This is a genomic window from Mesorhizobium argentiipisi (SeqCode) (assembly GCF_037179585.1).
GTDB classification, from domain to species: domain Bacteria; phylum Pseudomonadota; class Alphaproteobacteria; order Rhizobiales; family Rhizobiaceae; genus Mesorhizobium; species Mesorhizobium argentiipisi.
On the sequence record NZ_JAPYKO010000033.1, the window covers coordinates 1 to 57,671 of the forward strand.

Consider the following 57,671-nt stretch of genomic DNA (forward strand, 5'->3'; position numbering starts at 1 on the left):
GTTCAGGTTGATGGTTCATCGGTGGGAAGGGACCGGGCCATGCCACGGCCTGTCCGAAAGGACGACCAGGATCCACTCGGCCTCCTTCCCACTTCAACCATACACCAGAACCAACACACAGGATCCTAGGGTCTCCGCGACGTCGCTTCGCGACTGCTTCGCCCTAGGATGACGACGTCCGTTTTGCCAGCCGATAATCGCAAACGTTGGAGATTGTCCAAGGCCGTCCTCCCGTCGTCATTCTAGGGCGGAGCAAGGAGCGAAGCGACGCGCGCAAACGCTAGAATCCATGCCGTTACGTCTGCCTAAGAACGAAGCGGTGCAGAAAAAAGTTCGCAAACAAACACTTCCCGTCCGATTGCGACCTCACAGGGCCTTCATCCATTTCGCCAGGCGATGCGCCGCTTCCTCGAGTTGATCGAGGCGACGGTGGAAGCATAGCCTGAGGAAGGCTTCGCCGCCGGGACCGAAGGCGGTGCCGGGCGCCAGGCCGACATTGGCGTTGTCGACAATGTCGAAGGCGGCTTTTCGAGCATCGGTGAGGCCGTCGACCCTGAAGAAAAGGTAGAAGGCGCCCTGCGGCACGGTGAACCGCGCCTTGCCGGTTTCGCCAAGGATGCCGCAGACGAGGTCGCGCGCGGCCCGCGCTCGCTCCACCTGTTCGACGATGAAGCCGTCACCCCCGTCGAGGGCGGCTACCGCGCCGCGCTGCATGAACTGCGCGACGCCCGAGGTGGAGTACTGGATCAGGTTCTCGAACACCTGCTGCAGGGCGGGATGGGTCTTGATCCAGCCGACACGCCAGCCGGTCATCGCCCAGTTCTTGGAGAAGCTGTTGACGAACAGGATACGGTCCTCGGGCGTGGCGATGTCGAGGAAGGACGGCGCGCGGCCATGGCCGTAGTGGAACAGCGAATAGATCTCGTCGGCAATGATCCACAGGCCCTTTTGGCGGGCGAGATTGAGGATCGCCTGGAGCGTCTCCTTGTCGGCGGTCCAGCCGGTCGGGTTGGACGGCGTGTTGATGAACAGAAGCTTCGTGCGCGGCGTGATCGCCGCTGCGATCTTGTCGACGTCGCAGGACCAGCCATTGCCGGACTGGTCGAGGGTGACCGGCACCGGCACGGCGCCCGCCACGCCGGCGGCCGCGGCGAAATTCGGCCAGGCGGGCGAGAGGTAGATCACCTCGTCGCCGCTGCCGGCGATCGCGTCGATGGCCAACTGGATGGCATGCATGCCGGATCCGGTGACGATGAACTCTTCCTCGGCGAAGGTCTTGCCGAAATGCCTGGCATAGTAGCGGGCGAGCGCCTGCCTGAGCGCGGGAATGCCCTTCTGCCAGGTGTAGAACGTCTCGCCATCGGCCAGTCCCTTGGCGGCGGCATCGCTGATGAAGGAAGGCGTCGGCAGGTCGCCCTCGCCGGCCCAGAGCGGGATCAGGCCTTCGCGCAGGCGGCCATGATTGATGACGGCGACGATGCCGCTTTCGGGCGCAGCGCGGGCTTCCGGGCGCAAGGTCTCGATAAGGGTCATGGGCAAAATCCGTATTCGTCTCTCGTGAGCGCTCTTACCAGATCGCCAAACGGAAGACCCCGGCCGCAGGCGGCCGGGGTTTTGGTCCAGAGCACCCGCTCTGCGTTATCTCCTGGCGAGCAGGTCGCGGATTTCGGTCAGCAACTGCACGTCGGCGGGCGGCGGCGCGGCGGCAGCAGCCGGCTTCTCGCGTTCCAGCCGCTTGCGCAGGTTGTTCACCGCCTTGACCATCAGGAAGATGATGAAGGCCAGGATCAGGAAATTAAGCACGACCGTGATGAAGCTGCCATAGGCGAAGACGGCGCCTTCTTTCTTGGCATCGGCCAGCGTGGCCGAATGGACGTTCGAAGACAGGCCGAAGAAGTAATTGTTGAAATCCAGCCCGCCGAAGATCGCGCCGATGATCGGCATGATGATGTCGTTGACGAGCGAATCGACGATCTTGGAGAAGGCGGCGCCGATGATGACGGCGACGGCCAAGTCCATCACATTGCCTTTGGAAATGAATTCTTGGAATTCTTTCAGCATTCGACCCTCCTTGCCGTGACGGGCCGCGCTGCCGCCTCACCAGTGTCCTTCGGTGCCGGCCCTGGACCCACCATAACAAAAACCCCCGGTTGCAAAACCGGAAAAAGAGCCAAAGCACCGGTTTTGTCTTTCCGCACACCATCATCAAGCACATATGCGCCGAAAGCCGCGGTGGACTCGCGGTTGGAGCTGTGATTGCGTTGTAGGAACCGGATGAGATACCGGTTTAGTCAAGAAATAGAGCATGATGTCGCCCGAAAACCGCTTCCCATTTTTCGGCATCATGCTCTAGGAGGAAGTGCGGACCGTGCAAGGCTGGTTCGTCGTCATCATCGCGATCGCCTATGTGACGCTGCTTTTCGCCATCGCCAGCGTCGGCGACCGGCGCTCGGTGGCAGCCGGGCTCGGACGGGCACGGCCCTTCATCTATGCGCTCAGCCTCGCCATCTACTGCACCTCCTGGACCTTCTTCGGTTCGGTCGGGCTGTCCTCCGAGCGCGGCCTCGAATTCCTCGGCATCTATACCGGCCCGGTGCTGGTCTTCGTGTTCGGCTTCCCGCTGCTCAACCGCATGATCCGGCTGGCAAAAAGCGAGAAGATCACCTCGATCGCGGACTTCCTCGGCGCCCGCTACGGCAAGAGCTTCACCGTCGCGGCGATCGCGACGCTGATCGCCACCATCGGCGCGGTGCCCTATATCGCGCTGCAGCTCAAGGCGATCTCGGGCTCCGTCAGCCTGATGGTCGAGCACTATACCGGTTCGCCGCCTTCTTTCGATCCGTTCGTCAGCGATATCTCGCTGGTGGTGGCGATGCTTTTGGCGCTGTTCGCGGTGCTGTTCGGCACCCGCCATGCCGATGCTACCGAGCACCAGGATGGGCTGGTGCTGGCGGTGGCGGTCGAAACCGTGGTCAAGCTCGCCGCCTTCCTCGCCATCGGCCTGATGGTGACGTTCCTGATCTTCGGCGGGCCCGGCGACATGTTCGCCAGCCTTGCCGGAAACGACCAGGTGCGCCAGGCAATGAGCTACAGCACCCCCCTCGCCACCTGGCTGGTGCTTACCGGTCTGAGCGGCTTTGCCGTGCTGATGCTGCCGCGGCAGTTCTACGTCACCATCGTCGAGAACCGCAGCGAGGCGGAGCTGCGCACGGCGACCTGGGTTTTCCCGCTCTATCTCGTGGCGATCAACGTCTTCGTGCTGCCGATCGCCTTTGCCGGCCTGTCGCTGGTCGGCGGCAAGACCAGCAGCGACCTTTATGTGCTGTCGCTGCCGCTGCTCAGCGGGCACGATCTGCTGGCGATGGCCGCCTTCGTCGGCGGCCTGTCGGCGGCCACCGCCATGGTGATCGTCGAGAGCGTCGCGCTTTCGATCATGATCTCCAACGATCTGGTCATCCCGCTGTTCGTGCGCCGCGTGCTCAAGACGAGCTCCTCTGAGAACGAGGACTGGTCGACGCTGATCCTCAACGTGCGCCGCGCCTCGATCTTCATAATGCTGTTCATCGCCTTCCTCTATTATCGCGAGAGCACCAATAGCGCGCGGCTGTCCTCGATCGGCCTGATGTCGTTTGCCGCGATTGCCCAATTCGCGCCGGCGTTGATCGGCGGGCTGATCTGGCGCCGCGCCAACGGCCGGGGCGCAGCCCTCGGCATGGTCGCCGGCATAGCCGTCTGGGGTTATACGCTGCTCCTCCCTTCACTTGTCGGCACAGAATCCGACGTCGTCGTCCATGGCCTGTTCGGCTTCGAGGCGCTGAGGCCGCAGGCGCTGTTCGGCACCGTCGGCGAGCCGCTGAATCACGGCGTGCTGTGGAGCCTCTCGGTCAATGCGCTGTTTTTCGTCCTGGGCTCCCTCTCGCGCGCATCCGTGCCGCTGGAGCGCATCCAGGCGGCGCTCTTCGTACCGCGCGAGGCTGGCCCGATGCCCAGCCTCAGGCGCTTCCGCACCGCCATCACCGTCAACGACCTGAAGGACACGATCTCGCGTTATCTCGGCGTGGAACGCACGGAGCGCTCCTTCCAGTCCTTCGAGAGGGACGCGAAGGTCTCCCTGCACGGCACCGAACAGGCCAGCATGGATGTCATCCGCTTTTCGGAGCAACTGCTGGCGAGCGCCGTCGGCTCCTCCTCGGCGCGGCTGATCCTGTCGCTGCTCTTTCGCCGCAACGATCGCGACTCCAAGGATGCCTTCAAGCTGCTCGACGACGCCACCGAGGCGCTGCAGCACAATCGCGACCTGCTGCAGATCGCGCTCGACCAGATGGAGCAAGGCATCACCGTCTTCGATCGCGATTTCCGACTGATCTGCTGGAACCGGCAATACCGGCTGCTGTTCGATCTGCCGGACGAGATGGGCCAGGTCGGCGTCTCGCTCGATCGGATCCTTCATCATCTCGCCGAGCGCGGCGATATTCCCGCCGACCAGCGCGTGACGATCCTCAACCGGCTGACCAGCTTCGCCGGCCCGTGGCAGATGGAGCTGAAGACCAGCGGCCGCATCCTGGAGCTGCGCTCCAAGCCGATGCCCGACGGCGGCATCGTCGCCACCTATGCCGACATTTCAGGCCGCGTCGAACAGGACCTGGCGCTGAAGCGGGCTAATGAATCGTTGGAGCAGCGGGTCAAGACCCGCACCGTCGAGCTCACGCGAGTCAACGAGGAACTGGCGCAGGCGCAGATGCTCGCCGAGGAGGCAAACCTCGGCAAGACGCGCTTCCTCGCCGCCGCCGGCCATGATATCCTGCAGCCGCTGAACGCCGCCCGGCTCTATTGCTCGTCGCTGATCGAAAAGGCAGGCAAGGGACCTGCCGGCAAGGCCGCGATGAACATCGAGTCCTCGCTGGAATCAGTCGAGACCATCCTCGGCGCGGTGCTCGACATCTCGCGGCTCGACGCCGGCGCCATGAAGCCCGACAATACCGCCTTCAATCTGGGCGGACTGCTTGGCCAGATCGGCAACGATTTTCGCCCGCTTGCCGCTGAAAAGAAGCTTGAACTCACGATTATCCCATCCTCGCTCGGCGTCATGACCGACCGGAACCTGTTGCGCCGGCTGATCCAGAATCTTGTTTCCAACGCCATCAAATACACGCGCCAGGGCCGCATCCTGGTCGGCGTGCGGCGGCGCGGCGAACTGGCCGAGATCCAGGTGATCGACACCGGCATCGGCATTGCCGGCGACAAGCTCAGCACCGTTTTCAACGAGTTCACGCGCCTCGACGAGGGCGTACGGGAGGCTGAGGGGCTCGGCCTTGGCCTTTCAATCGTCGACCGCATCGCCAGGGTGCTGAGGCTCGAGATCCGCATCTACTCCAAACCCGGCAACGGCACGCGCTTTTCCGTCATCCTGCCGGTCGCGGCGGTCGCGGCGCCGCCGCGCGAGGCCGGCAAGGCGCCGCCCCGCTCCGCCTCGACGCTTGCCGGGCTCAACGTGCTGTGCATCGACAATGACGCGCGCATCCTCGACGGCATGCGGCTGCTGCTCGAAGGCTGGGGATGCCGCGTCGAAACGGCTTCGGGATCAGGCGATCTCCTGAAGCCCGGCGCGCCAAAGCCGGACCTCGTGCTGGCCGACTATCATCTCGACGGCGGCACCGGGCTCGATGCGATCGCGACGCTGCGCGCCGCCTATGGGCAGGACCTTGCCTGCGCGCTGGTCACCGCCGACCGCTCCAGCGAGGTGCGCGCGGCTGCCGGCCGGCTCGACATTCCGGTGATCAACAAGCCGCTGAAGCCGGCCGTGCTGCGCTCGATGATGGGGCGCGTCAGGCCACTGGCGCCAGCGGCGGAGTGATCAGCCGACCGGCTGCAGCGGGTCGCCACCGATCTTCGACAGCTGGATGACCGCCTGGGTGCGGCTGTCGACGCCGAGCTTCTGCAGGATGGCCGAGACATGCGCCTTGATGGTGGCCTCGGAGACGCCGAGCTCGTAGGCGATCTGCTTGTTGAGGAGGCCCTCCGCCAGCATGCCGAGCACGCGCGTCTGCTGTGGAGTCAGGGCCTGCAGGCGTTTGATCAGGTCGGAGATTTCCGGGTCGCGCTCGACGCCGAGCTCGATGCCGGCGGGGGCCGCGATATCGCCGGCAAGCACCGCCTGCACGGCGGCGCGGATCTCTTCCATGCTGGCCGATTTGGAGATGAAGCCGGAAGCGCCGAGATCGAGCGCGCGGCGGATGGTGACGGGATCATCATGCGCCGAGACCACCACCAGCGGCACCGCCGGATGGATGCCGCGCAGCGAGATCAGGCCGGAGAGGCCGCTGGCGCCCGGCATCGACAGATCGAGCAGCACCATGTCGACATCCTCGTTGGCCAGCACCAGCGCCTTGGCGCTTTCGAAATCCCCAGCCTCGTGGATGGCGGCAACATCGCCGATGCCGGCAAGCGCCTCCTTCAGCGCGCCGCGAAAAAGCGGATGGTCGTCGGCAATGACGAAAGTGTGGCCCGACGGCAAATATTCCTCCCCGATCCCATCATCATTGTGTGCTTCTTGCGGGGACCGGAATGATTATGCGGCGGCGCGGCGCGTTTTCAAGCGGCAAAGACCGCGTGCGGGGTTTTCCCCAAGGCGGCTTTGCAATCAGGTCTTCTGCTGGTTCAGCTTGCCGTCGCCGTCTTCCTTGTCCAGGTCCTTGACGATGTCCTTGAAGGTCCGGAAGAAGCGCTCCATGTAGCCCATCGTCTTGTTGAAATCCTCTTCGCTGGGCAGTTGCGATTCCAGCCGGGCGGACAGCGAATTCTCGAGCTTGGCGACACGCGCGTCCAGCGCCTTGACCGAATTGTTCAGCCGGTCGATCTCGTCCTGGTAGACGGCCCGCTCGTCGGCGGCCATCTTGCAAACGAGCTGGCCGGCGCGATCTTCGCAGATCGACATGGCGCCGGTTCTTGTATCCATGCGGACATAGCCGTTGGCCGACTTCTCCAGACGGTAGTGGTCGGTCTCCTCGGAATAGGCGGAAGCGGCAACCAACGAGCAAAGCGCCGCGGGGATCAGGATGTGCTGCAGACGCATGTTGTTCCTCCATGAGCCAGTGAAGGCGGGCTATCACAGGTTTGCGCCGGAAATGGGGAAGAGTCGAGCTTCGAGCCTTCCCCGCACCTTCGGTTCGGACTATAGCGCGACAATGTCTCAGATTATCTACAAGATCGCGCCCGAGGCGCTGTGGCGCGAAGCCGAAAAGAACGGGCGCCTTGCCGGCGCGCCGGTCGACATCGCCGACGGCTTCATCCATTTCTCCACCGCCGGCCAGGTTCGCGAGACGGCGGCCAGGCATTTCGCCGGGCAGATGGACCTGCTGCTGATCGCGATCGACGCGGCGAAGCTGAATGATGCGCTGAAATACGAGGTCTCGCGCGGCGGCGCCCTGTTCCCGCATCTCTACGCCGAGCTCGACCTTGATGCCGTTCTGTGGGTAAAGCCGTTGCCGCTCGGCGCGGGCGGCCACGAATTCCCGGCGCTGGAGGGCGAATGAGCGTGCTCGACCGGATCGGCCAAAAGCTGCTTTTCTCCTTCGATCCGGAAACGGCGCACGGCCTGTCGATCGCGGCGCTGCGCTGCGGGCTGCCGGTCGGCGCGACGGCGCCGCGGCGCCCGACGCATGACGCGCGGCTGAAGGTCAGCCTTTGCGGTCTCGATTTCCCCAACCCGCTCGGCATGGCCGCCGGCTACGACAAGAACGCCGAAGTGCCGGACGCGCTGCTTGGGCTTGGCTTCGGCTTCGCCGAGGTCGGCACCATCACGCCGCTGCCGCAACCCGGCAATCCGAAGCCGCGCATCTTCCGGCTGACGGCGGACGAAGCAGTGATCAACCGTCTGGGCTTCAACAATGAGGGCCATGCGGCCGCCGAAAAGCGCCTTGCCGCGCGCAAGGGGCGGCCAGGCATCGTCGGCGTCAATATCGGCGCCAACAAAGACAGCGCCGACCGCATCGCCGATTATGAGCGCGGCGTCGCCCGCTTCGCGCCCTATGCGAGCTATCTGACCGTCAACATCTCCTCGCCCAACACGCCTGGCCTGCGCAACATGCAGGCGCGCGAGCAACTCGGCGAATTGTTATCGCGGGTGATGGCGGCAAGAACGGAAGCGTCGGCGCAGCCGCCGGTCCTCCTCAAGATCGCTCCGGACCTCGTCGAAGCGGAGCTGCAAGACATCGCCGCCGAGATCGCCGAGAAGAAGATCGACGGCGTCATCGTCTCCAACACGACGCTTGCAAGGACAGGATTGCGGAGCACGACCGTGGCAGGCGAAGCCGGCGGCCTTTCGGGCAAGCCGCTGTTCGAGCGTTCCACCGCAGTGCTCGCCCGCATGCGCAAGCTGCTCGGCCCAAGCATTGCCCTCATCGGCGTCGGCGGGGTCGATTCCGCCGAGACGGCGCTGGAGAAGATCCGCGCCGGAGCCGACCTCGTCCAGCTTTACACCGGCATGATCTTTGCCGGACCGGCGCTGCCCGGGCGCATCGTCGCCGGCATGGCGCGGTTCATGGAACGCGAGCGGCTTCGCTCGATCCGGGATCTGCGCGACTCGGCTTGCGAGCGCTGGGCTTCAAAACCGATCAGCTGAAAGCTGTCTTCACCCTGAGCCTGAGCACCGTCAGCAGGCTCAAGCCGCGCACCAGCAGGAAAACATGCAGCGATGCCCACAGGCCACTGTTGCCGAAGGCTGGCGCCAGGGTGATGAGCGCAGCGCTGAAGATGAGGAACGACAACAACATCATGTTACGCATGTCGCGTGACCAGGTGGCGCCGATGAAGACGCCGTCCATCTGGAAGGCGAGCACACCGCTCAGCGCCGTGAAGGCGGCCCAGGCCAGATAGGTGTCGGCGACCGCGCGGACCTCCGGGGACGTCGTCACCAGCGCCACCAGACTGGCGCCGGCGGTCAGCAGGGTGAGCGTGGCGACGCCGGCAAGGCCAAAACCCCAGATCAGCGTCAGCCGTACCGCCTGCCGGAACGGGGCAGGCGCATGTGCGCCGATGGCGCGGCCGGCGAGCTGCTCGGCGGCGGTGGCGAAGCCGTCGAGGAAATAGCCGGCGATGAGGAAGAAATTCATCAGCACAGCGTTGGCGGCGAGCGTCACCGTGCCGAACTGCGCGCCCTGCCTGGTGAACAGCGCGAAGGCGGCAAGCAGCGAAAAGGAGCGGATCATGATGTCGCGGTTGAGCGACAGCATGCGCCGGTACGCCGGCAAATCGAGGATACGCCGGCGCGACGGCCGCTCCAGCTTGCGGAAACGGTTGAGCACGATGGCAAGGCCAAGCAGCATGGCCAGAAACTCGCCGGTGACGGTCGCCCAGGCGACGCCGGCAACGCCCCAGCCGAGCTCGAGGCCGAGCAGGAAGCAGAGCGCGATGTTGATGCCGTTGACGCCTGCAGCATCAGCCCGAGCCCGCCTTCGCCGCGTCCTAGCACGTAGCCCAGTATGGCGTAGTTGATCAGCGAGAAGGGCGCTGCCAATAGCCTGATGCGGATATAGACCGACATGGCCGCGCTGACGCGCGGTTCGGCGCCCATGAACCATTGGCCGGCAACGGCAAAGAGCGGTGCAAGGGCGGCAAGCACGACGCCCGCGACGACCGCGATCAGCACGGCGCGCCACAGCACCGCCTGCTCCTCCAGCGCATCGCCGCGCCCGAAAGCCTGGGCGACGAGGCCGGTGGTGCCCGAACGCAGGAAGTTGAAGGTGGTGAAGACGACGTCGAACACCAGCGATCCCGCCGCCAGGCCGCCGAGCAGGGCCGCATCGCCGAATTGGCCGACCACCGCCGTGTCGACAATGCCGAGCAGCGGCGTCGTCAGATAGGCAAGCGTCATCGGCACGGCGATCGCCAGCACCGAGCGGTTGGTGACGGCGAAGGATCTGGCGCTGGCTTGGGTTGCGTCCATTGCTGCCTGTCCGATGCGGGCTTGATCAAGGACCCGATGTGCCTCAGTTTGCCGGCGTCACGCAATCACCATCAGCCGGACTGCCAACCGAATTTTCTGCTGGTCTTACGCAATTGCGGACGGAAAGCCGTTTCACACTTTTCCTGGAATTGCTCCAGGCTGGCGCAGGCCTCCCGACCCATGCCGCTGCAGATCGTCCATCACCCCGACTATGATGCCGGCTTCGCGGTCAACCACCGCTTTCCGATGAGCAAATATCCGCTTTTGATGGAGGCTTTGCGCTTACGAGGGTTGGCCGTGGCGGGCGCGCTTTCGATGCCGGAGCCGGCACCGGCCGCACGGCTGAAGCTTGCGCATGCGGCCGACTATGTCGACCAGGTGATCGCCTGCCAGGTGCCGGCGAAAATAGAGCGCGAGATCGGCTTTCCGATCGGCCCGCGCGTGTCATTGAGGGCGCAGCTCGCTACCGCGGGTACGGTGCTGGCCGCCAGGCTGGCGCTGAAACACGGCATTGCCTGCAACACGGCGGGCGGCAGCCATCATGCCAGGCGCGCGCAAGGCGCCGGCTTCTGCACCTTCAACGATGTCGCCGTCGCCGCGCTGGCGCTGCTGGCGGAAGGCGCCGTCGAAAACGTGTTGGTCGTCGACCTCGACGTGCATCAGGGCGACGGCACGGCCGACATTCTCAAAGACGAACCGCGCGCCTTCACCTTTTCCATGCATGGCGAACGCAACTACCCGGTGCGCAAGATCGCTTCCAACCTCGACGTCGCCTTGCCGGACGGGACAGGCGACGACGCCTATCTCAGGCGGCTCGCCGACATCCTGCCGGACCTATCCCGGCAAAGGCATTGGGACATCGTCTTCTACAATGCGGGCGTGGACGTTCATGCCGAGGACAGGCTCGGCCGGCTGGCGCTCGCCGACAATGGCCTCAGAGCCCGCGAAGACATGGTCATCGGCCATTTCCGCAAGCAGGGCGTGCCGCTCTGCGGCCTCATCGGCGGCGGCTACTCGACCGACGTGTCGGCGCTGGCCGCGCGCCACGCCATCCTGTTCGAGGTGGCGTCGCGATATGCGTGATGCCACGCAAGCTATTTCCGGTAGCTGGCGATCCTGAGCAGGATGAACACCGGCACGACGATCGCCGCGCCGAGCAGGATATAGCCGAGGAAGCGGTCGATGGCATGGAAGCCGAGATTCCACAAATCGACGAAGAACTGGCGGATGCCATAGAAGACGTCCATCGGCGACCAGCCGAAGGCATGCATGACGAGGCCGACGAGGAAGGAGACCACGAGCAGCTTCAGGAACACCCTGAGCGGCGTGTCGCCAAGAAAGCGCGTCAATGCGGACAAGGCCATTCTCCGGTTCGAGCCGCCCGATTCGGCGGCGCGATATCAGATACGCATTCCGCGGAAGGGCATCAAGCAATGGAGCCGCCGGCTCCGCTTTGCCGATTGCTTGACGCCCGGCCATCATGGTAACGAGGGCTCGTGCGGGTATGATGTAATGGTAGCCTGTCAGCTTCCCAAGCTGAACGCGCGGGTTCGATTCCCGCTACCCGCTCCAGCTTGCGCCGGACAGGTTTGAGTCAGACCTCACCAAGGGGCTAAATTGCGAGACCGATTCGGGTCGGCTGCCGGGATTGCGGGGCGCAATTGCATTGGGTCGACCCTCAGGCCAGCAGTTTGCACGAGGGTGAATTCGGCTGTTTGTAAAGCGAGCGTTTGGGTCTTGCACACCAATGCAAGACCCAGTCAGCGATTCACCCGGTAGCGCCCTAGAGCCGGAAGCCGATCCAGACGCGGCGGCGCCAGCAGCGGACATGGCGCCGGCCATAGCGCCAGTAGCGGCGGCAGACCCTTCCCCAAACGCGCCGCCGGCGGCGGCGGTAGTATCGATCATGGTAGTACCGATCACGGTAATACCGACGGCGGTAGTACTGAGCTGGCTGCAGCAGATCGGCCTGGTCATCCTCCTCGTAGATGGCCGGATCCGGCTTATCCAATTCGTCGAGAATCCCGTTGCCTTCGGGGATGCCGGCAACCGCCTTGGCTGGTCCGGCCAGGCTTGCAAGCGCTGCCGCCCCCGCAACGCCAAGCATTCCAGTCAGAAACAACCGACGTTCCATCGAAACCTCCCGAGCTGTTGAGCATCGGCAGCTTTCCCTCACCCGCAACGGGCTCCAGCGAGCGACCGATCGGTTTGAACGTACAAGCAGCATTCTCGTTCCATTAGCCCACCTCGCGCAAAATGAAGTCGTGCAGCATTTTGGCGGCGGGCGAGAGCACCCGGTTCTTCACCGTGATCAGGCTGTAGGGCCGGACTTCGATATCGAACTCGGTCTGGACGACATCGATGGCGCCGGCCAGCCCATCGCCGCCTTGAATGAACTTGGCGACCTGGATCGAGACCGGCGCGATGGCGTCGGACTGCGCCACCATCACCAATGTGAGCAGCAGCGAGGAGGTGTTGAGGATGCGATCGGGCAGCGGGATGTCGCGATTCAAAAAGTTGCTTTCCATCGCCTGGCGCAGCGGCGAGCCGCCGGACTGGAACACCCAGTCATAGGCTGCCGTGTCTTCCAGCTTCACCGCCTTGCCGCTCGCCAGCGGATGGCCGCGACGCACGATGAGGCAGGCCTTCTCGACGCCGATGACGCGCGATTCGAAAAGCCGCGGATTGAGATCGTCGGGAATACGGGCGATGATAAAGTCGTGGCGCGACGCGATCAGTTCGCGGGCGAGCACGTTCGAAGTTTCGACCTGCATGGTGATCTCGATGCGTGGATAGATGCGGCGAATCTCGCGAATCGCGGGCACCGCGAGCTCGATGGCCGGCGCCGTCACCGCACCGAGGAACACCGAGCCGCCCTTGCCGGCCTTGAGCTCGGCAATCTCGCGGTCGGCCTCGCGCATCTCCAGCAAAATCGAGCGGGCGCGGCGAGCGAGCGCCTGGCCGTAAGGGGTCAGCGTCACGCCGCGCGGCAGCCGCTCGCACAACTTAACGTCGAGCACCGCCTCCATCTCGGCGATCATGCGCGAGGCTGCCGGCTGGGATATGTTCATGACCTGGGCGGCGGCACTCACCCGGCCGTGATCGTCCAGCGCGGTGATCATGCGCATATGCCGAAGACTGAGGCCGCTGCGCAGCAGCGTCTCGCCGTCTCCCGGCAATTTCTCGTAACTTACTGAAATCACATCAGGATCATGCAATGCCGCCATGGATTGAGGCCTCTCCGCCGGATTTCCATCTGCCGTTCAAGCTATACCAGTTTCGATATAGCAACCAGCAAAGATCGCATTTGACAGTTATGTCAAAGGGACCCACCCTTCGCGCGTTCCGAGAGGCAACAGTCGGCAACGAGCAAATTCGTATCGATTGAAACTGCGTCGCGGGACCGATTGGGAGGATACCGGAGATCGATAAAGCCGACAGTGGCGCACCAGCGCACCTGTTCGACTGCGCGGCCCGCGAAGCCCCGAGGTGTCGCGTCCATCAACCAGGGAGAGTAATGTGAAGATCATCAAGACGCTGGCCGCCGTGGCGGCCCTTGGCATTGCCGCCATGAGCTATTCGGCGCATGCAGCCGACAAGGGCCTCATCGGTGTGCTGATGCCGACCAAGACCTCGCAGCGCTGGATCAACGACGGCGACGCCGTCAAGTCCCAGCTCGAGAAGCTCGGCTATACCGTCGACCTGCAATATGCGCAGGACGATATCCCGAACCAGCTCAGCCAGCTGGAAAACGAAATCACCAAGGGCCCGAAGGCGCTGATCATCGCTTCGATCGACGGCACCACCATGGCCGACGCGCTGCAGAAGGCCAATGATGCCGGCGTCGTCGTCGTCGCCTATGACCGTCTGATCAAGAAGACCCCGAATGTCGACTACTACACCACCTTCGACAATTTCGGCGTCGGCGTGATCCAGGCGAATTCGCTGGTCAAGGGGCTCAAGGAGCGCTTCCCGAACACCAAGCCGTGGAACGTCGAACTCTTCGGCGGCTCGCCGGACGACAACAATGCCTTCTTCTTCTACAATGGCGCGATGTCGGTCCTGCAGCCGCTGATCGACGACGGCTCGATCAAGATCAAGTCCGGCCAGATGGGCATGGACAAGGTCGGCACGCTGCGCTGGCTCGCCGCCACCGCCCAGGCCCGCATGGACAACCTGCTCTCGGCCAACTACTCGGACGGCAGCCGCGTCGATGGCGTTCTGTCGCCCTATGACGGCCTGTCGCGCGGCATCACCGCTTCGCTGCGCGCCGTCGGCTACGGCACGGAGGCGCAGCCCTGGCCGATCGTGACCGGTCAGGACGCCGAGACCGCCTCGGTCAAGCTGATCATCTCGGGCGAACAGTACTCGACCGTGTTCAAGGACACCCGCGAGTTGGCCAAGGCCACCGTGCAGCTGGTCGACAAGGTGCTCTCCGGCGGCAAGCCGGACGGCCTCGACACCAAGACCTACAACAACGACGTCAAGGTCGTTCCCTCGATCCTGTTGACGCCGCATGAGGTCGACAAGTCGAATTACAAGGAACTGGTTGTCGACTCCGGCTACATCAAGGCCGAAGAGCTGAAGTAATCCAGCCTCACAGGAAGGGGTCCTGCGCGACCGCAGGACCCCTTTTCGTTCACAAGCGACCCCGGTATTGTTTTTGCCGGCTTCTGCAGCGCCGTGCGCAGTCGCGGCGCTGACCAGACTGCAGTATGTTGATTTCGCGCAAGACGCTTTCCGCGAATGGAAGGCAGGCGCCAGGGAGCAGAACCTCATGGCCTCGACGATTTTGGAGATGCGCGACATCACCAAGACGTTTCCCGGCGTGAAGGCGTTGTCGAACGTCAATCTCAGCGTCGAGGAGGGTGAGATCCACGCCGTCGTCGGCGAGAACGGCGCCGGCAAGTCGACGCTGATGAAGGTGCTGTCGGGCGTCTATCCGTCCGGCACCTATGAAGGCCAGATCATCTTCCGCGGCCAGGAATGCCATTTCAAAGGCATCCACGACAGCGAGCATATCGGCATCGTCATCATCCACCAGGAGCTTGCGCTGGTGCCGATGCTGTCGATCGCGGAAAACATTTTCCTCGGCAATGAGCATGCCAGCTATGGCGTCATCGACTGGGACGCCAACGAGACGCGCACGGCCGCCCTTCTCAAGAAGGTCGGGCTCAAGGAGGATCCCAAGACGCTGATCACCAATATCGGCGTCGGCAAGCAGCAGCTGGTCGAGATCGCCAAGGCGCTCAGCAAGGAAGTGAAACTCTTGATCCTCGACGAGCCGACGGCGTCGCTCAGCGAAAAGGACAGCCAGGCGCTGCTCGACCTTCTGCTCGAGTTCAAGCGCCAGGGCATGACCTCGATCCTGATCTCGCACAAGCTCAACGAAGTGAACCGGGTCGCCGACAAGGTGACGGTGATCCGCGACGGGCGCACCATCGAGACTCTGCCGAGGAAAGATATCTCGGAAGACCGCATCATCACCTCGATGGTCGGCCGCTCGCTCGACGACCGCTATCCGCCGCGCGAGCCGCAGATCGGCGAGGTCATCTTCGAGGTCAAGGACTGGTCGGTCTACCACCCGATCCACGCCGAACGACAGGTGATCAAGAACGTCAACCTCAATGTGCGTAAGGGCGAGGTGGTGGGCATTGCCGGGCTGATGGGCGCCGGCCGCACCGAATTCGCGATGAGCCTGTTCGGCCGCTCCTATGGCCGGCACATCACCGGCGAGGTTCTGCTTAGAGGCAGGCCGCTCGACCTCTCATCGGTGAGCAGAGCGGTGGAGAACCGCATCGCCTATGTCACCGAGGATCGCAAGACCTACGGCCTCAACCTCATCGACCACATCAAGCACAATGTGACTTTGGCCAACCTCTCCGGCGTCTCCACCCGCGGCGTCATCGACGACATGCGCGAGATGAGCGTCGCCAACGACTACCGCAAGAAGACCAACATCCGCGCCTCCAGCGTCTATCAGCTGACCGGCAATCTCTCGGGCGGCAACCAGCAGAAGGTGGTGCTGTCGAAATGGCTGTTCGCCGATCCGGAAGTGCTGATCCTCGACGAGCCGACGCGCGGCATTGACGTCGGCGCCAAGTACGAAATCTATACGATCATCGCCCGCCTCGCCGCCGAGGGCAAAGCGATCATCGTCATCTCGTCGGAAATGCCTGAACTGCTCGGCATCACCGACCGCATCTATGTCATGAACGAAGGACGCATCGTCGGCGAAATGGCGGCAAGCGACGCCAGCCAGGAGAAAATCATGCGCGCCATCGTTCGGGGAGAAGGAAAAAAAGCATCATGAGCACAGAAAGCGCTCCCGCGCCGCAGAGCGGCGTCGCCGAGGACGTCAAGCAGGGTCCGCGTATCGCCGTTTCGGCGCTGACGACGAACCTGCGCGAATACGGCCTGATCATCGCGCTGATCGTGATCATGCTGTTCTTCCAGTACACGACGTCGGGAACGCTGTTCAAACCGGTCAACCTCAGCAATCTGGTGCAGCAGAACTCGTTCATCATCGTGATGGCGCTCGGCATGCTCTTGGTGATCGTCGCCGGCTATATCGACCTCAGCGTGGGATCGGTCGCCGGCTTCATCGGCGCGCTGGCCGCGATGATGATGGTCATCTGGCCGCTCGGAATATTCTCGAATCCGCTGGTGGTCTCGATTGTCTGCCTGATCGTCGGCGCGCTGATCGGCGCGGCGCAAGGCTACTGGATCGCCTATCACCGGATCCCGAGCTTCATCGTGACGCTGGCGGGCATGCTGATCTTCCGCGGCATCTGCCAGGCGCTGCTTGGCGGCGGCTCCTCGGTCGGCCCGCTGCCGGACAGCTTCAAGGCGCTGAGCTCGGGTTTTATCCCGGACGTCATCGGTCCGCTGACGCTGATCCCGCCGACCGTGAATGCCGCCGGCAAGACGATCGTCGGCAGCGGCTTGACACTGCATATGACGACGGTCGTGCTCGGTCTGATCGCGGTCCTCGCCTATGCCTATTTCGGCTTCCGGACGCGGCGCAAGCGCGAGCGTCATGGCTATGAGGCGGAGCCCTTCCCGCTCTTCGTCATCAAGACGCTGGTCGGCAGCGCGCTGGCGCTCTTCCTGGTCTTCCAGTTCGCCAGCTACAGGGGCCTGCCGGTCGTGCTGCTGGTGATGGGCGTGCTGATCTCGCTGTTTGTCTTCGTCACCAAGCGCATGACCATCGGCCGCCGCATCTATGCCATGGGCGGCAACGCCAAGGCCGCGCAGCTCTCGGGCATCAACACCGAAAGGCTGACGCTGCTTGTCTTCATCAATATGGGCGTGCTGTCGGCGCTGGGCGGCCTTATCATCGCGGCGCGCCTCGGCCAGGCCGTGCCGGCGGCGGGCCTCGGCAGCGAGCTCGACGTCATTGCGGCGGTCTTCATCGGCGGCGCCTCGGCAATGGGCGGCGTCGGCCAGGTGATCGGCGCCGTGGTCGGCGGCTTCATCATGGGCGTCATGAACAACGGCATGTCGATCATGGGCGTCAATGTCGACTGGCAGCAGGTGGTCAAGGGCCTGGTGCTGCTCGGCGCCGTCATCTTCGACGTCTACAACAAGAACAAGGCTTAAGGGCCGGAACAAGGTTCAGGAGGCATACGGGTTTCAGATCGCGAAGCTGCCGGCAGCCCGTCGGCAAGAAGTCCCGACAAGGACCAGGCTCGCGAGCGCAATCCGGACGAAGAATTTCAACCGTGGCGTGGATCGCTCCACGCCGCGCCCCGTAGGGTTTGCCCGCAGGCAGCCGTAGAAATGAGAGAGGATTGAACATGCTGATCTCCCAGATCCTCGACGACGCCGAGACGATCCGCGTCGTCGCCCGCAATGGCGGCGGCAAGACCAGGGTCATCAATGGCGCGCGCAGTGTCTATTCGCTGGCGATGGAGGCCGCGCGCACCGGCACAGGCCTCGAGGCATTGATCGAGCGCAAGGGCTATGGCGAGACGGTCGATCTCGATGCCGCCTATAAGAGGGGCAGGCTGGTCTCGCCGATCAACCATCCGGATCCCGCGCATCTGCATCTCACCGGCACGGGGCTGACGCATCTCGGCTCCGCCGCAACGCGCGATTCCATGCACAAGAAGCTCAGCGAGGGCGGCGAGGCGGAACTCACCGATTCCATGAAGATGTTCCGCATGGGTCTCGAAGGCGGCAAGCCCGCCAAAGGCCAGGTCGGCGTGCAGCCTGAATGGTTCTACAAGGGCAACGGCACGATGGCGGTGGCGCCGGGCGCACCCCTGATGTCGCCTGCCTTCGCGCAGGACGGCGGCGAGGAGCCCGAGATCGCCGGCATCTATGTGATCGGCGATGACGGCGCGCCGTTCCGCGTCGGCTTCACGCTATCGAACGAGTTCTCCGATCACGTCACCGAGCGGGTGAACTATCTGTTCCTCGCCCATTCCAAGCTGCGCAATGCCTCGTTCGGCCCTGAAATCCTGATCGGCGACCTGCCCGCCGACATACGCGGCGCATCACGCATCTGGCGCAACGGCAAGCTGCTCTGGGAAAAGCCGTTCCTGTCGGGCGAAGCGAACATGTCGCACACCATCGCCAATCTCGAGCACCATCATTTCAAATATTCGGCCTTCCGCCAGCCCGGCGACGTGCATGTGCATATGTTCGGCACCGCGACGCTCTCCTTCGCCGACGGCGTCAGGACCGAGGCCGGCGACACGTTCGAGATCGAGGCGCCGGATTTCGGCCTGCCGCTGCGCAATCCGCTGGAGATCGAGAAGCCGGTGAAGGTGGCGGTGAAGGCGCTGTAGCGCCGATCTCCCCCTTGAGGGGGAGATCAGCAGCTTCAGCGCGCTGCCCTGAAATGCTTGGAGAGCTTCAGACCCTGCGCCTGATAATTCGAGCCGAGATCGGTGCCGTAAAGCGCCTGCGGGCGTTTCAGCATGTGCTCGTAGACCAGGCGGCCGACGATCTGGCCGTGATCGAGGATAAAAGGCACCTCGTGGCTGCGCACTTCGAGCACCGCGCGGCTGCCGCTGCCGCCGGCGGCGGAGTGGCCGAAGCCCGGATCGAAGAAGCCGGCATAGTGAACGCGAAACTCGCCGACCAGCGGATCGAACGGCGTCATCTCGGCGGCGTAGAGCGGTGGCACATGCACCGCTTCGCGTGAGACCAGGATGTAGAATTCGTCGGGATCGAGCACCAGTTCGCCGGCGCCGCTCTTGTAGATCGGCTCCCAGAAATCGACGACATCCTGGGCGGCGCGCTTGTCGACGTCGATCAGGCCGGTGTGGTGCTTGCCGCGGTAGCCGACGAGGCCGTCCTTGTCGCCGTCGAGATCGATCGACAGCGCGATGCCGCCGCCGGAAATGTTGGGTGGCTCGGTGGCGACCAGCATCTCGGCGCGGTGAAGGTCGCGCAGCTCGCTTTCCGACAGCACCGCATTGCCGGTGCGGAAGCGGATCTGCGACAGGCGCGAGCCGGCGCGCACGACGATCGGGAAGGTGCGCGGGCTGACCTCGAGATAGAGTGGCCCGTGATAGCCGGCGGCGATCTTGTCGAACTCGTGGCCGCGATCGGTCATCACCCGGGTGAAAATGTCGAGACGCCCGGTTGAGCTCTTCGGATTGGCCGAGGCCGACACGTTCGAAGGCAGCGCCAGGCTTTCGAGCAGCGGCACGATGTAGACGCAGCCTGTTTCCAGCACCGCCCCCTCGGCGAGGCCGATCTCATGCAGCTTCAACCGGTCGAGCTTGTCGGCGACCAGATGATCAGGCCCCGGCAGAAAGGAAGCGCGCACGCGAAACGCCTTGTCGCCGAGCCTCAGATCAAGGCTGGCCGGCTGTATCTGGTCCGAGTCCAGCGCGCGCGGCGACTTCAGCGCGCCGGATTGAAACAGCGCCGCGATGTTCTGATCCGGAAGAATGCCTGTCTGCCGCAAAGGCTGGCTCCGTTCACAAGGCCGGGCGAGGATCTAAGCAGGCTCTTGCCGCCCGGCTGGTACAAACCTCTTAATGAAGCCGGCAATTGACGCAAGCGCGGCGCGGGTCTAAAGGGTCGTTATCCCGTGGTGATTTGGCCGGTCGGCTTGCAGCCACGTTAAACAAGTCGCTAAAGGACCGTCGAGCCGCAAGGCTATATGGACCGGTTGCGACTTCGCGGCCGGTTTTTTTGTGTCTGGAAGCAGGGCTATGAGCACCAAGAAGCGCAACTGGAAACCTCAGACGGCACTCGTGCACGGCGGAACATTGCGTTCCGGCTTCGGCGAGACCTCCGAGGCGATGTACCTCACCCAAGGCTATGTCTATGAGACGGCACAGGCGGCGGAGGCCCGCTTCAAGGGCGAGGAGCCGGGTTTCATCTATTCGCGCTACGCCAACCCGACCGTCGACATGTTCGAAAAGCGCATGTGCGCTCTGGAAGACGCCGAGGATGCCCGCGCCACTGCCTCCGGCATGGCCGCCGTTTCTGCCGCCCTGCTCTGCAGCGTCAAGGCCGGCGATCACATCGTTGCGGCGCGCGCGTTGTTCGGTTCCTGTCGCTGGGTGGTCGAGACGCTGGCGCCGCGCTACGGCATCCAGGCGACGCTGGTCGACGGCACCGACATCGCCAATTGGGAAAAGGCGGTAAGGCCGAACACCAAGCTGTTCTTCCTGGAAAGCCCGACCAACCCGACGCTGGAGGTGGTCGACATCGCCGCCGTCGCCAAGCTCGCCAATTCGATCGGCGCGCGGGTGATCGTCGACAATGTCTTCGCCACGCCGCTGCAGCAGAAGCCCTTGCTGCTCGGCGCCCATATCGTCGTCTATTCGGCGACCAAGCATATAGACGGCCAGGGCCGCTGCCTGGGCGGCGTCATCCTGTCTGACAAGAAGTGGATCGACGAGAACCTTCACGACTATTTCCGCCACACCGGCCCGAGCCTGTCGCCCTTCAACGCCTGGACGCTGCTCAAAGGCCTGGAGACGCTGCCGCTGCGCGTGCGCCAGCAGACGGAGAGCGCCGGCAAGATCGCCGATTTCCTTGCCGAACGGCCGGAAATCGCCCGCGTCATCTATCCGGGCCGGGCCGATCACCCGCAGGCGGATGTCGTCAAGAAGCAGATGTCGGGCGGCTCGACATTGATCTGCCTCGACGTCAAGGGCGGCAAGCAGGCGGCGTTCGCCTTCCAGAACGCGCTCGACATCGTGCTGATCTCCAACAATCTCGGCGACGCCAAGAGCCTGATCACCCATCCGGCGACGACGACGCACAAGAACCTGAGCGACGAGGCGCGCGCCGAGCTCGGCATCGGGCCCGGCACGCTCAGGCTCTCCGTTGGTCTGGAGGACACCGACGATCTGCTGGAAGACATCGAACAGGCGCTGAAGGCGGCAAAGTAGAAGGCTGAGATCGCTGCGGCCGAAGCCTTCCAGAGCCGCAATTCCGGACGGAAAACCGTTTCACACTTTTCCTGGAATTGCTCTAGGCGAGCTCCTCCAGCTCAGTCATCGCCTTGGTGTGGATGGTCATGGCATTGCCGCGCCATTCGACGGCGCCGCCGAACCAGGCGCGCGCCCAGATGGCGGGCAGCATGAAGTCGCGCACGATCATCGCGGTGACGCTGCGCGGCGACAGGTACCAGCCCTTGCCCGAGGCCAGCAGGCACTCCGGCAGGTAGGCGACCGCCAGCACGCACAAGGCCGTTGTGGGCAGGCTGACGCCGGCGCCTGCCGCGGCAATCACTGCCAGCAGCAGCGGCATCGCCGCGCCGGTCAGGATCTCGGGCGCGAAGAACAGCGGGAAGGTGACCCGCCGCAGCCGCGCCCAGCGCGTCTGGCGCGACCAGATCTCGGCGAGCCTGCGCTGGCCGAGCGGCTGCTCGAAAGGCGAGGCGACGAGATTGACGCGCAAGCCCAGGCTGTTGACCAGCTTGGTGGCGGCCGCGTCCTCGGCGATCTCGGCGGCCAAAGCCTGGATGCCGCCATTGGCGTCGAGCGTCGGCTTGTTCCACAGCATGCTCTTGCCCTGGGCGAAGCCGAGGCCGACCGCCTCGCCGGCATACTGCCAGCGCGCCTGCAGCGTGTTGAGGAAGGCGCACTCGACTTCCGCCCAAAAACCGTCCGGCCGCGAGCCGATCGGCGTCGAGCAGACGAGGCCGGTGTCCGGCCGCCATGCCGCCATCAGGTGCTGGACATAGTCTTGCGGCATCAGCACGTTGGAATCGGCGAGGATCACCCAATCGTGCCGCGCCGCCTCCCAGCCCTTGACGCAATTGTTGAGCTTGGGATTGGCGCTGATGCGGTCGTCGCCGATCAGGAGCCGCGCCGGAACCCTGGGGTGGCGCGCGATCGCCGCATTGATGAGCCTCACTACCGGGTCGTCGGCATGCGCGACGCAGAAGATCAGCTCATAACGCGGCCAGTCGAGCGAGAAGGCGCGCTGCAGGGTCTCCTGCGTGAACGGCTCGGCGCCGCGCGAAGGAACAATGATCGAGACCGGCTGCGCGCCAACGGGCGACGTAATGACATGCCGCCGTTTCAGCCGCGACGACGCGAGCAGGATGCTGGCGAGATTGAAGAGAAGAAGGGCTGACGAAGCCAGGCCGGCTGCGATAGTCAGTTCCATCGAGATCTGGTCACTCCCGATAGAGAGTTTCACCGTTTCACGGAAACGGCGAACCACTCTATCTCTTTGTTTTCACGCAATTCCGGACGGAAAACCGCTCACACTTTTCCTGGAATTCCTCTAGGCCGCATGCCGCCGTTTCATCAGTTGCAGAGCGCCCGAGTCGCCCGGCACGGTCTGTGCACACCAACATTGTCGTATGTCACTTAAATGACATTGTTTTTCGGCACCTGCGCTTACAAGGCTGGCAGGATGGTCGGCGCTACGTCTATAGGAGCGGAGCGTGACATATATTCCGCGGCGGCAACCGGAGTGGCCCATGTATCGCGCAGTGACGCGCAACATCGAAGTGCTGGTCAGGCCCTTCTATCTGGAGGACCGTTCCGATCCGTCCGAGAACCGCTATGTCTGGGGCTATCAGGTGACGATCGACAACCGCTCCGACGAATTCGTGCAGCTTCTGTCGCGCTATTGGCACATCACCGACGGCCAGGGCCGGGTCGAGGAGGTCCGCGGCGACGGCGTCGTCGGCGACCAGCCGGAACTCAATCCCGGCGACAGTTATCAATACACTTCGGGCTGCCCGCTCTCGACGCCGTCGGGCATCATGGTCGGCCATTACACGATGCGCAACGGCCGCGGCGAGACGTTCGATATCGCCATTCCGGCGTTTTCGCTGGACATGCCGGGCACAAGGCGGACGGTGAATTAGACGTCAGCGATTAGCGTCTTTCTCCCCGTTCAACGGGGAGAAATGCCCGGCAGGGCAATGAGGGGCAGCGCCGGGCTTCAGAGATTTCCTTGAGGCGGACAACAGCTTCGCCACGGCGGACGCTATCACCGCCAACGTTGGCGCCGCCCCTCATCCGCCCTTCGGGCACCTTCTCCCCGTGGAACGGGGAGAAGGAAGGGCTTACTTCGCAAACTCGGCCGGATCGAAGTCGTATTGCGTCGAGCAGAACTCGCAGGCGACGTGGATGCCGCCGTCCTCGGTCGAGTCCTTGATCTCCTCGGCCGAAAAGCCTTCCAGAATGCCGCGGATCTTCTCGCGCGAGCAGGAGCACTGATCGGCGACCGGCACACTGCTGAAAACGCGTACGCCATGCTCATGGAACAGCCGGTAGAGCAGCCGCTCAGCGCCCACCGTCGGGTCGATCAGCTCCGTCGGCTCGATGGTGCCGAGCAGCGCCAGCAATTCCTGCCAGGAATTGTCGGCCGGATGGTCCGTCAGCTCGCGGTCGTCGCCGTCGCCGCCCGAAATATCGGGAATGCGCATGCGCTCCGGCGCCTGCGGCAGGAACTGCGCCAGGATGCCGCCGGCGCGCCACTGCTCGCGCGCGCCGGCCGGTCCGGGCGTCACCAGCTTGGCGACCGACATCTTGATGTCGGTCGGGATCTGTTCCGACTGGCGGAAATAGGTGCGCGCGGCGTCCTCCAGCGAGGTGCCGTCGAGCTGGACGATGCCCTGGTAGCGCTGCATATGCGCGCCTTGGTCGATGGTCAGGGCCAGCACGCCATTGCCAAGCAGCGTCTGCTGTGAGACCTCGCCGGCCGCGGTCAGCGCCTGCAGCCTGTCGGCATCGAAACGCGCATAGGCGCGCAGCGCATGCGGCGTGGCGAAATCGGCCACCAGCATGTCGACCGGACCGTCGGTGCGGGTCTGCAGGATGAACTTGCCTTCGAATTTCAGCGAGGTGCCGAGCAGCACAGTGAGCACGCAGGCTTCCGCCAGCAGGCGGGCGACCGGCTCAGGATAATTGTGGCGGCTCAAGATAGCGTCGAGCATCGGCCCGAGCTGCACGGTGCGGCCGCGCACATCGAGCGGCGCAACCTCGTAGGGCACGACGTGGTCGTCGCCGGCGAAGCCGAATTCACCGAGTTGGGGTTTATGCTCAGCCAAGATATGGGTTTCCAACATGACAAAACTCCGGGGCGCAGCCATGCCGCCCGATGAGCCGCATGCGTCGAAGCGCGTTTAATTTGCGTGATGGCCCGCACATAGGCATCACATATCCCCAGATCAAGTTGACCCCGATCGGACCGGAAGCGGTCAGGTCCGCCCTTCTCAAGCGCTCAGACACCAGGCCAGCACCGCCTTCTGGGCGTGCAGCCGGTTCTCGGCCTCGTCGAAGACCACCGAATGCGGCCCGTCGATCACCTCGTCGGTGACCTCTTCGCCGCGATGCGCCGGCAGGCAGTGCATGAACAAAGCATCGGGCTTGGCCTTTGCCATCAGCGCCGCATTCACCTGATAGGGCAGGAAGACGTTGTGGCCGCGAGCGCGGTGCTCCTGGCCCATCGAAATCCAGCTGTCGGTAACGACGCAGTCCGCCTGGTCCACGGCTTCCTCGGCCGACTTGGCAAACCGGACCTTGCCGCCATTGGCTTTCGACCAGTCGACATATTTCTCGAAAGGCTCGCTGCCCTCCGGCACCGCGACATTGAGGTTGAAGCGGAACCGCGCCGAGGCTTCGAGCAGCGAATGCAGCACATTGTTGCCGTCACCGGTCCAGGCGAAAGTCTTGCCGGCCACCGGCCCACGATGCTCCTCATAGGTCATGATGTCGGCCATGAGCTGACAGGGATGCGTGTCGTCGGTCAGCCCGTTGATGACCGGAACGGTGGCGTTCTCGGTGAGCTCCAGCAGCCGGTCATGCGAGGTGGTGCGGATCATGATAGCGTCGACATAGCGCGACAGCACTTTTGCCGTGTCGGCAATGGTCTCCGAGCGGCCGAGCTGCATCTCGGTGCCGGTCAGCATGATCGTCTCGCCGCCGAGCTGGCGCATGCCGACATCGAAGGACACGCGCGTGCGCGTCGACGGTTTGTCGAAGATCATGGCCAGCACCTTGCCGGCGAGCGGTTTTGAACGCTCGCCCGCCTTGAGCCTGGTCTTTCGCGCCACCGCGTCGTCCAGCATGATGCGCAGGTCGCCCGCCGAAACGGCGGACAGATCGGTGAAGTGGCGAACACTCATCGGCAGGTTCCAGAACTTATTTCGCGGCTTCGGCCGCAATCGCGTCGGTCAGGCCCTTGGCGCCGGCGCGAATGCGCTCCAGCGCTTCGCCGATCTCCTCGTCGGTGACGGTGAGGGGCGGCAGGAGGCGGATGACATTGTCGCCCGCCGGCACGGCAAGCAGGTGCTGGTCGCGCAGTGCCATGTTCACCTTGGTGTTGGGCATGGCGCATTTGAGGCCGAGCATCAGGCCGGTTCCCCTGATGCCCTCGATGACGTCGGGGAATTCATCCGCGACCCCGGCCAGCCCCTGTTTCAGAAGCAGCGCCTTGCGCTGCACGTCCTCGAGGAAGCCGTCGGCCAGCACCACGTCGAGCACGGCGTTGCCGACCGCCATCGCCAGCGGATTGCCGCCGAAGGTGGTGCCGTGCACGCCGGCCGTCATGCCGGTCGCGGCCTCATCCGTGGCAAGGCAGGCGCCCATCGGGAAGCCGCCGCCGATGCCCTTGGCGATCGCCATCAGGTCGGGCGTGACGCCGGCCCATTCATGCGCGAACAGCTTGCCGGTGCGGCCGATGCCGCATTGGACCTCGTCGAAGATCAAAAGCAGGCCGTGCTGGTCACAAAGCTGCCGCAGCCGCTTCAAGGACTGCGTTGGCACCGCGCGGATGCCGCCCTCCCCCTGCACCGGCTCGATCAGGATTGCCGCGGTCTCCGGCGTGATCGCCTTTTCGGCCGAATCGATGTCGTCGTAAGCCACCTGGTCGAAGCCCTCGACCTTCGGGCCGAAGCCTTCAAGATATTTGTACTGGCCGCCGGCGGCGATCGTCGCCAGCGTGCGGCCGTGGAAGGCGCCCTCGAAGGTGATGATGCGGAAACGCTCGGGATGGCCCTTGACGAAATGATAGCGCCTAGCCGTCTTGATGGCGCATTCCAGCGCCTCGGCGCCGGAATTGGTGAAGAACACCTTGTCGGCGAAGGTGGCGTCGACCAGCCGCTCGCCCAGCCGGCGCTGTTCCGGGATCTCGTAGAGATTGGAGACGTGCCAGAGCTTGGCGGCCTGTTCGGTGAGTGCTGCGACCAGATGCGGATGGCTGTGGCCCAGCGAATTCACCGCGATACCACCCGCGAAGTCGAGATATCGCTCGCCCTTGTCGGTGACCAGCCAAGTCCCCTCCCCGCGGTCGAAAGCCAGGGGTGCGCGAGCAAAGGTCTCGTAAAGCGCCGAACCGCTCATTATATGCGTCTCCGGAACCGGAAATCAAAAAAGCCGCCAATGCGGCGGCCTTTGCGGCTTATCATGTTTTTCGGCCATGAAGTCAACGAAAACGTCATGCAGAAGCGCGTGGCAAAGCCCTGACGCCACGCCGGCTCATAAATAGACCGGCAAGTTGGGGAAAACCGAAAAAACCGAATCGTGTTGCCCCGGGGACTCTTGTCACCGAGTCAGCGCATAAGGTATTTGTAGTCGAGAAATAACTAGATTTCGTGCGGCGGACCTAATCACCCGGTATATGTGGTGTCGTTTGCCCGGCGGGAGCCGGGTCGGGAACGGATTCTGACTACCGCACGCCTCAGCAGGAGCGCGCCCCATGAATTGGACTGACGAGCGGGTAGAACTTCTCAGGAAGTTGTGGTCGGAAGGCCTGAGTGCCAGCCAGATTGCCGCACAGCTTGGCGGAGTGAGCCGTAACGCCGTCATCGGCAAGGTGCATCGCCTGAAGCTGTCGGGACGCGGCCGCGCGACGGCCGCCCCGGCGCGCCAGAAGAAGGCGACGCAAGGCGCCTCGATGCAGAAATCGGTGACCCGCGCCGCAAGCGCCACACGTCATGTGACGACGACGATCGGCGCCACAGCGCTGCAGGTGCAGTTCGACGCCGAGCCGGTCGCGCGCCACTATATCCGCCCGGTCGAGAACGTCGTGGTGCCGATCTCACGCAACCTGCAACTCGTCGAACTGAACGAACGGACCTGCAAATGGCCGAACGGCGATCCGCTCTCGGAAGACTTCAGCTTCTGCGGCAACGACGCCGCCGAAACGGGACCCTATTGCAAGTATCATTCACGGGTTGCATTCCAGCCGGCGGCGGAGCGGCGCAGGGCAAGATAGGGGAACAGGGGAGTAAGGCAGTAGGGGGAAAGAGCGCTTCATGCGCTACGTTTCGCAGCCATTCGCTCCCTATTATCTACTCCATTACTCCCCTATTTCACAGCCATCCATTCTTCTTGAACCGCCAGTACAGGAACGCGCAGATCAGCGCGATGGCTACCAGGACTGTCGGATAGCCATATTCCATCTTCAGTTCCGGCATGTCGGAGAAGTTCATGCCGTAGATGCCGGCGAAGGCTGTCGGCACCGCCAGGATGGCGGCCCATGAGGCAAGCTTCTTGGAAATAGCGGTTTCCTGGCTCTGTCCCACGAGCAGGCTCGCTTCGAAAGCGAAGGCCAGAACCTCGCGCAGGCTATCGATCTTTTCCTGAACGGTGCGGATATGGTCGGTCACGTCGCGAAACAGCGGATGCATGGCGGCATGGATCTGCGGCAGGTCGGCACTGGTCAGCCGACGGCAGACCTCGACCAAAGGCAGCGCCGCGTTGCGCAGGCGCAGCAGATCGCGGCGCAGCATGTACAGACGCTCGATATCGGCGCCGGTCATCGGCTTCAAAAGCACCTTGTCCTCGATCGCCTCGACCTCGTCCTCGATCTGCTCCAGCACCGGCATGTAGTTGTCGACGATGAAATCGAGGATGGCGTAGAGGACGAAATCCTCACCCTTGGCCAGCGAATGCGGGCAGCTTTCCCAATGCTGGCGCACGGCGGCGTAGGAGGTCGACGGCCCGTGCCGGACGCTGACGATGTAGCCGGTGCCGACGAACAGATGCGTCTCGCCGAAGGTGACGCGGCCGTCGATCAATTGCGCGGTGCGGGCTACGATGAAGAGGGCGTCGCCATATTGCTCGATCTTCGGGCGCGCATGCGGATGCTCAGCGTCCTCGATCGCAAGGTCATGCAGGTGAAACTGCGCCTGCACCCTGAGCAGAAGGTTGCGGTCGGGCTCGAGCAGGCCGATCCAGACGACATGGCCGGGTTTTGCCGCCCATTCGCCGGCCTGTTCGATGGTGATGTCGGCAACGCGCTTGCCGCCCGAATAGACGCTGGATGCTATGATGCCCGACATTGGGGCCGGGGTCAGGTTCCGAACTTGTTCCATCGCAAACCTCCCGGGACTGCGACTGACAAATCGCTGTCCCTGGAGGAGCTTAACCTAAATTAGGAAGCCGTTCGAGAGGCGCCTGTTCACTTAGCCGGCACCGTGCCGGGAAGCACGATCTTGTCGGTCTTGTCGCCCTTCGGCCGGTCGGCAGGCATCTGGTCGCCCGTGACGATGTAGTAGATCGTCTCCGCGATGTTTGTGGCATGGTCGCCGATGCGCTCGATGTTCTTGGCGCAGAACAGAAGATGCGTGCAGGGCGTGATGTTGCGCGGATCTTCCATCATATAGGTCAAAAGCTCGCGGAACAGCGAGGTGTACATGGCGTCGATCTGGTCGTCCCGGTCGCGCACCAAGCCGATCCTCTCGACCGAGCGCGAGGCATAGACGTCGAGCACTTCCTTGAGCTGTGTCAGCGCCAGGTTGGCAAGCGCCTCGATACCGCGGAAAAGGCTGTTCGGCTGGCGGCCGTCGACCGAGGCAACGCGCTTGGCGACGTTCTTGCCCAAATCGCCGACACGCTCGATATCGGCCGAGATGCGGATGGCGCCGACGATCTCGCGAAGGTCCGTCGCCATCGGCTGGCGCCTGGCGATGATGATGATGGCCTTGTCGTCGATCTCACGCTGCCCCTCGTCGAGGACGAGATCGTCCTGGATGACCTTCTGAGCGAGGCCGTGATCGACGTTCACCAGAGCCGCCACCGCCTGTTCGACCATGCGTTCAGCATGCCCGCCCATCGCGGCGATGCGCTTCGACAGATACTTCAGTTCTTCGTCATAGGCACTGACGATATGGACGGACTGCATGGATATGCCTTCCCGGTTTGTGCCGGCTGGTGCTTTCCGTCATCCGTCGCTGATACGTGAACCGCATGACAGAATGAAGAAAATTCCGGTTAGCAACCGATACACAATCAGCGAGCCGGCAAATGAACCGTGAACGCCGCGCCCTTGCCGACTTCCGACTTGATGGACAGTCTTGCGTTATGACGGGTCAATATATGCTTGACGATCGAAAGGCCAAGCCCCGTGCCTTTCTGGCTGCGGCTGCTTTCGACATCGACACGGTAGAAGCGCTCGGTGATGCGCGGGATGTGTTCTTCGGCGATGCCCGGGCCATAGTCCCTTATCGTGACGTCGAAGCCCGGCTGTTGGCCATCCTCGCTGCCGGCGATCGATACGGTGACGCGCCCGCCCGACTGGCCGTATTTGCAGGCGTTCTCCAGGAGATTTTCGAAAACCTGGAACAGTTCGTCGCGATCGCCGGGAACGACAAGCGGCCCATTGACGAATTCCCGCTCGATTATGACGCCATTCTCACCGGCCAGCGGCCCGAGCGAATCGATGACGCTGTCGATCGTCTGGCGAAGGTCGACTTCCGTGCCCGGCCCCAGATAGGGCTTCATCTCCAAGCGCGACAGCGAGAGCAGATCGTCGATCAGGCGGGCCATGCGGCCGGTCTGGTTCTGCATGATCTGCAGGAACTGGTCGCGCGCCGCCGCATCGTTGCGGGCCGGCCCGCGCAGCGTCTCGATGAAGCCGGCGATCGAGGCGAGCGGTGTGCGCAGCTCATGGCTGGCATTGGCGATGAAGTCGGCTCGCATGCGATCGATGCGGCGCGTCTCGCTCTGATCCTTGAACACCAGCACGTAAAGGCCGGTGGCATGGCCGACCGTGGACGCGCTGACCCGATAGGTCCGTTCCACCGGCAGCTTTTCGGTGTAATCGACCGCATCGGCGGCGACCTGTCCCGACAGGATGCCATCCAGCAGCGCCTGCATTTCCGGCGCGCGGAACTTCAATGACAGCGACATGCCCGGCGCCAGCCCGCCGAAGGCGGCGAAGGCGGCGGCGTTGGCGTGAACGATGGTGGCGGAATGGTCGAAGATGATCAGCGGATCGGCGACCGCCGCCGCCAGATACTCGCCCGATAGCCTCTGCAGCCCGCTTGCCTCGATCGCTGCTCCTGCATCGGCTGGCTGGCGTCCGGCATCCGTAGGCAGCATCGCTGCGGCCGCGAGCACAGCCAGCGCCAGCACCAGCACATAGCCGGAGATGCCGGCGAAAAAATAAACGGCAAGGACCGCGAGAACACCCGCGCCAAGCAGCCAGCGGTTGCGCGACAGCCGCGCCGCCAAGGCTTGCCCCTTGTTGTCTCGTCCCGCGCCCGTCTCTGCCATAGGCCCGCGCCACCCCGCATCCCGTTCGATCGGTCAGCCGGCTCGCTGGACCGGCCTGACGCATGGGACCTGGAAATCAGGATCGATTTTCGCGAAGGTTCATGCGCAAAATCAAAATGCTGCAGTGTCTTTGCGCCCGAACGCGCGCTGCGCTGCACAGGCTCCATAGCATGAGTCCGCAAACTGGAAAGGTTCGTCCGGATGAAAAAGGCCAAGGAAACGGCTGAAGCGGTGCCAGCCACGGCACCGATCAAGATCAAGATCGATGGCAAGGAGCGCGCGTTCGACATCGACAATCCGGTGCTGCCTGACTGGATCGAGGACAACAAGCTCACGGCTGGCGACTATCCTTACGACAAGAAGATGAAAGGCAAGGACTACGACAAGGAGCTCGAAGGGCTACAGATCGAACTGGTCAAGGCACAAGCCTGGCTGCAGGCGACCGGCAAACGGGTGATGGCGCTGTTCGAGGGCAGAGACGCCGCCGGCAAGGGCGGCACGATCTTCGTGCTGCGGCAATATATGAACCCGCGCACGGCACGCAACGTCGCGCTGCCCAAGCCCACGCCGACCGAGGCGGGACAATGGTATTACCAGCGCTATGTCGACCATTTCCCGGCTTCGGGCGAGTTCGTCACTTTCGACCGCTCCTGGTACAACCGCGCCGGCGTCGAGCCGGTCATGGGGTTCTGCACGCCGGAGCAGCACGAGAAATTCCTCGACGAGACGCCGCATTTCGAGCGGATGATCTGCAACGAAGGCATCCATTTCTTCAAATTCTGGCTGAATATCGGCCGCGAGACGCAGTTGGAACGGTTCCACGATCGCCGCTGGTCGCCGCTGAAGAACTGGAAGTTCTCGCCGATCGACATCGCCGGCGTCAGCAAATGGGCCGACTACACCAAGGCGCGAGACCAGATGATCGAGCGCACGCACAAGGAGTTCTCGCCCTGGATCGTCGTGCGGGCCAACGACAAGCGCCGCGCCCGGCTCGCGGTGATGCAGCGGATCCTGCTTTCCCTGCCCTATGACGGAAGGGACCTCGACGCCGTCGGCAAGCCCGACAAGAAGATCCTCGGCGAGGGGCCAGGGTTCCTTAAAGACTAGCGTTGCTACACCGGGATTCGCCAGCTTCCGTTTGTTACGCGGTTCCGGACGGATTACAGCGCCGCGCGCCTTCCGAGCGGCGCTGATGTTTTATGCCTGCCGCTCAGGCGGCCAGGCGAGCGATCCGCTGCAGCCGCTTCAGCGTGGTGTCATCCTGAAGCGCCTGCTGGAACAGCGTGATCTCGTGGTCGATGCGGTCGCATAAGACGTCCGTATCGCCCTTGAGCAGGCTGCGCGTCTGCAGCAATGCCGCCACCGGCTTCTTGGCCAGCTGTTTCGCCCGCGCCAGCGTTACCTCCTCGGCGCTGCCTTGCGTCACGATCTCGCCGATCAGCCCGAGCGCCTTGGCGTCTTCGGCGCCGAGCGTGTCGCCCAGGCAGAAGAAGCGGAAGGCGCCGGCATAGCCGAGCTTCTGGGGCGCCAGAATGCTGGTCGCCGCGTCCGGCACCAGGCCGAAATCGACGAACGGCACTCTGAAGGTGCTGCCCCTGGAAGCGATCACCATGTCGCAATGGAACAGGATAGTGCAGCCGACGCCGACGGCATCGCCGTCAACGCAGGCCAGCACCGGCTTGGGGAAGGTCGCCAACATGCGGAACATGTCGGTGACGGCGGCGATCAGCTCTCGGTGCTTGGTGGCGTCCAGGAACTCCGAGAAGTCGCCGCCAAGGCAGAAGCATCCGGCAAGGCCGCGCAGCATGACGACGCGGACCTCGTCATCTACCGCTGCATCGTTCAAGGTCCTGGCGAGGCTCGCATAGGCGTGCCTGTCGAGCACCGGCCGGCCGTCATGGGAGGACACGGTGACGACCAGCGTATGGCCACGCAGTTCCGGTTCTGGATGGAAACTCATGACCGCCTCCATCACGATGCCTGCCTCAGGCCGAGCTGGCCGGGATAGCCCCGGTTCAGCACCGGCAGGAAGTGGTTGCGGCGGGCCCGCACGACCTGGAGTGTGTGCTCGGTGAAGGTGAGCAGCGTCGCCACGACCTGCTGGTTGCCATAGGTGCGCTGGTAGCCGAGCGGCGTCGCCAGGAAGTGCAGTTGCAGGGCGCGCAGCACCCACATCGGTTCGAACTCGATAATGACCTGGTCGACGTTGCGCTTCAGGCCCCATTCGACGAAGCCGGCGATGAGCTCGGTGCCGACCGTCGAGACGCCGCGTTTGCCGTCGCGAAAACCTGGAGCCACCGCGTAGCGGGTCAGCTCCCAGACATTCGGCCCCGAGGGCGACGGCCCCTCGCAGAGATCCGACAGAACGTCCGTCAGAAGATGCGGCCGGGTGGTCGGCAGCATGCGCTGGTAGCCAGCCAGTTCGCCGTTGCGGATGACGAGGTGGTGTTCGGCCTCGTCATGATCGAACTGGTCGATCTCGAGCTGGTCGGGACGATCAAGATCGGTCCATCCCATCTCCTCGACGAAGATCTTGTAGCGCAGGCGATGAACCGCCTCCCAGAGATCGGGACGTTCCATCAATTCCTGAGTGGTAAGGGCAAAAAGCATTAGCCGCCTCCTGGGCTTGAGAGGAAAATACGGCCGTGATGTCCCTTAAAATATTGCGCGAAGGCGCAGGCAAGAATTTCTAGGTCGGCACGGCCGACCTAGCTAATATAGCCGCGCCGAATCGCCTCCGCGACTGCCTGCACCCGGTTGGCTGCACCCAGTTTGCTCTTGGCGTTAAGAAGGTGTTTCTCGGAAGTGTGTTCCGAGATGCCGAGGATTTGCGAGATCTCCCATTCGGACTTGCCGACGGCCGCCCATTGCAGGCACTCCCGCTCACGCGCCGTCAATTCTATGTGATCGATGACGCTGTCGGCCTTGGTGTGCAGTTGCATCGCGCGGCCGATCGCATAGGTCGACGCCAGCGAGACCATTCCGAATTCCGCATCCGACAGTTCAACGGATTCGCCGCCCAGCGAGACCATGACAATCTGTCCGTCGAGCGTGACGAGCGGAAATGCCAGGCCGTCGCGCAGCTTGAACTCGCGGGCGTCTCCCATGACTTCGTCGCTGCTCTTGTCGATCAGAGCATTCTTGGAGGCGTCCCGCCATTGGAACGGCGCCTGAAGCTGCTTCATGTGACTGACGACCGGGTCGTGATCGACATAGTTGCGCGCCACATAGCGCTCCAGCCATTCGCCGGGCCAATCGCAAAGCATCACATGCTGTTTCTGTCGGCCGCGCGGCGTGCCCGGCTGCGGCACGGTTCCCGCCATCAGTGCGGTCAGGCCGAAGTTCGAGGTGACGCTGAGCAGCCGTTCACAGACCGCGGCCGCGGTGCCAGCATGCTGCAACTGGTCTATGTATTCCAGAGTTCTGTCGAACAGGCCCATCGCAACATCTACCCCATGTTGCTTCTGTTTTTTCGTTACCGACGGTTGATGCCCGAACACCCCTTGGCCATCAACCCCCGCGTCGCAATCTCCTCAACAAAACCGGCAGTTCCCTCCCGGCACGCAAGGTCACTTGCAAACGCACTAAACCATACGCCTAATTCGGCCGCTTGAAATCAAAAACCGTTGTGCCTGCCCCGTTTTCATACGAAAAGCTAAGGAACGGGGACAGGTGCGGAGCCATATCGTGATCTTGCGGTGGATATTTCTGGCCCTGATGTCGGTGCTGGGCGGGGTGCTGCCCTTTTCCGGGGCGACTCAGGCGGCGGAGCCGCAGGTGCCAGTATTGTGGGACGCCAAGGAGCGGCTGCCGAAGCCCGACCTCTCCGCGCTGCCGCGGCTTAGATTCCTCACCACCACCGATTTTCCGCCCTTCAACTTCCTTGACGGCTCGGGCCGGCTGTCGGGATTCCACATAGATCTGGCGCAGGCGATTTGCGCGGAGCTGGGCATCGTCGAGAAATGCCAGGTCCAGGCGTTGCCGTGGAACGAATTGGAGGACGCTCTCCAGAAAGGCGAAGGCGAGGCGATCATCGCCGGCATTGCCGCGACGCCGGGGAGCCGGGAGAAATACGCCTTTTCGCGCTCCTACATGCAATTTCCGGCCCGCTTCATCATGCCCAAGGCGAAGGCCTTCGCCGAGCCGATCCTCGACAAGCTGCGCAGCAAGCGGGTCGGCGTCATCGGCGGCTCGGCACATGAAAAAATGCTGCGCGACTACTTCAACACCGTGCAGGTCGTGACCTTCGACACACCGGAAGACCTCTACGCCGACCTCAAGGCCGGCAAGATCGACGCCGCCTTCGGCGACGGCATGCGCTTTGCCTTCTGGCTGGGCGGCTCCGACGCCGCCGGCTGCTGCCGCTTCGCCGGCGGCCCCTATCTGGCGCCGGAATATCTAGGCTCGGGCATGGCGATCGCCACCCGCAAGAACGACGCCGCGCTTGCCGCCGCTTTCGACTACGCGCTGCAGGAAATCTCGATCAAAGGCACCTTCGCCGAGTTTTATCTGCGTTATTTCCCGGTGAGCTTTTTTTAGGCCTGTTAGCTTCTTTAGGTGAGCGTGCGCAGACGCGCCTTCGCGGCACGCGCGATCGCAGCCACCGTCAGCGTATCGAGATCGAGCTTGAGGCGGATGAGCTGCAGGACGCGCAGCTCCTCCATGCGCATCTCGAGATCGACTGCGGCAACCTCGAAAGCAGCCGCATAAGCGGTGTCGCGCAGCCGATCCGGCAGCGCTTCGGCGACGCGCGCCAGCACGCCTTCCAGCCCGTCTTTCTCATGCAGCGCCTTCTGGCAGGCTTGCGCCACCTGAACCAGCCTGTCCTGGTTGAAATCGACGAACACCGGCCAGGAGCGGACGACGTCGCCGATCCGCGCCAGCTCGACATCGGTCATGTCGCGATCTGAAGCCGATGTGATGACCATCAGGTGGATCAGAGCTTCGTGCGGTGTCAATGAAGGCATTCAAAACTCCTTGAAAGTGAGGCTCGAACGTAGGAGCGCGATTGTGGCGCCGCAAGGAAAACCGCCGCAAATCGTTGACGCTCCGGCCTCGCGCGCCTAGAGACCGGTCGACAAATTTTATCCGCCGCGCTGACGGCCATGACTGGAACTTCGACATGACGGGATCAAACATCATCGATCTCAATCCCGAGATGCTCGCCGCGGCGGCCGAGAGCAAGGCCTGGCCGTTCGAGGAAGCCAAGAAGATCATCGCCCGCTACAAGGGCAAGGATTTCCCCGAAACCGTCCTGTTCGAGACCGGCTACGGCCCGTCCGGCCTGCCGCATATCGGCACCTTCGGCGAGGTGGCGCGCACGACCATGGTGCGGCATGCCTTCCGGGTGCTGACGCAAGACAAGGTCAAGACCAAGCTTCTGTGCTTCTCCGACGACATGGACGGCATGCGCAAGATCCCGGAGAGCGTGCCGGACCGCGCGGCGCTGGAGCCCTATCTGCACATGCCGCTGACGTCGGTGCCCAATCCGTTCGGCGGCGACTATGCGAGCTTCGCCGACCACAACAATGCGATGCTGTGCCGTTTCCTCGATACGTTCGGCTTCGACTACGAGTTCGCCAGCGCGACGCAGTACTACAAGGCCGGCCGTTTCGACGAGGTGCTGCTGCGCGCCGCCGAACGCTATGACGAGATCATGGGTGTGATGCTGCCGACGCTGGGGCCGGAGCGCCAGGCGACCTACAGCCCGTTCCTGCCGATCTCGCCGAAGAGCGGCCGTGTGCTCTATGTGCCGATGATAAATGTCGACGCCAAGGCCGGCACCATCACCTTCGACGACGAAGGCACCGAGACGACCCTGCCTGTCACCGGCGGCCATGTGAAGCTGCAGTGGAAGCCGGATTTCGGCATGCGCTGGGCGGCGCTCGGCGTCGATTTCGAGATGTTCGGCAAGGATCACCAGACCAATGCGGTGATCTATGACCGCATCTGCAACATCCTTGGCGGGCGCGCGCCGGAGCATTTCGTCTACGAGCTGTTCCTCGACGAGGAAGGCCAGAAGATCTCGAAGTCGAAGGGCAATGGCCTCACCATCGACGAATGGCTGACCTACGCGCCGACGGAGAGCCTCGGCCTCTACATGTATCAACGGCCGCGGCAGGCGAAGAAGCTCTATTTCGACGTCATCCCGAAGGCGGTGGACGAGTACTACGCTTTCCTTGGGGCCTATCCGCGCCAGGACTGGAAGGAGCGGCTCGGCAATCCGGTCTGGCATATGCATGATGGCAACCCGCCGGCCATCGACCTGCCGGTACCCTTCGCGCTGCTGCTCAACCTGGTCAGCGCCTCCAACGCGCATGACAAGGCGGTGCTGTGGGGCGTCATCTCTCGGCATGCGCCGGGCGTGACGCCGAAGACGCATCCGGAGCTCGACCGGCTGACCGGCTATGCGATCCGCTATTTCGACGACTTCGTGAAGCCGACCAAGGTCTACCGCGCCGCCGACGAGGTGGAGCGCGAGGCGCTGGCCAAGCTTTCCGACGCGCTCGGTGCGCTGCCGCAGGGCGCCGACGGCGAGGCGATCCAGAATGCCGCGCTCAACGTGGCGCGCAAGATCGAGCGCTACCAGGATCATTCCAAGCAGAGCCCGGAAGGCGGGCCTGGCGTGTCGGTCGCCTTCTTCCAGATGATCTATCAGGTGCTGATCGGCCAGGAGCGCGGACCGCGCTTCGGTTCCTTCGCGGCGCTTTACGGCATCGCCGAGACGCGCGCGCTCATTGAGCGGGCGCTGGCTGGTCAACTGGCGGCGTAACGGTGCCGCCATCGGCCGGCAGGATCGAATCCTGTACCACCGGCGCCGGCCCTGACGCGGCTGGCAGCGCCGGCAAGCCGTCAAGCTTCGGCGCCGGGCCGAAAATACCCTTCCTGGCCGTGCGGGCCTTGTTTTCGGCCTCGACATAGGGGCCGCCTTGCGCGGCGCGCGCCCAGCCGTTCTCGACCAGCCACTGGCCGATGTCCTGATTGCCGATATGGCATTCGGCGGAAATGGTATCGCGACCGCCGTCCGGCGGCACAGTGCAGGCGACCGCACGGCCACGCAGGAATGCGCGGAAGGCTGTCCTGGCACGCACGCCGCAGGCCCAGCTCTTGCCCTCGTCGCTGCAGGTTTCGTCGGCCTTGACGACATCCACGCCGGACACGGCGACGGCATAGCCCTTCGACTCGATCAGCCCGGCGGCGGTGGCGACCGGCTGGAACAATTTTGTGCCGTTCCAGTCGCCCGGCATCTTCGTTTTGGGCGGCTTGGGCGGCCCGGCCAGCGCCAGATCGCTGAGCGGTGCCCGCGGCTCCACCCGTTCGAGTTCCTGGTCCGACAGGTCCGGCAGCGCCACGACGTCGGGATCGATGGCCCTCGAATGAGCGGCGGGCTTCGGTGGCTGCGGAGCGGCCGGCGCGGGAATGGCCGAGGTCGCCGGCTCTTGCGCGGCATCAGAAGCGGAAAGGATGTCCCCGCCGGTGGGAAGCGCATCGGCGATGGGATCGATCTGATCGACCGTGACAGCGCTTTCGTGGCCCTTGACGATGTGTCCGCCGGCAACAACGAGAGCCGCCATCGCGGGAATTGCGAGAACCGCCAGGGCTGTCTGAAGAAGCCGCATAAGCGTGGCCTACTGGCTCGCCCAGACGATGCGCGCCATCCATTCGATATCGCGCGTCGGGATGTCACGGTCCGGGTGGGCGGGGTTGAGCGAAACCAGCACGATCGATTTCATCGTCTGCCGGTCAAGCACCTTGGCCATCACCTCGCCGGCGGTGGTCTTGACCACAACACGATCGCCCTTGCGTGTCGGCGCGCCCGGTTCGACGATCAGCACGTCGCCATTGCGGTAGAGCGGCAGCATGGAGTCGCCCTGCACCTGCAGCGCGTAGGACGTCTCGGTCGCCCGCGCCGGAAGCTCGACCAGATCCCAGCCCTGCCCCGCCGGATAGCCGGCATCGTCGAAGAAGCCGCCCGCGCCTGCCTGGGCGAAGCCAAGCAACGGTACGGCGCGGCGCTGGTGGGCGGCGGAGACTCCGCCGCGTCCTTCGACCAGTCCGGTGAATTCCTCCAGCGAAGCGCCGGTGGCCTCGATGATCTTGGCCAGCGATTCGGTCGAGGGCCAGCGCGGCCGGCCGTCGGACGACAGGCGCTTCGATTTGTTGAAGGCCGTCGAATCAAGACCCGCGCGCCGGGCAAGACCGGAAGCCGACAGCGAATAGCGCTCGGCGAGAGCATCGATTGCGGCCCATACGCGGTCGTGTGAGAGCACGCGCGCGCTCCTTCAAAACAGGAAAAAATGCCTCAGCCTGTCTAGCGCGCGACCACACCATTGTCCACCAGTAGCGATGGACCGGGATGGAAAGTGATACGCTGGCACAGATATGCCTGGTTCGGCACACCAATCGAACCGACTTTCATCGCCGACCCTGTAAGGCCCTCGGCCCGACGCCGTGGCCATGGTACGGCCATCCGCCCCCAGACATACATGCCGGCTTCGTTCGTCAGGCCGCCTCTCTGACCTCGCCCTTCTGGTAGGGGTCGAAGCGCTGGTAGAAGGTCTCGCCCTTCTCGGCCATGTCGAGCAGAAGCTTCGGCGCCTTGAACTCGGCGCCATATTTCTTCTGCAGGCCCTTGGCGATCTTGACGAAGCGCTTGGCGCCGATGCCGTCGATGTAGGACAGCGCGCCGCCGGTGAAAGGCGCGAAGCCGAAGGCGAGGATCGAACCGACATCGGCCTCGCGCGGATCGGTGACGATGCCCTCTTCCATCACCCGCGCCGCTTCCAGCGCGATGGTGACCAAGAGGCGCTGCTTCAGCTCCTCATAGTCGACCTTCTCGGGCTTCAGCTGCGGATAGAAATCCTTCAGGCCCGGCCACAGCTTCTTCTTCGCTGGCTTCGCCGGATAGTCATAGAAACCCTTGCCGTTCTTGCGGCCGAAGCGGCCATGGGTGTCGACCATGGTGTTGATCAGCGCCATCTGCTTCGGATCGACGGCCTTGTCGCCGAGATCCCTGATGGTCTGCTTCATGATCTTCTGGGCAAGGTCGACGGCCGTCTCGTCGGTCAGCGCCAGCGGGCCGACCGGCATGCCGGCGGCCTTGGCGGCGTTCTCGATCATCGGCGCCGGGACGCCTTCGATCAGCATTTTGTAAGCTTCCGACATGTAGCGCAGCAGGCAGCGGTTGACGTAGAAGCCACGCGTGTCGTTGACGACGATCGGCGTCTTCTTGATGGCGCGCACGAAGTCGAAAGCGACGGCCAAGGCTTTGTCGCCCGTCTTCTTGCCGAGGATGATCTCGACCAGCATCATCTTGTCGACCGGCGAGAAGAAGTGGATGCCGATGAAGTTCTTCGGCCGCGCCGAGTTCTTCGCCAGGGCGGTGATCGGGATCGTGGACGTGTTCGAAGCGAAGATCGCCGAGGACTTCAGCACCGCTTCCGCCTTCTCGGTGGCGTCCTTCTTGACGCTTGAATCCTCGAAGACCGCCTCGACGACGAGATCGCAGCCGGCAAGATCGGCATAGTCCGCCGTCGGCGTGATCAGCGACAGGAGCTTGTCCTTGTCCTCAGGTTTGGCGCGGCCCTTCTTGACCTGATCGGCCATCAGGCTGTCGGAATGCTCCTTGCCCTTCTCGGCCGACGGCAGATCGCGGTCGAGCAGCACCACCGGAATACCGGCTCGTGCGGTGACATAGGCGATGCCAGCGCCCATGAAGCCGGCGCCGAGAATGCCGATCTTCTTGAACTTGGTGTCCGGCACGCCGGCAGGGCGGCGCGCGCCCTTGTTCAGTTCCTGCAGCGAGACGAACAGCGAGCGGATCATCGCCGCCGCTTCCTTCGACTGCATAATCTCGGTGAAATAGCGCTGCTCGATCCTGAGCGCCGTGTCGAAGGGCACCAGCAGGCCTTCATAGACGCATTTCAGGATCGCGGCCGCGGCCGGATAGTTGCCGTAGGTCTCGCGGCGCAGGATGGCGATGGCCGGCGGCCAGAGATTGGCGCCGGCCGCCGAATAGATCGGACCGCCCGGCAGCTTGAAGCCCTTCTCGTCCCAGGGCGCGACCGGCTTCAGGCCGTTCCTGATCATCGCCTTGGCGGTCTCGACGAGTTTCGAAGGCTCGGCGATCTCGTGGATCAGGCCCATCGCCTTTGCCTTCTGCGGCGACAGGTTCTGGCCGGTGGTCAGCATCTGCAATGCCTGCTGCTGGTCGGTCAGCCGCGGCACGCGCTGGGTGCCGCCGGCGCCGGGGAAGATACCGATCTTCACCTCGGGAAGCGCCATCTTCACCTTGTCGGAATCGGCGGCGACGCGGCCGTGGCAGGCGAGCGACATCTCGAAGGCGCCGCCCATGCAGGTGCCGTTGATCGCCGACACCCAAGGCTTGCCGGAAGTCTCGATCTTGCGGAACAGGCCGGTCATATAGCCGGCATTCTCGAACAGCGCCCTGGTCGCCTTCTCGAGATCCTTCTCCTTGTCGGCGGCGAAAGTGGCAAGCATCTTCTGCAGCATGGTGATGTCTGCGCCGCCAGAGAAGGTGTCCTTGCCCGAGGTGATGACGACGCCCTTGATGGCGGCATCGGCCGTCACCTTCTCGACGATGGCGTTCAACTCGCGCATCACCTCCTCGGTAAAGACGTTCATCGAGCGGTCCGGCATGTCCCAGGTGACCCGCGCAATGCCGTCGGCGTCCACGTCGAGGGTGAAATTGGTGTAGCTCATCGTCTCTCTCCCTCAGACGCGTTCGATGATGGTTGCGGTGCCCATGCCGGCGCCGATGCAGAGCGTGACCAGCGCGGTGTTCAAGTCGCGACGCTCCAGCTCGTCCAGCACCGTGCCCAGGATCATCGCGCCGGTGGCGCCGAGCGGATGGCCCATGGCGATCGCGCCGCCATTGACGTTGATCTGGTCATGCGGGATGTCGAAAGCCTGCATGTAGCGCAGCACGACCGACGCGAAGGCCTCGTTGAGCTCGAACAGGTCGATGTCCGACTGCTTCATCTTGGCGCGCTTCAGAAGCTTCTCGGTGACATCGACCGGACCGGTCAGCATCAGCACCGGTTCCGAGCCGATATTGGCGAAGGCGCGGATGCGGGCGCGCGGCTTCAGCCCCATCGCCTTCCCGGCCTTCTTGGAGCCCAGCAGCACGGCGGCGGCGCCGTCGACGATACCGGAGGAATTGCCGGCGTGGTGGACGTGGTTGACCTCCTCGACTTCCGGATGCTTCTGCACCGCGACCGCGTCGAAGCCGCCCATTTCACCGGGCATGACGAAGGATGGATTGAGCGAAGCCAGCGACTGCATGTCGGTTGTGGGCCGCATGTGCTCGTCATGATCGAGGATGGTGAGACCATTCTGGTCCTTGATCGGAATCACCGAATTCTTGAAACGGCCCTCGCCCCAGGCCTTGGCGGCGCGCTTCTGGCTCTCGACAGCGTAAGCGTCGACGTCATCGCGGGAAAACCCGTATTTGGTGGCGATCAGGTCGGCCGAGATGCCCTGCGGCACGAACCAGCCGGGCAGGCCGACGGAGGGGTCCATGAACCAGGCGCCGCCCGACATGCCCATGCCGACGCGCGACATCGATTCGACGCCGCCGGCAATAACGATCTCGTCCGCCCCTTGCGCGATCTTGGCGGCGCCGAAATTGATGGCGTCGAGACCCGAGGCGCAGAAGCGCGAGATCTGCATGCCGGGCGCCTTGGTGTCGTAGCCGGCCTCGAAGGCGGCGGCGCGCGGAATGACGGAGCCCGCCTCGCCGACCGGATCGACGCAACCGAAGATGATGTCGTCGATATTGCCGGTGTCGAGCCCGTTGCGGTCGCGCAGCGCTTCAAGCGTCCTTGCGGCGAGCCGCACCGCCGGCACCTCATGCAGCGAGCCATCCTTCTTGCCCCTGCCGCGCGGCGTGCGCACGGCGTCATAGACGTAAGCCTCAGTCATTTTCGTGCTCCTTGGCTTTGCCGGCCGCCGCGCTCAGAGAGAGCGCCCGATCAGCAATTTCATGATTTCGTTGGTGCCGCCGTAGATGCGCTGGACGCGGGCGTCGCGGTACATGCGGGCGATCGGGTATTCATTCATGTAGCCATAGCCGCCATGCAGTTGAAGGCATTCGTCGACGACCTTGCCTTGCAGGTCGCTGAGCCAGTATTTGGCCATCGAGGCGGTGACCGGATCGAGGCCGCCATCGATATGGCGGGCGACGCAATCATTGTAGAAGACGCGGCCGATCGTGGCCTCGGTCTTCAACTCGGCCAGCTTGAACTGGGTGTTCTGGAAATCGATGACGGCCTTGCCGAAGGCTTTGCGTTCCTTGACGTAGTCGATAGTGAGCGCCAGCGCCCGCTCGATCATGGCGATCGCTCCGGTGCCGATCTGCAAGCGCTCCTGCGGCAATTGCTGCATCAGCTGGACGAAGCCCTTGCCTTCCTCGTCGCCGAGCAGGTTGGAGGTCGGCACGCGCACGTCGTTGAAGAACAGCTCCGACGTGTCGTTCGACTTCAGACCTATCTTGTCGAGGTTGCGGCCGCGCTCGAAGCCCTCGACTTCGTCGGTCTCGACGACGATCAGCGAGGTGCCCTTGGCGCCCTTGTCGGGATCGGTCTTGGTGACGACGATGATCAGGTTGGCGAGCTGGCCGTTGGTGATGAAGGTCTTCGAGCCGCTGATCTTGTAATGGTTGCCGTCCTTCTCGGCGCGGGTCTTCACGCCCTGCAGATCGGAACCGGCGCCGGGCTCGGTCATGGCGATGGCGCCGATCAGCTCGCCGGTCGCCAGCTTGGGCAGCCATTTCTGTTTCTGCTCTTCCGAACCGTAATGGAGGATGTAGGGTGCTACGATCGAATTGTGCAGGCCGATGCCGAAGCCGTCGACGCCGACATGGCCGATCGCCTCGATGATGGCGCTCTCATGCGCGAAGGTACCGCCCGAGCCGCCATATTCCGCCGGCATGGAAGCGCAGAGCAGTCCGGCAGCACCCGCCTTCAGCCAGCTCTCGCGGTCGAACGTCTCGTTCTTCTCGAACTCGTCATAGCGCGGTGCGATCTCTTCGGCCATGAAGCGGGACGCCATGTCGTAGAGCATGCCGACCTCGTCCGCCGCCCAGGCGGGCTTCGGAAGACCCAGAATTTCGGCTGGATTTGTCATGCCATTTTCTCCGCGGCGCCGGCGTCCCCCTCCCCCTTGAGGGGAGGGTGGCCGCGAAGCGGTCGGGAGGGGTCGCCGGCGACACGCTCGGCCTCACCTTTGACAAACAGCGCAACGTGCCAGGCGCTATTGATAACATCCGGCTCGTCGATCCTAAGCACGACGTAGCCAAGCGATTGCAAATAAGAGTCGCGGTTCAAATCATGACGCTTGCCAGCCTCGGTTTCATGCAGGTCGCCGTCGACCTCCACAATGAGTTTGACCGAGGGGCAAACGAAGTCGACAATATACGGCCCGATCGGCGACTGCCGTCTGAACTTCAGGCCATGAACGGTAAGTTCGCGGAGTTCATACCACAGCAATGATTCCGCTTTCGTTGCATGAAGACGCAGCGAGCGCGCTTTCTGCCGCATTTCGAAACTGACCCGCGTACGGGGCATTGCGATAGTCCTTCTCCCAGTGCGCATCGTCAAAATTGACGTCGAGTTCGTCGCGGGCGACCCCTCCCGGCCCTTCGGGCCACCCTCCCCTCAAGGGGGAGGGAGACGCCGAGCATTTCTAGAACGCTTCCGCCGGCAGCGCCATTAGCGTGTCTGCACCGCTCGAAAGGCGGGCGAGACGCGTCGCCGTTTCCGGCATGATACGCTCCATGAAGAAGCGGGCCGTCATGAGCTTGGCGTCGTAGAACGCGCCGGCGCCATTGGCGCCTTCCGCCAGCTTCGCCTGCGCGCACTTCGCCATCTGCGCCCACATATAGCCCAGCGCCACCAGGCCGAAGAGATGCATGTAGTCGGTCGAAGCAGCACCCGCATTGTCGGGTTTGGCCATGGCGTTCTGCACCAGCCACATGGTGGCCGCCTGCAGGTCGTTAAGGCCTTTCTTCAGCGCCTTGGTGAAGGGCGCCATCTTCTCGTCGGCGCGGTTTTCCTCGCAGAACTCGCCGACCTCCTTGAAGAAGGCCTGCACGGCGCGGCCGCCATTCTGCGCCAGCTTGCGGCCGACGAGGTCGAGCGCCTGGATGCCGTTGGCGCCCTCATAGATCATGGCGATGCGGGCATCGCGAACGAACTGGCTCATGCCGTGCTCTTCGATATAGCCGTGGCCGCCGAACACCTGCTGGGCCATCACCGCGTGATCGAAACCCTTGTCGGTGAGCACGCCCTTGACCACCGGCGTCATCAGCCCGGTGTAGTCGTCGGCCGCCTGGCGGTCCTTGTCGTCACCGGAGCGATGCGCGACATCGGACTTGATCGCCGTCCACAGCGCCAGCGCCCGGCCACCCTCGTTGAAGGCCTTCATGGTCATCAGCGAGCGGCGGATGTCCGGATGGACGATGATCGGATCGGCCTTCTTGTCCGGTGCCTTGGCGCCCGACAACGAACGGCCCTGCAGCCGATCCTTGGCGTAGGAGACGGCGTTCTGATAGGCGATCTCGGAGACCGAAAGCCCCTGCAGGCCGACGCCGAGGCGGGCCTCGTTCATCATCGTGAACATGGCCTTCAGGCCGCCGTTCAATTCGCCGAGCAGCGTGCCCTCCGCCTCGTCATAGTTCATGACGCAGGTCGAGTTGCCGTGGATGCCCATCTTCTCCTCGATCGAGCCGCAGGAGAGCGTGTTGCGTTCACCGGGATTGCCCGAGCCATCGAGCTTGAACTTCGGCACGATGAACAGCGAGATGCCCTTCACGCCTTCCGGCGCGCCCTCGGCGCGGGCAAGCACCAGGTGGACGATGTTGTCCGACATGTCGTGCTCGCCGGCGGAGATGAAGATCTTCTGGCCGGAAATCCTGTAGGTGCCGTCGCCGTTGGGAACGGCCTTGGTGCGCAGCAGGCCGAGGTCGGTGCCGCAATGCGGCTCGGTCAGGTTCATGGTGCCGGTCCAGGTGCCCTCGATCAGCCTGGGCAGCCAGGTCGCCTTCTGCTCGGCCGTGCCGTGGGTGACGATCGCCGCGATCGCGCCTTGCGTCAGGCCGGGATACATCATCAGCGCCATGTTGGCGGAAACCATATATTCGGAAACAGCCTGGTGCACCGTGTAGGGCAGGCCTTGGCCGCCGAACTCGACGGGTGCCGCAAGCCCCATCCAGCCGCCTTCGCGATACTGGTCGTAAGCGTCCTTGAAACCCTTCGGCGTCGTCACCGAGCCGTCGTCATGGCGCACGCAGCCTTCCATATCGCCGACGCGGTTCAGCGGGTGCATGACGTTCTCGGCGAGCTTTGCGCCTTCGGCGAGGATCGCCTCGACCACGTCGGGTGTCGCGTCCGAGAAGCCCGGAAGATTGGAATAGCGTTGATAGCCCAGCACATCGTTGAGCACGAACAGCGTGTCCTGGATCGGCGCCCTGTAGATCGTCATGCCTTCCTCCGCCCCTTACGGTCCCGGCCAGCCAGCAAGTCGCCTGTCATGTCCTGGACAGAAGGCCGGGCCAATGTCGATGCCCGATAGCAAATATTGACGTTTGCGTAAACGTCAACTTCGTCGCAGCCAAAAATTTTGTGAGCGGTCAGGCATTGTGACGACAAAAAAGCCGCGCGGCTATAGCCACGCGGCTTTCTACGTCCGGCGTATTTCCTGAGAGGGGGATCAGCCGGCGGCGCTTGCCTGCGGCGCAGCGGTGCGCTCGCTGAGCATCTGTCGCACGATGGACATCGAATTGCTCAACTCCCCGATGGCGTCGTCGATCAGCGCGCGCTGCTTCTGCAAGCGGGCGAGCTGCTTCTCGGACTTGTCGAGCGCCAGCCGCAACTGCTTGGTGTTGGTGCCGGTCGGATCGTAGAGATCCATCATCTGCTTGACGTCGCGTAGCGAGAACCCAACCTTGCGCCCGAGCAGGATCAGCTTCAGCCGGGCCTTGTCGCGGCGGGTGTAGAGACGGGTCGAGCCATCGCGATGCGGATTGAGAAGGCCCTTGTCTTCGTAGAAACGCAGAGTGCGCAGCGTCACGCCGTATTTCTTGGCCATCTCGCCGATGCGGACGAATTCCTCGCCGGCCTCGGCCGGAACGTCATTGGTATTGGCCGAGGCTTCGCCGGGCGAAACAAGTTTCATGGTCACTGGCTTTCCCCTGATAGCGTCGCAGTGGCGGACCAAGCGTCGCCTGAATGGAAGCGGGGGCATGCTTCCAATCGTGGTTGCAACAAATCAATCGCAAGAGGCACGGCTTCGCACCTTTTACGTTTACGTCAATTCTATATCGAGAGCCGCCGGGTGACGCAAGGGCGTTGTCGAACCGGAACTTTATGCCGCACCCGGACGCCGGCGCATGATTATGCGCGACTTCTTAAGCTTGGTTAACGCCTTGTTTACTACGTTGGGCGAAATGTGCGCATGTCGGTCACCCGTGTTTATCCTGTAGCGAATTTTTCACGGTTTTTCGAAGCGCGGGTGAAAACCCGGGAAGCCTGTCTTCCTCCGCAGCAAAACCGCTCGGCTCGCTTCGTTCCCGGCAGGCTACTGGAGAAACCGGCCTCAAGCCGGCCATTCTGAACACGGGCGCATCGATGAACAGCAAGCGGTCCTATCTCGATACACTCAATGCCGGCAGGCAGCGCCGGCCGCACGCATCGCTCGAGGAACTGAACCGCTCGCTCGAAACGCTGGAGCAGCGGCTGGACCGGACGCGCGCCGACCTGCCCGACCGCCCCGACCCGCGGCGGCCGCCGGTCGAGCCGCGTTATCCAAGCACGCAGCCCTACGGCCAGCCGCGCTGGTACGAAGATACCTATTCCGCGCAAAGACCTTTGGACCCGCCGCAAAACCCGGCAACGCAGTATCCCGGCACGCAGAATCAGCGGCCGCAAGCTCGCGCTCCACAAAATCCGGCGCCCGGCGCCGCGCCCGCCTTCGGGCAGAACTATCAGGCGATAGCGCGTGACATCGACCGGGTGCGCGGCCAGGAAGACAGCGTCGCCATGGTCGGCAAGATCGCCGTCGAACTGCGCGGGCTGCGCGAGGAACTGCGCCATCAGATGACCGCCGGCCTGCAGCGCGAATTCGAAGCGTTTCGCCAGGACATCGACCGCGCCATGCAGGCGAACGGCCAACGCGGCACCAGCGGAATGCCGGACAAGAGCAGCGCCGAGCTCGGCCTCGAATTCGAGCGGCTTTCGGGCGCCATCCAGGCGCTCGCCGAAAAGAGCGACGACCGCAGCGTCAATCTGCTGCGGCTGGAACTGGAGCAGGTGAAAGGCGCGCTCGACACGCTGGCGCGCGAGGAAAGCGTGCAGAAGGTCGACCGCCGCTGGGACGATTTCGACCGCCGCTGGAGCGCTTTCGAGGACCGCGTCGATGCCGACCAGCGCAAGCGCGCGGAAGGCCCGAGCCTGTCGGTGCTGACAGACCGGCTCGAACAGATCAGCAGCGCCGTCAACAACCTGCCGGAATCGCTTTCGCTACGCTCGCTGGAGGAAAAGGTGCGTACGCTCGCCGGCGCGATCGACCGTTTCGCCGGCCAGCAGACCGCGCGCGGCAGCGAAACGCTCGCCATGATCGACGAACGGCTGGACGAGATTTCCCGTGCCATCGTCGCCTCGACGGTCGCCGCGCAGGCCAATGTCTTCGACCCCGAAACCTTCGGCCGGATCGAGAAGCGCATGGCATCGCTGGCGGCGCAGATCGAAGAGGTCGCGCAGTCGCGACCCGGCGCCGAGGTCATCGATCGCCTCAACCTTCTCACCAGCCGTGTGGATCAGTTGGCCGGACGTGCCGATCTTCCCGAACAGGCCATGGAACGGCTCGGCAGGCAGATCGCTTCCATCACGGAGAAGATGGACCGCACGCCGGCCTTGCCCGACGCTGACCAGATCTTCCAGGGTCTGGAGCAGCGCTTCGACGCACTGTCCATGCTGCTCGAGCGTCGCCAGGGCGATGCGATCGAACAGGGCAATATGCTGTTTCGCGACCTCGAGCGGCGGCTGGACGAGGTCGCGGACAGGCTCGACCAGCGCATGCACCAGGACGACGGCGCCGGCATCATGGAAGCGCTCGACGCCCGCTTCGCCGCGCTTGCCAAGCGCATTGAGACGCGCACACCCGATCCTGCCAACGAGATGGCAATCCGCGGACTGGAAAGCCGGCTCGAGGACATTTCCAGCCGGCTGGAATGGTCCGCGCAGCAGGTCGCAGGCATCGATCCGGCGCTGATCCGCAGCCTGGAAGCGCAAGTCGCCGGCCTGTCGGCACATCTTTCCAAGCCCAGCACGCCGCTGCCCGAATTCGAGGACATCAGCCCACGCCTCAACGAGATCGAGAAGTCGCTGGCCGGCACGCGTGATTCCATCCTGAGCGTGGCGCGCGAGGCGGCCGAGAGCGCCGTCAAATCGCTTACCGAGTCGACGTCCAGCACGGCCCAGACCAACGCGACAGCGGTGGCCGGCCTCGCCCAGGACCTGAAGACGCTCGAGGCACTCACCCGGCGCTCCGACGAGCGCAACTCACGGACATTCGAGGCGATCCACGACACATTGCTCAAGATCGTCGACCGGCTGGGCTCGCTGGAAGCGGGCGAGACCAGCGAAGCGGTCAGCGAACTGGTCGATCCGCAGCCGGCCGGGAAGCGCGGCGGCCGCAGCGGCAAGATCGCGGTGCAGGACGCGCCGTCGATGGACATCGACCAGCCGCTGCCGCTCACCGGAGACATGGCCAGCCTTGAAGGCCGCGCCGCAGCCATCATGCGCGACGAGCCGAGCGCGCAACGTACGCCTGCCGAGGCCGCGGCAGCGGCGGCCATGGCAGCCCTCGGACCGGATGCGGTCGGCGACAAGAGCGAGACGGCCGGCCGCAGAAAATCGATGTTCAGCGGCCTGGCGCGCGCCTTCAAGGGCAAGAAGGAAGCAGACACGCAGCCGCTTGCCGGCGCTGCACCGGCCGCCGACGTGCCAAGCGTCGACATCGACGAACCGCTCGATCCGAAGGCCGCCAACCGGCCATTGGAACCCGGTTCCGGCGCGCCGGACCTCAACGCCATTATGAAGCGCGTGCGCGACGAGCGCGGCGGTCAGCCGGTCAGGCGCACCGAGAGCGATGCCGCGAAGTCCGATTTCATCGCCGCTGCCCGCCGCGCGGCCCAGGCGGCTGCAGCCGAAGCCGACACGCTGAAGCGGCAGTCGACCATGACCGGCCCGGTAAAGGCGCTGAGGATCGGCGACCTGCTCAAGGCACGGCGCAAGCCGATCCTGATGGCTGCTGCCGCGATCATGATGGCGCTGGCCGGCCTGCAGTTGGGCAAGGCCTTCCTGTCCGATCCCGTCGAAACGGCCAACAACCAGCCCGCGCCGATCGTCTCCTCACAGACGGTCGATACGGCTTCGCTCAACGCGACCGCCGCGCCGCAAGCCGATACGCAAAAAACCGACATAGGGACCGCACAGGCCGAAAACCGTCCCGTCAGGCAGGCGGAGCCCCTCAAGGACGCTGCCCCGGCCGCTCCTATTCCTTCTAGTCCCGAAACTGCCGCCGCCATGCCCGCCGAACCGGCGCCCGCGCCGATGGCGCTTGCGGCGCCCGCCGAGCCGACGCCGACGGCTTCGGCGATGCCGTCCAAACCTGCCGCCGCAGCTGCCTCCGCGACGGATATGGATGGCTACATGCAGCCGATGGCCAAGGAACCTGTTGCGGCCAGTCCGGCGGCCGAGGGCGCCGCGGCCAGCGCGCCGGCTGCCACCTCCGCCGACACGACGGGCGCCGTGCCGCCGGCCGGAAGCCAGGCAGCCGCGGCCAAATTCGACATTCCTTCGGAAATCGGCCCGGTGGCGCTGCGCGACGCCGCCGCCGGCGGCGACGCCAAGGCGCTGTTCGAAGTCGGCTCGCGCTACGCGGAATCGCGCGGCGTCAAGGAAGACATGAAGGCGGCCGCCAAATGGTATGAGCAGTCGGCCGAGCTCGGTTTCGCGCCGGCCGAATACCGCATCGGCAATTTCTACGAAAAAGGCATCGGTGTCGCGCGCGACATCAAGAAGGCCAAGACCTACTACCAGCTCGCCGCCGAACAGGGCAACGCCAGCGCCATGCACAATCTGGCGGTGCTGTTCGCCATGGCGGCGGACGGCGTGACCGACAATGAATCGGCCACGCACTGGTTCCAGGAAGCCGCCGATCTCGGCGTCAAGGACAGTCAGTTCAACCTCGGCATCCTGGCCGCCAAGGGTGTCGGCATGAAGCAGAACCTGGAAGAATCCTACAAGTGGTTCGCGCTCGTCGCCAAGACAGGCGACAAGGACGCCGCCGCCAAGCGCGACGAGATCGCCAATGCGCTCAGGCCCGAGCAGCTCGAGCGGGCGCGGGCCGCCACGGAATTGTGGAAAGCCAAGCCGCTCAACGCGGCCGCCAATTCGGCCGACGTTCCGGAATCCTGGCAGGACAGCACGCCACAGACCACCGCCGGCATCGACATGAAAAAGGCGGTGAAGAACATCCAGCTGATCCTCAACAAGAACGGCTACGATGCCGGTGGCGCCGACGGCGTGATGGGCGGCAAGACCAAGAACGCCATCATGGCCTTCCAGACCGACAACAAGATGAAGCCGACCGGCGAGATCGACGCGCCGCTCGTCAAGGCGCTCCTGGCGCACAAATAACGGCAGACGCGTCGCATACGCGACGCCCTGCCACACATTTGCCTGTTAACTGATTGAGATGGTTTTTGTTTCGGCGCGGCGGCGGGGTTTGGATACGCCGCCGCGTCGTCGCAAGAAAAAATTGGCTTTTCGGTGCTTTACTGTCCGGGGACGGCACTATGCGCCGACAGACAAACTGATCGAGACAGACGGGTGGGCATCTATCTCCCGATCGCGGAAATTTCCGTCAACGTCTTCGTGCTGCTCGCGATGGGCGCGGCGGTGGGTTTCCTGTCGGGCATGTTCGGGGTCGGCGGCGGCTTCCTGATCACGCCCCTCTTGATCTTCTACAACATCCCGCCGGCGATCGCCGTCGCCACGGGCGCCAACCAGGTCATCGCCTCCTCTTTCTCCGGCGCGCTGTCGCATTTCAAGCGCGGCACGCTCGACTTCAAGCTGGGCGGCGTGCTTTTGGCCGGCGGCATCGTCGGCTCGACGGCCGGTATCTTCGTCTTTGCGCTCTTGCGCCGGCTTGGCCAGTTGGACCTGTTCATCTCGCTGCTCTATGTCGTGCTGCTCGGCACGGTCGGAGGGCTGATGCTGGTCGAAAGCGTCAACGCGCTGCGCGCCAGCCGCAGCGGCGCCGCACCCGTGCTCAAGAAATCCGGACAGCACAACTGGATCCACCGGCTGCCGTTCAAGATGCGCTTCCGCGCCTCGAAGCTGTTCGTCAGCGTCATCCCGGTGCTTGGGCTCGGCGCCGGGATCGGCTTCCTGTCGTCGATCATGGGCGTCGGCGGCGGCTTCATCATGGTGCCGGCGCTGATCTACCTGCTCAAGGTGCCGACCAATGTCGTCATCGGCACCTCGCTGTTTCAGATCATCTTCACCTCGGCCTACACCACGCTGGTGCATGCCACGACCAACCAGACCGTCGACGTGATCCTGGCCTTCCTGCTGATGGCCGGCGGCGTCGCCGGCGCGCAGTATGGCGCCAAGGCCGGCCAGAGGCTGCGCGGCGAACAGCTGCGCGCGCTTTTGGCGATGCTGGTGCTGGCCGTCGCCATCCGCCTTGCCGCGGATCTCTTCGTGACGCCGCCCAATCTCTATTCGCTGTCCGCCGCGGGGCTCAACTGATGGCGGCACGACGAGCATTTGCAGCCGCCGTCTCGTTGTCGATGCTCTTTGCCCTTTCCCCGGCGACGGCACAGACGCCGCCCGCCGAAAGCATACAGATCGGCCTGTCGACCGACGCCATTTCCATCACGGCAGGCTTCTCCGGCGCCGACCTCACGATCTTCGGATCGCTGGAAAATCCCGACCCGCTGATCGCGCGCCAGGGGCGTTACGACGTGATCGTCGTGCTCGAAGGGCCGCCAAGGCCGGTCGTCGTCCGACGCAAGGACCGGGTGCTCGGCGTCTGGATTAACCTAGACTCGGAGACGTTTGAGAACGTGCCGGTTTCCTATTCCGTCGCGACGACGCGGCCGCTGCAGGACATCGCCGAGCCTGCGAAATACAAGCAGCTCTCGCTTGGCGCGCAGAACCTCTACATGAAGCCCGCCGACGAGACCGACAGCCCGGCGACGATCGAGGAATTCACCGCCGCGCTCCGCGACCGCAAGGCAGCGACGGGCCTCTACAGCGAGAATGTCGGCGGCGTGCAATTCCTGTCGCAGAACCTGTTTCGCGCCACCGTGCGGCTCGCGCCCAACGTGCCGGTCGGAACCCACAAGGCCCGCGCGTTCCTGTTCAAGAGCGGCATGTTCGTCAAGGAAAGCTCGGCCCAGCTCGAAATCCGCAAATCCGGCTTCGAGCAGTCGGTCTTCCGCGTCGCGCATGACGATTCGTTCCTCTACGGCGTGTTTGCGATATCGCTGGCCATGCTGACCGGCTGGCTGGGCCGGCTCATCTTCCGCAAGGATTGATGCTTCGGGAAGAATCAGAAGACCCGTTTTCCGTTCAAACAGGGTTTCCCTTTTCCCGGTTTTGCGATACATCGCCGCCTCCTAGCCCTAGGGACAAGCACACACATTTCGAGTTCGGCAGAGCGGTCCGGCAATCCGGATGACGGCCCGCAACGCGTCGCCGACGATCTGCCGCCATGAAGCAAAGACAGGAGGCTGCGATGCGATCGGCATTCGGCGGCATCGATTTCGGCACGTCCAATTCCACCGTGGGCGTGATCCGCAACGGCAGGGCGCGACTGGTGGCGCTGGAAGGCGAGCAGCCCACTCTGCCGAGCGCCGTGTTCTTCAACTTCGAGGACGGCTACACCTATTTCGGCCGCCGTGCGATCAGCGACTACACTGACAGCATCGAAGGCCGGCTGATGCGCTCGCTGAAGAGCGTGCTTGGCAGTACGCTCGCCAACGAGAAGACGCGCATCAGGGCACGTCAGATCGGTTTCATCGACATCATCGGCCTGTTCATCGACCACCTCAAGAAGCGGCTGGAAGACGATGCCGGCGGCCCTGTCGACAACGTCGTGCTGGGCCGGCCCGTGCAGTTCATTGACGACGACGCGGCTGCCGATGCGAAAGCGCAAGGCGAACTTGAAAAGGCCGCCCGCGCGCAAGGCTTCAAGCACATCGCCTTCCAGTTCGAGCCGATCGCGGCGGCGCTCGATTACGAGCAGAAGGTTTCCCGCGAGGAGCTGGCGCTGATCGTCGATATGGGCGGCGGCACATCGGACTTCTCGATCGTCCGGGTTTCGCCGGAGCGCGCCCGCTCGACCGACCGCAAGGCGGACATCCTCGCCAACCGGGGCATCCATATCGGGGGCACCGATTTCGACCGGCTGCTCAGCATCGCCCATGTCATGCCCGAGCTCGGCTATCTGACGCGGACCAAGGACCACAAGCGCAACCTGCCGGCGGCCTATTTTATCGATCTGGCGACCTGGCAGCGCATCAACCTCGTCTACACCGCCAAGGCGATGAACGACCTGCGACAGATCCGCTACGAGGCCGAGCGGGCCGACCTCGTCGACCGCTTCATCCACGTCGTCGAGCATCGCTATGGCCATGCGATGGCGGGCCTAGTCGAGAGGGCCAAGATCGCGCTGACCGACCAGTCTTCGGCGGAGGTCAAGGTGTCGCTGCCCGGGGCGCGTTTCGCGGCCGAGATTACACGCGCCGGCCTCGAGGAGACGATCGGCGGCGATATCGAACGTGTGGCCGCGACGGTCCAACAGACGATCGCCGACGCCGGCATTGCCCCCTCGGCCATCACCGCCGTGTTCCTGACCGGCGGTTCGACCGCCATCCCGCTGGCAAAGCGGCAGATCCTGTCGCTGGTGCCGCAGGCCGCGGTCATCGAAGGCGATATGTTCGGCTCGGTCGGCCTGGGCCTCGCGCTCGACGCGCAGCGCAAATACGCCTGATTATTCCGCGCTTGCCGAGGCGTCCGCCTTGCCGGTGAGATGCGCCTTCAGCGCCATTTGCGCGAGGCTCGCCTGGCGGTCGCGATGCGTGATCATGGCGAAGTCGCGCTTCGGCAATTCGACCGGTACGGCCCTGAGGCTTCCCTCCGCCAAGGAGCGCGCGATCACCAGTTCCGAGATGATCGTCGCCCCCGCGCCGGCCTCGACCGCCTGACGCACGGCCTCATTGCTGGGCAGGACAAGGAAAATCTGCAGCTCGGCCGGCGGGACCCCTTGGCTGAGCGCGAAATCCTCCAGCGCCTCGCGTGTGCCCGACCCGCCTTCCCTGATGATCCAGCGCAGCGCCCTGATGTCGAGGTTCCCCGCCCGTGTCGTCGGAATTTCGGGATGAGCGCGTGCAACCACCAGCATCGGACGGTCTTCGTCGACCGTGGCGCGGCGCAGGATGTCGGACTCGGTGCGGCCCTCGACCAGTCCGAAATCGGCCCTGCCGTCCAGCACATTGGTCTCGACCTGCCTGGTGTTGCCGATCGTCACGCTCAGCTTCACGGCAGGATAGGCCTCGTGGAAAGCGGCGAGGCGACGCGGCAGCCAGTAGCTGGCGATGGTCTGGCTGGCTGCGATGGACAGGCTGCCGGCGACGGTCTGCGAGACATCCTCCAGAACGCCGCGGGCGGCCGCGGCGCGATCCAGAACAGCCTTCGCCTCCGGCAGGAAGCGGTGCCCCGTCTGGGCCAATTCGATGTTGCGGCCGACCCGGTTGAACAGGCGCACGCCGTGCTGGCTTTCGAGCGCGCGAATGGCAGCCGACGCGGCCGACTGCGAGATGCCGAGCCGCTCGGCGGCCTTGGTCATGTGACCGTGCTCGGCGACGGCGACGAAGATGCGCAACTGATCGAGAGTCATGGGCCAACTAAGAAGCAAAGTCGATCGGAATTACAAGAGCTGCTTGTTAGACGGATCAATTGCTTTGTTCTAAGTTTTTGACCGAAGTTGGAAAAAATTGGCCGTCAGAGGCCAAGAGTGGGAAATGGCAGGGCGCTTCAAATCCCTATTCGCGCATTGGAGCCGTCAGCTTAAGCGGCAGCTCGCCGGCGAGCGTTATCATCCCGAGCTTCATTACATGCGCGGGCCGGGACCCAAGACGAAGGCCAAGATGGCGAACGGCAAGAGCGTTCGCGGATCATGAGCAGACCCGCGCCGCGCGGCGCCAATTCCGCACCCTCGCAGCGGCCGCTGGCGGACAGCCGAGCACCGAACGAGGGCGACGGCGTCGAGACCTCGCCTGACGTCTCCGACCGCATCGCCAAGACTACCTGCTACATGTGCGCCTGCCGCTGCGGTATCGATGTCCACATCAAGGACGGCAAGGTTCGCTACATCAACGGCAACAAAGACCATCCGGTGAACCGCGGCGTGATCTGCGGCAAGGGCAGCGCCGGCATCATGCAACATTACAGCCCGGCGCGGCTGAGGAAGCCGCTGCTGAGGACAGGGCCGCGCGGCTCGGGCGAATTCCGGGAGATCGAGTGGGAGGAAGCGCTGACCATCGCTACCGAGAGGCTGTCGGCGATCCGGCGCACCGATCCGAGGAAGCTTGCCTTCTTCACCGGGCGCGACCAGTCGCAATCGCTGACCGGCTGGTGGGCGTCAAAATTCGGCACACCGAATTTCGCCGCGCATGGCGGCTTCTGCTCCGTCAACATGGCGGCCGGCGGGCTCTATACGATCGGCGGCTCGTTCTGGGAATTCGGCGAGCCTGACTGGGACAACACCAAATATTTCATGCTGTTCGGCGTCGCCGAGGACCATGATTCCAACCCAATCAAGATCGGCCTCGGCAAGCTCAAGGCACGCGGCGCCAAGGTGGTTTCGATCAATCCCTGCCGCACCGGCTACAATGCCATCGCCGACGACTGGATCGGCATTCGCCCCGGCACGGACGGCCTGTTCGTGCTGGCGCTCGTCCACGAACTGCTCAAGGCCGGATGCGTCGATCTCGACTATCTGCTGCGCTACACCAACGCGCCCGTGCTGGTCGTGCAAGAACCGGGATCCGCCGATGACGGGTTGTTCGTTCGTGACGACGGCGGTAACCCGCTTGCATGGGACAGGATGGCGAAGCGGCCGGTCAACGCACTCGACCCCGAAGCAAAGCCGGCGCTGACCGGCAGCTATGAGATCGGCGGGCGGCGTTGCGTGCCGGTCTTCCAGCTCATCGCCGAACGCTATCTCGACGAGACGTACTCGCCGAACGCCGTGGCAGAGCGCTGCGGTGTTGCCGCCGACACGATCCGGCGCATCGCGGCTGAGCTGGCGCATGTCGCCTTCGAGCAGACGATCGAGCTGCCGATCGCCTGGACCGACTGGGCCGGCCGGCGACGCGAGACGATCAAGGGACGACCCGTCTCGATGCATGCCATGCGCGGCATCTCGGCCCATTCCAACGGTTTTCACGCCTGCCGCGCCATCCACCTCCTGCAAGTGCTGCTTGGCACGGTCGATGTTCCGGGCGGTTTCCGCTTCAAGCCGCCTTACCCGCGCTCAGCGCCGCCGGGGCCTAAGCCATGCGGAAAAGACGCCCAGCCGATGACGCCGCTGGACGGCATGCCGCTCGGCTTCGTCTGCGGCCCGGACGATCTTCTCGTCGACGAGGCCGGCCGGCCCACCCGCATCGACAAGGCCTACTCTTGGGAAGCCCC

General features: G+C 64.0%; 47 protein-coding genes, 1 tRNA gene, 1 pseudogene and 1 riboswitch (1 of these 50 running past the window's edge). Of the genes and pseudogenes, 20 read left to right on the top strand and 29 right to left on the bottom strand.

Annotation, left to right across the window (positions count from 1 at the left end; genetic code table 11):
* Positions 1-366: 366 nt before the first annotated feature.
* Complete coding sequence (locus O7A05_RS29310; protein ID WP_337096634.1) at positions 367-1,533, bottom strand: pyridoxal phosphate-dependent aminotransferase; 1,167 nt, start codon at positions 1,531-1,533, stop codon at positions 367-369.
* A gap of 105 nt (positions 1,534-1,638) precedes the next feature.
* The gene (gene mscL, locus O7A05_RS29315; RefSeq protein WP_337096635.1) at positions 1,639-2,061 is read right to left on the bottom strand and encodes a large conductance mechanosensitive channel protein MscL; all 423 of its coding nucleotides are present in this window, start codon (positions 2,059-2,061) and stop codon (positions 1,639-1,641) included.
* A gap of 307 nt (positions 2,062-2,368) precedes the next feature.
* On the opposite strand from mscL, the gene O7A05_RS29320 reads away from it, so the two are divergent.
* A complete protein-coding gene (locus tag O7A05_RS29320; RefSeq protein WP_337096637.1) occupies positions 2,369-5,854 on the top strand; it encodes a PAS domain-containing hybrid sensor histidine kinase/response regulator in 3,486 nt (1,161 codons plus the stop codon).
* Here the strand turns inward: O7A05_RS29320 and O7A05_RS29325 are convergent, their stop codons facing one another.
* On the bottom strand, positions 5,855-6,514 hold the full coding sequence (locus O7A05_RS29325; protein ID WP_224714543.1) for a response regulator transcription factor: 660 nt from the start codon (positions 6,512-6,514) through the stop codon (positions 5,855-5,857). It lies immediately after the preceding gene.
* A gap of 126 nt (positions 6,515-6,640) precedes the next feature.
* Positions 6,641-7,072 carry a hypothetical protein gene (locus O7A05_RS29330; protein ID WP_337096638.1) on the bottom strand — a complete coding sequence of 144 codons (432 nt, stop codon included), beginning with the start codon at positions 7,070-7,072 and terminating at the stop codon, positions 6,641-6,643.
* 112 nt (positions 7,073-7,184) lie between these two features.
* Between O7A05_RS29330 and O7A05_RS29335 the strand changes: the two genes are divergently transcribed.
* On the top strand, positions 7,185-7,532 hold the full coding sequence (locus O7A05_RS29335) for a DUF952 domain-containing protein (protein WP_337096639.1): 348 nt from the start codon (positions 7,185-7,187) through the stop codon (positions 7,530-7,532).
* The gene (locus O7A05_RS29340; RefSeq protein WP_337096641.1) at positions 7,529-8,620 is read left to right on the top strand and encodes a quinone-dependent dihydroorotate dehydrogenase; all 1,092 of its coding nucleotides are present in this window, start codon (positions 7,529-7,531) and stop codon (positions 8,618-8,620) included. The genes O7A05_RS29335 and O7A05_RS29340 overlap by 4 nt, the downstream gene beginning before the upstream one ends.
* Here the strand turns inward: O7A05_RS29340 and O7A05_RS29345 are convergent.
* Positions 8,613-9,943 (bottom strand): annotated as a pseudogene (locus O7A05_RS29345) (MATE family efflux transporter). The gene O7A05_RS29340 and the pseudogene O7A05_RS29345 overlap by 8 nt on opposite strands.
* Before the next feature lie 180 nt (positions 9,944-10,123).
* On the opposite strand from O7A05_RS29345, the gene O7A05_RS29350 reads away from it, so the two are divergent.
* Positions 10,124-11,026 carry a histone deacetylase family protein gene (locus O7A05_RS29350; protein WP_337096642.1) on the top strand — a complete coding sequence of 301 codons (903 nt, stop codon included), beginning with the start codon at positions 10,124-10,126 and terminating at the stop codon, positions 11,024-11,026.
* An 11-nt stretch (positions 11,027-11,037) separates the two neighbouring features.
* On the opposite strand, the gene O7A05_RS29355 is transcribed toward O7A05_RS29350, so the two are convergent.
* Positions 11,038-11,307 (bottom strand): DUF6460 domain-containing protein, encoded by a 270-nt coding sequence (locus O7A05_RS29355; RefSeq protein WP_181166832.1) that lies wholly within the window; start codon positions 11,305-11,307, stop codon positions 11,038-11,040.
* Positions 11,308-11,441: 134 nt separating this feature from the next.
* Between O7A05_RS29355 and O7A05_RS29360 the strand changes: the two genes are divergently transcribed.
* Positions 11,442-11,515 (top strand) — tRNA-Gly (locus tag O7A05_RS29360).
* Between the two features lie 211 nt (positions 11,516-11,726).
* Here the strand turns inward: O7A05_RS29360 and O7A05_RS29365 are convergent.
* Together O7A05_RS29365 and O7A05_RS29370 are read right to left on the bottom strand one after the other, a co-directional pair.
* A complete protein-coding gene (locus O7A05_RS29365; RefSeq protein WP_337096645.1) occupies positions 11,727-12,077 on the bottom strand; it encodes a protamine-2 (modular protein) in 351 nt (116 codons plus the stop codon).
* Between the two features lie 103 nt (positions 12,078-12,180).
* Complete coding sequence (locus O7A05_RS29370; RefSeq protein WP_337096646.1) at positions 12,181-13,170, bottom strand: LysR family transcriptional regulator; 990 nt, start codon at positions 13,168-13,170, stop codon at positions 12,181-12,183.
* A 292-nt stretch (positions 13,171-13,462) separates the two neighbouring features.
* Here O7A05_RS29370 and chvE point away from each other — a divergent pair, with 292 nt between their 5' ends.
* The 4 genes from chvE to araD1 all read left to right on the top strand — a co-directional run bounded on the left by chvE (position 13,463) and on the right by araD1 (position 18,738).
* Positions 13,463-14,533 carry a multiple monosaccharide ABC transporter substrate-binding protein gene (gene chvE, locus O7A05_RS29375; RefSeq protein ID WP_337096647.1) on the top strand — a complete coding sequence of 357 codons (1,071 nt, stop codon included), beginning with the start codon at positions 13,463-13,465 and terminating at the stop codon, positions 14,531-14,533.
* 187 nt (positions 14,534-14,720) lie between these two features.
* A complete protein-coding gene (gene mmsA / locus O7A05_RS29380; RefSeq protein WP_337096648.1) occupies positions 14,721-16,256 on the top strand; it encodes a multiple monosaccharide ABC transporter ATP-binding protein in 1,536 nt (511 codons plus the stop codon).
* Complete coding sequence (gene mmsB / locus O7A05_RS29385; RefSeq protein ID WP_337096650.1) at positions 16,253-17,545, top strand: multiple monosaccharide ABC transporter permease; 1,293 nt, start codon at positions 16,253-16,255, stop codon at positions 17,543-17,545. The genes mmsA and mmsB overlap by 4 nt, the downstream gene beginning before the upstream one ends.
* A gap of 197 nt (positions 17,546-17,742) precedes the next feature.
* On the top strand, positions 17,743-18,738 hold the full coding sequence (araD1, locus tag O7A05_RS29390) for an AraD1 family protein (RefSeq protein ID WP_337096651.1): 996 nt from the start codon (positions 17,743-17,745) through the stop codon (positions 18,736-18,738).
* Between the two features lie 35 nt (positions 18,739-18,773).
* Here the strand turns inward: araD1 and O7A05_RS29395 are convergent, their stop codons facing one another.
* On the bottom strand, positions 18,774-19,868 hold the full coding sequence (locus tag O7A05_RS29395; protein WP_337096653.1) for a 2'-deoxycytidine 5'-triphosphate deaminase: 1,095 nt from the start codon (positions 19,866-19,868) through the stop codon (positions 18,774-18,776).
* A 116-nt stretch (positions 19,869-19,984) separates the two neighbouring features.
* A riboswitch (SAM riboswitch) is annotated at positions 19,985-20,062 on the top strand.
* A 56-nt stretch (positions 20,063-20,118) separates the two neighbouring features.
* Here O7A05_RS29395 and O7A05_RS29400 point away from each other — a divergent pair.
* Positions 20,119-21,309: an O-succinylhomoserine sulfhydrylase gene (locus tag O7A05_RS29400; RefSeq protein WP_337096655.1), complete on the top strand. Its 1,191-nt coding sequence runs from the start codon at positions 20,119-20,121 to the stop codon at positions 21,307-21,309.
* Positions 21,310-21,391: 82 nt separating this feature from the next.
* Here O7A05_RS29400 and O7A05_RS29405 read toward each other — a convergent pair whose 3' ends face one another.
* Positions 21,392-22,534, bottom strand: a complete 1,143-nt coding sequence (locus O7A05_RS29405; RefSeq protein WP_337096656.1) for a ceramide glucosyltransferase — start codon at positions 22,532-22,534, stop codon at positions 21,392-21,394.
* A 319-nt stretch (positions 22,535-22,853) separates the two neighbouring features.
* On the opposite strand from O7A05_RS29405, the gene apaG reads away from it, so the two are divergent.
* On the top strand, positions 22,854-23,246 hold the full coding sequence (gene apaG, locus O7A05_RS29410) for a Co2+/Mg2+ efflux protein ApaG (protein WP_337096657.1): 393 nt from the start codon (positions 22,854-22,856) through the stop codon (positions 23,244-23,246).
* Between the two features lie 201 nt (positions 23,247-23,447).
* Here the strand turns inward: apaG and O7A05_RS29415 are convergent, their stop codons facing one another.
* The 3 genes from O7A05_RS29415 to O7A05_RS29425 form a co-directional block, all read right to left on the bottom strand.
* A complete protein-coding gene (locus O7A05_RS29415) occupies positions 23,448-24,476 on the bottom strand; it encodes an Hsp33 family molecular chaperone (RefSeq protein ID WP_337096658.1) in 1,029 nt (342 codons plus the stop codon).
* A 123-nt stretch (positions 24,477-24,599) separates the two neighbouring features.
* Positions 24,600-25,511 carry an ornithine carbamoyltransferase gene (gene argF / locus O7A05_RS29420; protein ID WP_337096659.1) on the bottom strand — a complete coding sequence of 304 codons (912 nt, stop codon included), beginning with the start codon at positions 25,509-25,511 and terminating at the stop codon, positions 24,600-24,602.
* Positions 25,512-25,527: 16 nt separating this feature from the next.
* Positions 25,528-26,727: an aspartate aminotransferase family protein gene (locus O7A05_RS29425; protein ID WP_337096660.1), complete on the bottom strand. Its 1,200-nt coding sequence runs from the start codon at positions 26,725-26,727 to the stop codon at positions 25,528-25,530.
* 355 nt (positions 26,728-27,082) lie between these two features.
* Between O7A05_RS29425 and O7A05_RS29430 the strand changes: the two genes are divergently transcribed.
* Positions 27,083-27,601, top strand: coding sequence for a GcrA family cell cycle regulator (locus tag O7A05_RS29430; RefSeq protein ID WP_224581766.1), 519 nt, complete (start codon positions 27,083-27,085; stop codon positions 27,599-27,601).
* A gap of 97 nt (positions 27,602-27,698) precedes the next feature.
* Here the strand turns inward: O7A05_RS29430 and O7A05_RS29435 are convergent, their stop codons facing one another.
* The 3 genes from O7A05_RS29435 to O7A05_RS29445 form a co-directional block, all read right to left on the bottom strand.
* A complete protein-coding gene (locus O7A05_RS29435) occupies positions 27,699-28,703 on the bottom strand; it encodes a magnesium and cobalt transport protein CorA (protein ID WP_337096663.1) in 1,005 nt (334 codons plus the stop codon).
* Positions 28,704-28,789: 86 nt separating this feature from the next.
* A complete protein-coding gene (phoU, locus tag O7A05_RS29440) occupies positions 28,790-29,512 on the bottom strand; it encodes a phosphate signaling complex protein PhoU (protein ID WP_337096665.1) in 723 nt (240 codons plus the stop codon).
* A gap of 107 nt (positions 29,513-29,619) precedes the next feature.
* Positions 29,620-30,885: an ATP-binding protein gene (locus O7A05_RS29445; RefSeq protein ID WP_337096667.1), complete on the bottom strand. Its 1,266-nt coding sequence runs from the start codon at positions 30,883-30,885 to the stop codon at positions 29,620-29,622.
* Between the two features lie 201 nt (positions 30,886-31,086).
* Between O7A05_RS29445 and ppk2 the strand changes: the two genes are divergently transcribed.
* Complete coding sequence (gene ppk2 / locus O7A05_RS29450; protein WP_337096668.1) at positions 31,087-31,992, top strand: polyphosphate kinase 2; 906 nt, start codon at positions 31,087-31,089, stop codon at positions 31,990-31,992.
* A 103-nt stretch (positions 31,993-32,095) separates the two neighbouring features.
* Here the strand turns inward: ppk2 and O7A05_RS29455 are convergent, their stop codons facing one another.
* The 3 genes from O7A05_RS29455 to O7A05_RS29465 all read right to left on the bottom strand — a co-directional run bounded on the left by O7A05_RS29455 (position 32,096) and on the right by O7A05_RS29465 (position 34,325).
* Positions 32,096-32,845: an enoyl-CoA hydratase-related protein gene (locus tag O7A05_RS29455; protein ID WP_337096669.1), complete on the bottom strand. Its 750-nt coding sequence runs from the start codon at positions 32,843-32,845 to the stop codon at positions 32,096-32,098.
* Positions 32,846-32,856: 11 nt separating this feature from the next.
* Complete coding sequence (locus O7A05_RS29460; protein ID WP_337096671.1) at positions 32,857-33,495, bottom strand: acyl-homoserine-lactone synthase; 639 nt, start codon at positions 33,493-33,495, stop codon at positions 32,857-32,859.
* A gap of 98 nt (positions 33,496-33,593) precedes the next feature.
* Positions 33,594-34,325, bottom strand: a complete 732-nt coding sequence (locus O7A05_RS29465; RefSeq protein WP_337096673.1) for a LuxR family transcriptional regulator — start codon at positions 34,323-34,325, stop codon at positions 33,594-33,596.
* A 277-nt stretch (positions 34,326-34,602) separates the two neighbouring features.
* Here O7A05_RS29465 and O7A05_RS29470 point away from each other — a divergent pair, with 277 nt between their 5' ends.
* The gene (locus O7A05_RS29470; RefSeq protein ID WP_337096696.1) at positions 34,603-35,424 is read left to right on the top strand and encodes a transporter substrate-binding domain-containing protein; all 822 of its coding nucleotides are present in this window, start codon (positions 34,603-34,605) and stop codon (positions 35,422-35,424) included.
* A 14-nt stretch (positions 35,425-35,438) separates the two neighbouring features.
* On the opposite strand, the gene O7A05_RS29475 is transcribed toward O7A05_RS29470, so the two are convergent.
* A complete protein-coding gene (locus tag O7A05_RS29475; RefSeq protein WP_337096674.1) occupies positions 35,439-35,852 on the bottom strand; it encodes a tellurite resistance TerB family protein in 414 nt (137 codons plus the stop codon).
* A 155-nt stretch (positions 35,853-36,007) separates the two neighbouring features.
* Between O7A05_RS29475 and O7A05_RS29480 the strand changes: the two genes are divergently transcribed.
* Positions 36,008-37,657: a lysine--tRNA ligase gene (locus O7A05_RS29480; protein WP_337096675.1), complete on the top strand. Its 1,650-nt coding sequence runs from the start codon at positions 36,008-36,010 to the stop codon at positions 37,655-37,657.
* Here O7A05_RS29480 and O7A05_RS29485 read toward each other — a convergent pair.
* The 8 genes from O7A05_RS29485 to O7A05_RS29520 all read right to left on the bottom strand — a co-directional run bounded on the left by O7A05_RS29485 (position 37,620) and on the right by O7A05_RS29520 (position 47,079).
* On the bottom strand, positions 37,620-38,504 hold the full coding sequence (locus O7A05_RS29485; RefSeq protein ID WP_415927072.1) for a thermonuclease family protein: 885 nt from the start codon (positions 38,502-38,504) through the stop codon (positions 37,620-37,622). The two genes, O7A05_RS29480 and O7A05_RS29485, sit on opposite strands and share 38 nt — an antisense overlap.
* A 9-nt stretch (positions 38,505-38,513) precedes the next feature.
* Positions 38,514-39,155 (bottom strand): S24 family peptidase, encoded by a 642-nt coding sequence (locus O7A05_RS29490; RefSeq protein ID WP_224581777.1) that lies wholly within the window; start codon positions 39,153-39,155, stop codon positions 38,514-38,516.
* Positions 39,156-39,387: 232 nt separating this feature from the next.
* Positions 39,388-41,607, bottom strand: a complete 2,220-nt coding sequence (locus tag O7A05_RS29495) for a 3-hydroxyacyl-CoA dehydrogenase NAD-binding domain-containing protein (RefSeq protein ID WP_337096678.1) — start codon at positions 41,605-41,607, stop codon at positions 39,388-39,390.
* 12 nt (positions 41,608-41,619) lie between these two features.
* Complete coding sequence (locus O7A05_RS29500) at positions 41,620-42,828, bottom strand: acetyl-CoA C-acetyltransferase (RefSeq protein ID WP_337096679.1); 1,209 nt, start codon at positions 42,826-42,828, stop codon at positions 41,620-41,622.
* A 33-nt stretch (positions 42,829-42,861) separates the two neighbouring features.
* Entirely contained in the window at positions 42,862-44,031 is a 1,170-nt protein-coding gene (locus O7A05_RS29505; protein ID WP_337096681.1) for an acyl-CoA dehydrogenase family protein, read from the bottom strand.
* Positions 44,028-44,471 carry an endonuclease domain-containing protein gene (locus O7A05_RS29510; protein WP_337096682.1) on the bottom strand — a complete coding sequence of 148 codons (444 nt, stop codon included), beginning with the start codon at positions 44,469-44,471 and terminating at the stop codon, positions 44,028-44,030. Before O7A05_RS29510 ends, O7A05_RS29505 begins: the two co-directional genes overlap by 4 nt.
* Before the next feature lie 118 nt (positions 44,472-44,589).
* Positions 44,590-46,386 (bottom strand): acyl-CoA dehydrogenase, encoded by a 1,797-nt coding sequence (locus tag O7A05_RS29515; protein ID WP_337096684.1) that lies wholly within the window; start codon positions 46,384-46,386, stop codon positions 44,590-44,592.
* A gap of 228 nt (positions 46,387-46,614) precedes the next feature.
* Entirely contained in the window at positions 46,615-47,079 is a 465-nt protein-coding gene (locus tag O7A05_RS29520; RefSeq protein ID WP_337096697.1) for a MerR family transcriptional regulator, read from the bottom strand.
* A gap of 452 nt (positions 47,080-47,531) precedes the next feature.
* Here O7A05_RS29520 and O7A05_RS29525 point away from each other — a divergent pair, with 452 nt between their 5' ends.
* The 4 genes from O7A05_RS29525 (at position 47,532) to O7A05_RS29540 (ending at position 54,969) form a co-directional block, all read left to right on the top strand.
* Positions 47,532-51,605 carry a peptidoglycan-binding protein gene (locus O7A05_RS29525; RefSeq protein WP_337096685.1) on the top strand — a complete coding sequence of 1,358 codons (4,074 nt, stop codon included), beginning with the start codon at positions 47,532-47,534 and terminating at the stop codon, positions 51,603-51,605.
* 192 nt (positions 51,606-51,797) lie between these two features.
* A complete protein-coding gene (locus O7A05_RS29530; RefSeq protein WP_224512988.1) occupies positions 51,798-52,721 on the top strand; it encodes a sulfite exporter TauE/SafE family protein in 924 nt (307 codons plus the stop codon).
* Positions 52,721-53,512, top strand: coding sequence for a TIGR02186 family protein (locus O7A05_RS29535; protein WP_095765916.1), 792 nt, complete (start codon positions 52,721-52,723; stop codon positions 53,510-53,512). The genes O7A05_RS29530 and O7A05_RS29535 overlap by 1 nt, the downstream gene beginning before the upstream one ends.
* A 200-nt stretch (positions 53,513-53,712) precedes the next feature.
* Positions 53,713-54,969: an Hsp70 family protein gene (locus O7A05_RS29540; protein ID WP_337096687.1), complete on the top strand. Its 1,257-nt coding sequence runs from the start codon at positions 53,713-53,715 to the stop codon at positions 54,967-54,969.
* Here O7A05_RS29540 and O7A05_RS29545 read toward each other — a convergent pair whose 3' ends face one another.
* On the bottom strand, positions 54,970-55,875 hold the full coding sequence (locus O7A05_RS29545) for a LysR substrate-binding domain-containing protein (RefSeq protein ID WP_337096688.1): 906 nt from the start codon (positions 55,873-55,875) through the stop codon (positions 54,970-54,972).
* 279 nt (positions 55,876-56,154) lie between these two features.
* Between O7A05_RS29545 and O7A05_RS29550 the strand changes: the two genes are divergently transcribed.
* Positions 56,155-57,671, top strand: partial view of a molybdopterin oxidoreductase family protein gene (locus O7A05_RS29550; protein WP_337096690.1) — the 5' portion only. 1,414 nt of this gene lie beyond the right edge of the window; the window shows 1,517 of its 2,931 coding nt (coding positions 1-1,517); the start codon lies at positions 56,155-56,157; its stop codon lies beyond the right edge, outside the window.

Coding starts and splice junctions, on each gene's coding strand:
- O7A05_RS29475 (WP_337096674.1), bottom strand. CDS start 35,852: ATGCCTTCATTGACACCGCACGAAGCTCTGATCCACCTGATGGTCATC.
- O7A05_RS29350 (WP_337096642.1), top strand. CDS start 10,124: ATGCCGCTGCAGATCGTCCATCACCCCGACTATGATGCCGGCTTCGCG.
- O7A05_RS29340 (WP_337096641.1), top strand. CDS start 7,529: ATGAGCGTGCTCGACCGGATCGGCCAAAAGCTGCTTTTCTCCTTCGAT.
- mscL (WP_337096635.1), bottom strand. CDS start 2,061: ATGCTGAAAGAATTCCAAGAATTCATTTCCAAAGGCAATGTGATGGAC.
- O7A05_RS29465 (WP_337096673.1), bottom strand. CDS start 34,325: ATGGGCCTGTTCGACAGAACTCTGGAATACATAGACCAGTTGCAGCAT.
- O7A05_RS29435 (WP_337096663.1), bottom strand. CDS start 28,703: ATGGAACAAGTTCGGAACCTGACCCCGGCCCCAATGTCGGGCATCATA.
- mmsB (WP_337096650.1), top strand. CDS start 16,253: ATGAGCACAGAAAGCGCTCCCGCGCCGCAGAGCGGCGTCGCCGAGGAC.
- O7A05_RS29430 (WP_224581766.1), top strand. CDS start 27,083: ATGAATTGGACTGACGAGCGGGTAGAACTTCTCAGGAAGTTGTGGTCG.
- O7A05_RS29540 (WP_337096687.1), top strand. CDS start 53,713: ATGCGATCGGCATTCGGCGGCATCGATTTCGGCACGTCCAATTCCACC.
- O7A05_RS29405 (WP_337096656.1), bottom strand. CDS start 22,534: ATGGAACTGACTATCGCAGCCGGCCTGGCTTCGTCAGCCCTTCTTCTC.
- O7A05_RS29425 (WP_337096660.1), bottom strand. CDS start 26,727: ATGAGCGGTTCGGCGCTTTACGAGACCTTTGCTCGCGCACCCCTGGCT.
- O7A05_RS29480 (WP_337096675.1), top strand. CDS start 36,008: ATGACGGGATCAAACATCATCGATCTCAATCCCGAGATGCTCGCCGCG.
- O7A05_RS29455 (WP_337096669.1), bottom strand. CDS start 32,845: ATGAGTTTCCATCCAGAACCGGAACTGCGTGGCCATACGCTGGTCGTC.
- O7A05_RS29445 (WP_337096667.1), bottom strand. CDS start 30,885: ATGGCAGAGACGGGCGCGGGACGAGACAACAAGGGGCAAGCCTTGGCG.
- O7A05_RS29460 (WP_337096671.1), bottom strand. CDS start 33,495: ATGCTTTTTGCCCTTACCACTCAGGAATTGATGGAACGTCCCGATCTC.
- O7A05_RS29370 (WP_337096646.1), bottom strand. CDS start 13,170: ATGGCGGCATTGCATGATCCTGATGTGATTTCAGTAAGTTACGAGAAA.
- O7A05_RS29355 (WP_181166832.1), bottom strand. CDS start 11,307: ATGGCCTTGTCCGCATTGACGCGCTTTCTTGGCGACACGCCGCTCAGG.
- O7A05_RS29365 (WP_337096645.1), bottom strand. CDS start 12,077: ATGGAACGTCGGTTGTTTCTGACTGGAATGCTTGGCGTTGCGGGGGCG.
- araD1 (WP_337096651.1), top strand. CDS start 17,743: ATGCTGATCTCCCAGATCCTCGACGACGCCGAGACGATCCGCGTCGTC.
- phoU (WP_337096665.1), bottom strand. CDS start 29,512: ATGCAGTCCGTCCATATCGTCAGTGCCTATGACGAAGAACTGAAGTAT.
- O7A05_RS29310 (WP_337096634.1), bottom strand. CDS start 1,533: ATGACCCTTATCGAGACCTTGCGCCCGGAAGCCCGCGCTGCGCCCGAA.
- O7A05_RS29510 (WP_337096682.1), bottom strand. CDS start 44,471: ATGCCCCGTACGCGGGTCAGTTTCGAAATGCGGCAGAAAGCGCGCTCG.
- O7A05_RS29335 (WP_337096639.1), top strand. CDS start 7,185: ATGTCTCAGATTATCTACAAGATCGCGCCCGAGGCGCTGTGGCGCGAA.
- O7A05_RS29485 (WP_415927072.1), bottom strand. CDS start 38,504: ATGCGGCTTCTTCAGACAGCCCTGGCGGTTCTCGCAATTCCCGCGATG.
- O7A05_RS29500 (WP_337096679.1), bottom strand. CDS start 42,828: ATGACTGAGGCTTACGTCTATGACGCCGTGCGCACGCCGCGCGGCAGG.
- O7A05_RS29470 (WP_337096696.1), top strand. CDS start 34,603: ATGTCGGTGCTGGGCGGGGTGCTGCCCTTTTCCGGGGCGACTCAGGCG.
- apaG (WP_337096657.1), top strand. CDS start 22,854: ATGTATCGCGCAGTGACGCGCAACATCGAAGTGCTGGTCAGGCCCTTC.
- O7A05_RS29330 (WP_337096638.1), bottom strand. CDS start 7,072: ATGCGTCTGCAGCACATCCTGATCCCCGCGGCGCTTTGCTCGTTGGTT.
- argF (WP_337096659.1), bottom strand. CDS start 25,511: ATGAGTGTTCGCCACTTCACCGATCTGTCCGCCGTTTCGGCGGGCGAC.
- O7A05_RS29520 (WP_337096697.1), bottom strand. CDS start 47,079: ATGAAACTTGTTTCGCCCGGCGAAGCCTCGGCCAATACCAATGACGTT.
- mmsA (WP_337096648.1), top strand. CDS start 14,721: ATGGCCTCGACGATTTTGGAGATGCGCGACATCACCAAGACGTTTCCC.
- O7A05_RS29495 (WP_337096678.1), bottom strand. CDS start 41,607: ATGAGCTACACCAATTTCACCCTCGACGTGGACGCCGACGGCATTGCG.
- ppk2 (WP_337096668.1), top strand. CDS start 31,087: ATGAAAAAGGCCAAGGAAACGGCTGAAGCGGTGCCAGCCACGGCACCG.
- O7A05_RS29545 (WP_337096688.1), bottom strand. CDS start 55,875: ATGACTCTCGATCAGTTGCGCATCTTCGTCGCCGTCGCCGAGCACGGT.
- O7A05_RS29515 (WP_337096684.1), bottom strand. CDS start 46,386: ATGACGATCTACAGGGCGCCGATCCAGGACACGCTGTTCGTGCTCAAC.
- O7A05_RS29415 (WP_337096658.1), bottom strand. CDS start 24,476: ATGGCTGCGCCCCGGAGTTTTGTCATGTTGGAAACCCATATCTTGGCT.
- O7A05_RS29505 (WP_337096681.1), bottom strand. CDS start 44,031: ATGACAAATCCAGCCGAAATTCTGGGTCTTCCGAAGCCCGCCTGGGCG.
- O7A05_RS29400 (WP_337096655.1), top strand. CDS start 20,119: ATGAGCACCAAGAAGCGCAACTGGAAACCTCAGACGGCACTCGTGCAC.
- O7A05_RS29525 (WP_337096685.1), top strand. CDS start 47,532: ATGAACAGCAAGCGGTCCTATCTCGATACACTCAATGCCGGCAGGCAG.
- O7A05_RS29535 (WP_095765916.1), top strand. CDS start 52,721: ATGGCGGCACGACGAGCATTTGCAGCCGCCGTCTCGTTGTCGATGCTC.